This window comes from Arthrobacter ramosus (assembly GCF_039535095.1).
GTDB lineage: Bacteria > Actinomycetota > Actinomycetes > Actinomycetales > Micrococcaceae > Arthrobacter > Arthrobacter ramosus.
This window is the reverse complement of sequence record NZ_BAAAWN010000001.1, coordinates 3323104-3380774: the sequence shown is the minus strand read 5'-3', so window position 1 is coordinate 3380774 and position 57671 is coordinate 3323104. Positions and strand designations below refer to the sequence as shown.

Here is a 57671-nt window from a genome sequence, read left to right as displayed (position 1 = left end):
ATGGACAGCTTCAGCTACGACCCCCTTCATTACCGAAGGGTCCGCGAGCTGGTCAATCAAGGAATCGCGCGGCGCGCGGGTCAAACACGCCGGCGCATCAACTTCTCTAGTTAGGAAAGTATTTATGGACCTCAAAGTAGGCATCGTCGGATTCGGCTTGCGGTCGTCACTGTGGCGCCACGCGCACAAGCCCGGCCACGGTTCGGAAGTCACCGTCGTGTGCGATCTGGGCGAGCGCGGCAGGGCGGATGCGGCCGAAAAGATCCCGACGGCGGTAATCACCGACGACTTGGACGTCTTGTTGACCTCCGGCCTGGACGCGGTCCTGGTCCTGACTCCGGACAACCAGCACGCCGCCGTCGCCGTCCGGACGCTCAAGGCGGGCATTCCCACGTTCTGCGAGAAACCGCTCGACGTCACGCTGGAGGCAGCCGACCTTATCCTCCAGACGGCCTTCGACACCGGAACGCGACTCTATGTGGGCCACAACATGCGGCACATGCCTGTGGTGGTGCAGATGCGCGAAATCATCCAGGCCGGGACCATCGGTGACGTCAAGGCAGTCTGGTGCCGGCACTTCGTGGGGAACGGCGGGGACTACTATTTCAAGGACTGGCATGCTCAGCGTGCCAATACCACAGGGCTGCTGCTGCAAAAGGGCGCGCACGATATCGACGTCATCCACTGGCTCGCCGGGGGATACAGCACCAAGGTGCAGGCGATCGGCGAGCTGGCCGTGTACGGGGACGTCGCTTCCCGCCGCGACAACACGGCACGCCGGATGGGAGATTGGTTCTCCGTGGACAATTGGCCCCCCACCGAACAGACGGACCTCGCCGAGACGATCGACGTCGAGGACATCTCGATGATGAACATGGTCCTGGATAACGGGGTGCTCGCCTCGTACCAGCAGTGCCATTTCACCCCGGACTATTGGCGGAACTACACGGTGATCGGCACCAAGGGCAGGATCGAGAACTTCGGCGACGGGGCCGGCGACCAGATCTACGTGTGGACCACCAGGACCACCTCGGGCTTCGCCGAGCCAGACCAGACGGTCTTGGTCCGTGACGGTGAAGGCGGCCATGGCGGTGCGGACCCCTTGCTCATAACGGAGTTCCTGCGCTTCGCCAAGGACGGGGGAACCACGGCGACTTCGCCGATCGCGGCCCGCGAGGCCGTGGCCGCGGGAGTGCTCGCCACCGAGTCCCTCCGCGGCGACGGTTGCGCGAAGCTGGTTCCGGCCTTGCCGGAAGAGCTCGTGGAGTATTTCAACGCAGGCCAGCCGGCCCGGGTCCGGGACCTTTAGCGTCCCAGCTCCCAAGTAACTCGCATTTGTTGTCGTATTGGGCGCCCATAACGTCAACAAATGCGAGTCAGTTGGGCTGGATACCGCCGGCGAGTTCGGTCATGACGGTCTGCAGCGCTTCGCAGACCGTCATGACCGATTTCCGTTTCAGGGTTTCCGGCCTCGCCAGGATGTCGATCTTGCGCACGGAATTCACCCCCGCGAGCGGACGCAGCACGACGCCGGCGTCCAGTACCCGCTGGGCGGTGAACCGCGGGAGCAAACCAATCGCGCCACCGGCCGCCACGAGCGAGGCCACGGTTGAGTAGTCGTTGATGCGGTGCAGGACATCCGCCGGACGCCCGCTGACGGCGACGACGGCGGCCAGCACGTCCGCGGGGGAGTAGCCGGCGCGGCTGGTCACCCACTGCTGCCCGACGACGTCGGCCGGCCTGAGTTCGCGTCGCGCCGCGAGCGGGTGCCCCGCAGGTAACGCGACGTCGAGCGGTTCGTCGGCGAGCGGAATCACGGCTACTTTGTCGGTGGGCCACCCGGGGCTGTGCTCCATCCGGTGTGCCAGCACGAGGTCATAGCGCGCGGCGAGGCCAGGAAAATCCTCCTGCGCTACGTCTTCGTCAGCGAGTTTCACGCGGGGAACGCTGCCTTCCGGACCCGCGTTGCGCGCGCTGGTCAGCAAAGCCGCGAGCGGAGCGAACAAAGCCTGGCCCGCACTGTGGAAAGCGCTCACGGTCACGGTGGAACCCGGTGAATCGTGGTACGCGCCAATGGCGGCGCGGGCGTCGGCCATGGCGTTCACGACGGCGGCTCCGGCGTCGGCGAGCACCCGGCCCGCATCGGTGAGCACCAGGGCGCGGCCTTCCTTGCGGGTCAGTGGCACGTCCACCGACTTCTGCAGGAGTGCGAGCTGCTGGGAGACGGCCGAGGGAGTGACCATGAGCGTCTCGGCCACGGCCTTGACACTACCCAGATCTCCTAGTTCCCTGAGCATTTGGAGCTGATGTACTTCCATTAAGCAAATGCTAAATCGTTGATTGAGAAAAACCTAGTTGTGCTAAACCGTCCGTGGGGTTTCAATGAAGTGAAACGGCACACAAACGGCCCAATCCCTTGAGTTAGGAAGACCCATGAAGGCTCTCTACAAGTCCGGTCCCCACTCTGGTTTTGAACTCGTCGAACGGCCCGAGCCGGAGGCAGGTCCCAGCGACGTCAAGATCCGCGTCATGACCACCGGTATCTGCGGAACGGACCTGCACATCCAATCCTGGGACGCTTGGGCGCAGGGCATCATCGGGGCTCCGTTGATCGCGGGACACGAGTTCTACGGCGAAGTGGTATCCGTGGGCGAGGACGTCCGCGACGTCAAGGTCGGTGACCGTGCCTCCGGGGAAGGCCACGTGGTCTGCGGCATCTGCCGCAATTGCCGTGCAGGCCGCCGCCAGATGTGCATCCACACGGTGTCCGTGGGCGTGCAGCGCGATGGCGCCTTCGCCGAATACGTTGTCATCCCCGAGACCAACGTCTGGGTCCACCAGGATCCCTCCATCACTCCTGAGCTCGGCGCCATCTTCGACCCCTTCGGCAACGCCGTCCACACCGCCCTGAGCTTCCCCCTGGTCGGCGAGGATGTGCTCATCACAGGTGCCGGACCCATCGGACTCATGGCAATCGCCGTCGCGCGCCACGCCGGTGCCCGCAAGATCGCCATCACGGACGTCTCCGCTCCCCGCCTCGAACTCGCCCGGAAGATGGGCGTGGACCTCGCCGTCGATGTGTCGAAGATGCGCGTCAAGGATGCCCAGCTCGAGCTCGGCATGCGCGAAGGATTCGACATCGGCCTGGAAATGTCCGGACATCCCACGGCCCTGCCTGAGATGATCAACAACATGAACCACGGCGGACGCATCGCCATGCTTGGCTTGCCCAGCCAGTCCATTGACATCGACTGGGGCAAAGTGGTCACCCACATGCTGACCCTCAAGGGCATCTACGGCCGCGAGATGTACGAAACCTGGTACGCCATGAGCGCCATGCTGTCCTCCAACCCCGTACTGCACAGCCACATTTCCGCCGTCGTCACGGACAAGCTGTCCGCCACCGACTGGGAAAAGGGTTTCGAAATCGCCCGCGCCGGCACAGGCGGCAAGGTCGTCCTCGACTGGACCGAAATCTAAGACACCGTAAAGTCCTCCCCAAGACCCCAGTACCAGGAGCCACCATGTACTCAAGCATCAAAGACCAGCTGCAGGGCGAACTTGAAGAGATCCGCACCGCGGGCCTCTTCAAGACCGAACGCCACATTGACTCGCCGCAGGCCAGCCACATCTCCGCAGGCCAGCTCGGCCAGCCGGCGAATACCGTCCTGAACTTCTGCGCGAACAACTACCTGGGCCTCGCAGACCACCCGGACATCATCGCGGCCGCCAAGTCCGCCATGGACGAGCGCGGCTTCGGCATGGCATCCGTCCGTTTCATCTGCGGCACCCAGGACCTGCACCTTGAGCTCGAGGCCCGCGTCTCACAGTTCCTCGGAACCGAGGACACCATCCTGTTCTCCAGCTGCTTCGACGCCAACGGAGGCGTTTTCGAGTCACTGTTCGGGGCCGAGGACGCCATCATCTCCGATTCCTTGAACCATGCCTCCATCATTGACGGCATCCGGCTCAGCAAGGCCAAGCGCTTCCGCTACGCCAACCAGGACATGGCTGACCTCGAAGCCAAGCTCATCGAGGCCTCAACCGCCGAGGCCCCGGCCCGGCGCAAGATCGTCGTGACGGACGGCGTCTTCTCCATGGACGGCTACCTTGCTCCGCTCGAGGCCATTTGCGATCTCGCGGAAAAGCACGACGCGCTGGTCATGGTGGACGATTCCCACGCCGTCGGCTTCATGGGAGCCACCGGTGCCGGAACCCCGGAACACGCGGGTGTTTCCGACAGGATCGACATCTACACCGGCACGTTCGGGAAGGCCCTTGGCGGCGCCTCCGGCGGCTACGTCTCCGGCCGCAGCGAAATCATCGCCATGCTGCGCCAGAAGGCCCGCCCGTACCTGTTCTCCAACTCCCTGGCCCCGGCGATCGTTGCAGCCACCATCAAGGCCATTGAGCTGGTCCGGGGCTCGGGCGAGCTCCGCTCCAGGCTCTTCGAGAACGCTGCCTTGTTCCGCCGCCGCATGAGCGAGGAAGGCTTCGAACTGCTCGACGGCGAGCACGCCATCATTCCGGTGATGTTCGGCGACGCCGTGGTGGCCGCGAAGGTTGCCGACGAGATGCTCCACCACGGAGTGTTCGTCACGGCGTTCAGCTACCCGGTGGTACCCAAGGGAGCAGCCCGGATCCGCGTGCAGCTCTCGGCGGCACACAGCTCCGAGGACGTCGAGGCGTGTGTTGAGGCCTTTGTGAAGAGCCGCGCCGCCGCGGGGCTCTGAGTTCCCATGATCCTCACCATCCTGGGCGGCGGGGGATTCCGGGTACCCCTGGTCTATTCAGCATTGCTGTCCGACCATAGGCCCGGCCGGGTCACCGAACTGAGGCTGTTCGATTCCGACCCCGCGCGCCTGGGCGTGGTAGCCAGGGTCCTTGCCGACCTGGCCGAGGGGGTGCCCGGCGCACCCTCAGTGAGGATGTTCACGGAGCTGTCCGAAGCCCTGCCCGGTACCGACTTCATCTTCTCCGCCATCCGGGTGGGTGGCCTGGTGGGGCGTGCCGCCGATGAACGGATCGCCCTGAAGAACGGCGTCATCGGGCAGGAGACCGTCGGCGCCGGCGGGATTTCCTATGCCCTGCGGACCATTCCCGTAGTCCTGGACATCGCCGAGGCCGTGAAGAAACATGCTGCGGACGCCTGGTTCATCAACTTCACCAATCCGGCCGGGGTCATCACCGAAGTCATGACGCGGGTCCTTGGCAGCAAGGTGGTGGGGATCTGCGATTCGCCGGTGGGGCTGGCCAGGAGATGCCTGCTCGCAACCGGAGTCCACCGCGGAGCGGCAGCCTTTCGGGACGGTTCCGTGGAAATCGACTACATCGGCCTCAACCACCTGGGCTGGCTGCGCGGGCTGGTAGTCGACGGTGAGGATGTCCTGCCGCGGCTCCTGGCCGACGACGGCGCCATCGAGTCCTTCGAAGAAGGCCGGCTGTTCGGCGCTTCCTGGATCAAAGCCCTGGGCGCGGTTCCCAACGAGTATCTGCATTACTACTACTTCAGGCGGGAAGCGCTCGACGCTGACCGGCGCGCCGAAACCACCCGCGGCGCTTACCTGGCGCGGCAACAGTCATCCTTCTACAGCGGGCTAGTGGAAGCGAACGACGGCGGTGCGGAGCCCGCCTTGGGGGGCCCGTCGTCGAAATCAGCCCTCAGGCTCTGGGAAAAGACCAAGCTCGATCGCGAAGAGACGTACATGCAAAGCAACAGGGAGGCGGCCGGCACGTTCGAACGCGACGCCGAGGACCTGGTGTCCGGCGGCTACGAGACCGTCGCCTTGGCGATCATGCGTGCCATCAGCCAGGGGGAAACGGCCCGCCTGATCCTGAATGTCCCCAATGGGGGCACCCTGTCTGAGCTCGACGCCGACGCCGTCATCGAGGCGCCCTGCCTCGTGGATGCCGGCGGAGTCCGCTTGCTCCCGGCAAAGGCTCTTCCGGACTACGCGCGCGGACTCGTCATCAACGCCAAAGCGGTGGAACGTGCCACGATCGACGCTGCTCTCACGGGTTCCCGGCGCTCAGCCTACAAGTCGATGGCCATGAACCCGCTCGTGGACTCGGTCAGGGTGGCAGAAGCGCTCCTGGATGACTACATCCGCCATTTCAAGGAGCTCCAGTACTTGCGCTGAGTCCCCTTCATGGGAGCCCTGTCCCAAGGGGGATCGGAGGCCTAGTATCTGCAGCATGGACAAAGATGCAGCACAACGTGTAACCGAGGTGTTGGATTCGCAGCAATGCTGGAATCTCCTGAGGGGCGTGTCCGTCGGCAGGCTGGCCGTGTGGCTCGGAGACCACCCTGACATTTTTCCGATCAATTACACCGTGGACCAGGGGACGGTTGTCTTCAGGACCGGAGCGGGCACAAAGCTGGTCGCGGCGTTGGGCGAATTCCCGGTGGCCATGGAAGTGGACGGCGTCGATGCGAACACGGGAGTCGCATGGAGTGTTGTGCTCCACGGCAAAGCGACGCCCGTCAAACAGCTCGACGACGTGGTCAACTCGTTCTCGTTGCCCCTGTTTCCGTGGGAAGCCGGCAAGAAGGACCACTTCGTGCGGGTTCCTGCGGATTCGATCTCCGGGCGGCGCTTCACCGTCACGGAGCCGCTCACGTGGTGGACCCCCTACAGCGGCATCAAGCGGTCCGCGGTGGAATAGCCCCCTCGCATCTGCGGCTGTGCGCTGACAGGATGGGGGGATGGCTGCAAATTATGATGTGGTAATTGTCGGCGGAGGCATCGCCGGGTTGTCGTTGGCGTCAGCGCTGGCCGGCCAGTGTTCGGTGGCCCTCGTGGAAGCCGAACAGACGCTGGCCTACCACACGTCCTCCCGCTCGGCCCGGCAGTTGATCCCAAGTTTCGGCCCAGCCGTCGTGCAGGAACTCACCGTCCGCACGCTGGAACTGATGGTAGCCCGCGACGCCGCGTTGCCGGTACCGGTACTGGAACAGCGCTCGTTTATGTTGGTGGGCGACGAAGCCACCGTCAAGGCAGAAGCCAGCGGGCACATGCACCCCATCACGCACGCCGGAGCCCTTGAGTTGTGCCCGGCACTGAATCCCGGATCCTTCACGGCCGCTGGCCTGGATACAGGGTCGTTCGCCTGCAATGCGCCCGTGCTCTTGGAAGACCACCGGCAACGGGCCGAGGCCGGGGGAGTGGACATCATCACCGGCGCCCGGGTCCATTCTGCCCAACGCCTCGGTTCCGGCTGGCAATTGGGCGCCGGGCTGGAAGGTTTCCAGTCCGCCGTCGTCGTCAACGCAGCAGGTGCCTGGGCGGACGAACTCGCGGTCCTCAGCGGGGTGGAAAAGCTGGGCTTGCAGCCGTTCCGGCGTACTGCGGCAATCGTCGACGTCGAACGCCCGCTTGCGCCGGGCACCCCCATGGTGGCGGCAGCGGATGACTCCTACTACTTCCGGCGCGAGGGGGAGCAAGTGCTCATTTCGCCGTCGGAGACGGTGCCGAGCGGCCCCGAAGACGCACAGCCGCGTCCCGGCGACGTGGAAGAGCTCGTGGCCCGGCTGAATTCGATCACCTCGCTGGGCATCCGCTCCGTGGCCAAAGCATGGACCGGGTTGCGCACCGAAGCTGCCGACGGCGTTCCTGTGGTGGGGTTCGACGCCGAGGCTCCCGGCTTCTACTGGCTTGCGGGCCAAGGCGGTTACGGTTTCCAGACCTCCTCCGCCATTGCTGAACTCGCTGCCGCCGAGATCCTGGGTTCGGGGATCGTTGGCCCTGCATCGGGCATCAGTCCGGTATCCCGGACACCGGGGTCGCTCGCGGCCACCCGTTGGTCCATCCGCCGTTGAACAATAGGTTCATGAGCGGGCAGACGAGCACACTGATCAGCAACATCGGCGAACTGATGACCCAGGACGCGGAGCATCGTGTCCTTAAGGACGCCGCCGTGGTGATCGAAGGTGAGCGGATTTCCTGGATCGGTCCGGCATCGGAGGCTCCCTCGGCTGATGAACACGTGGACGCGGAGGGCCGCGCCGTGCTCCCGGGATGGGTGGACTCGCACTCGCACCTGATTTTCGCCGGAGACCGCACCGCCGAATTCGAGGCCAGGATGGCCGGCCAGCGCTACAGCGCCGGCGGCATTGCCGTCACCACAGGCGCCACCCGCGCCGCGAGCGACGAGGAACTGACCCGACTCGCCGCCGGGCGCGTGGCCGAAGCCGTCTCCCAAGGCACCACCTACCTCGAGAGCAAGACCGGCTACGGACTGGACCTTGAGAACGAGGCCCGCAGTGCACGCATCGCGGCCGCGACCGTGGACGAAGTCACCTACCTCGGCGCGCACTTGGTCCCGGCCGGAGCCGACGCCGAGGAATACACGGACCTCGTCTGCGGCCCAATGCTCGACGCCGTCCGCCCGTACGTCAGCTGGGCCGACGTTTTCTGCGAGCGCGGCGCTTTCACCGAAGATCAGTCGCGCCGCGTCCTGACCGCTTGCCGCGATGCGGGCCTGGGCCTGCGTGTCCACGGCAACCAACTGGGTGAAGGACCTGGCGTGCAGTTGGCTGTGGAGTTCGGTGCGGCCAGTGTTGACCACGTCAATTACCTTTCAGCGGCCGACATCGAGGCGCTCGCAGGTACCTGGGGCGGCTGGGATGCCTCCACCGGAACGGGCACGCGCGGCACGGTGGCCACGTGCCTGCCGGCGTGCGATCTCTCCACCCGCCAGCCGCTCGCCCCGGGCCGCGCACTGATCGACGCGGGGGTGCAGCTTGCCTTGGCCGCGAACTGCAACCCCGGCACCTCCTACACGAGCTCCATCGCGTTCTGCGTCACCACGGCGGTGCTGCAGATGCACCTGAGCGTCCACGAAGCCGTCCGGGCGGCCACGTATGGCGGTGCGCTCGCGCTCGGCAGGGAGTCGGGCAACGACGTCGACGGCGAACGGGCGGTGGGATCGATCGCCGTCGGGCACCGCGCAGACCTGCACATGCTCAAGGCGCCGTCGGCGACGCACCTGGCGTACCGGCCCGGTATCCCGCTGACTTTCGCGGTGTGGAGGGCAGGCGTGCGCGAGGTCTAGCGGCGCTCTCGAGTCAACAAGGCAGGGTCTCTCCGTATGGAGGGGCCCTGCTTTTGCTTGTGCACTCTAGCGACGCCAAGGCGGGGTTCCTCCCTAGGGGCGGTCATTCACATTTGCCCGGCGCGCCGAGGCCCGCCGCGATCCTTGTGCGATTGAATATGATCGTTTAGTGTTTATATGGATCATAAAACGTCAAATCGTTGAGTTTTGAAGAGCGCGTCAAAGAAGCGCGGACAGGAATGGTAAGTGCGATGAGTAACAACACCCTCGGGGCCTTCATGGAACAAGAGCTTGTTTCGCAGCCCGAGGTCTGGAAGCGGGCCATCGAGCAATGCGAACTTGAGCAAGCCAAGGCGGAGCACCTGCTTCCCGCTGACGGCGAGCGGATCGCCGTCGTCGGTTGCGGTACCTCATGGTTCATGGCGCAGAGCTATGCCGCTGCCCGCGAAGCCTCGGGCAAGGGCGTCACCGACGCGTTCGCAGCATCCGAAGCCTTCCTCAATCACAACAGCGCCGGCCGCCAGTACGACGCCGTCATCGCCATCACCCGCTCCGGCACCACCACGGAGGTACTTGAGCTGTTGGAAGCCGTGCGCGGAAAGGCCGTCAGCGGAAAACCCAGGACGATTGCGGTGATCGGCGACGTGAATTCTCCCGGCACCACCCTGGCCGACGCCGTGATCGGCCTTCCCTACGCGGACGAGAAATCGGTGGTCCAGACCCGCTTCGCGACGACTGCCCTTGTGTACCTCCTGACGAGCCTGGGCATCGAGCTCGGCACGGCAATCGAGGACGCCCGCACTGCCGTCACCGAGCCTGTTTCCCAGGAGCTGCTCGACGCCGAACAGTTCACCTTCCTCGGTACCGGCTGGACCGTTGGCCTGGCCCACGAAGCCGGCCTCAAGATGCGCGAAGCCGTGCAGGGCTGGACCGAATCCTATCCGGCGATGGAATACCGGCACGGTCCCATCTCCATTGCCGCGCCTGGCCGGGTGACGTGGATCTTCGGCCCGCAACCCGAGGGGCTGGACGCCGACATGAGCCGCACAGGCGCCCTCTACGTCAACACCGGCAAGCACCCGCTCGCCGAGCTGGCCCGGGTCCATAAGGTCACCCTGGAGCGGGCGCGCGTGCGTGGCCTCAACCCCGATCTTCCGCGCAACCTCACGCGCTCTGTTGTCCTGAACGCCACGGCCTAGGCAATCCCATGGTTCTCGGAGCCGCTGAATCCGCAGTCCTGGCCTTCGATGTCGGCGGCACGGATCTGAAGGCAGGCCTTGTCGACGCGGCTGGGAATGTCCAGGGCCTCCGCCGCACCGCTACGCCCCACGATCCCTTGCGCCCGGGCGAGGCGATCCTGGACGCCATCGCCGCGCTGGCTGCTGAGTTTGCCGCTGAATTCCCCGGCCACCCGGCGAAGGCCGCATGCATTGTCGTTCCGGGAATCGTGGACTCCGACACCGGAGTGGGGATCTATTCGGCGAACCTGGGGTGGCGGAACTTTCCCTTTGGGGAAAAGGCCGCGCAGCGCCTCGGGCTGCCGGTCTCCTTCGGCCACGATGTCAGCACGGCCGCCGAAGCCGAATTCCGTTTCGGAGCGGCCCGCGATTTTGGAAACGTCGTGGTGATGGTGGTTGGCACCGGGATCGCCGCCGCCGTCATCTCCGACGGGTACCCGGTGCGCGCGGGCGGCTTCGCCGGGGAACTGGGCCACGCCCTCGTTCCGGACCCCGACGGCCCGGGCCACACGATCCTCGAGGCAGTCGGCTCCGCCGGAGCGATCGCCCGGCGTTACAGCGACAAAGCCGGAACTCCGCGCACCGGTGCCCGTGAAGTCCTCGAACGGGCCAAAGCGGGCGATGCACTTGCGGCACGGATCTGGGCCGACGCCGTGGATGCGCTCGCCTTCAGCCTCAGCCAATGCGTCAGCATCATCGGCACCGAAGCAGTGGTGGTGGGCGGCGGGCTTGCCGAAGCGGGAGAAGGACTCCTGCAGCCACTCCGTTCGCGCCTCGATGAGCTGCTCGATTTCCAGCGCCGGCCCATCATCATGCGCGCCCAACTCGGCCAGGATGCAGGCCTGCTCGGGGCCGCCATGAGGGCCAGGGCCCTGCTCCCGGCCGCTAACGCCGCCTCCGGCACGGGGACGAGGCGATGAAACAGGCCATGAAACGGGTCATCACCGTCACGCCCAATCCGGCCGTCGACCTCAGCTACCACGTCGCCGGGATCACCCCCGGAGCAAGCCATCGCGTCGCCGCACCCCTCAGCCGTGCAGGTGGAAAAGGCCTCAACGTTGCGCGCGTGGCCCACCAGCTGGGCCACCCCGTGCTGGCACTCGCGCCCTCGGGCGGCACGGCCGGTGCGGAATTCGCTGCCGAACTGCTCAGCAGCGGCGTGCCGCATCGCCTGATTCCGGTCGCCGCGGAAACACGGCGCAGCATCGCCCTCGTGGACACGGTGGGCGGCGAAACGTCCATCTTCAATGAAGAGGGGAGCCCGCTCCAGCCGTCCGAATGGCAGGCGCTGGCCGCCGCCGTCGTCGACGCCCTGGACGGGCAAAGCGCGGGAGTGCTTGTCGGTTCCGGCAGCCTGCCTCCCGGCGCACCCGCCGACTTCTACCCGGCGCTCGTGCGCCTGGCGCACGACGCCGGGATTCCCGCCGTCGTCGATACCTCCGGTCCCGGGATCATCGCCGCCGCACGCGCCGGAGCGGACCTCCTCAAGCCCAACAACCACGAACTCCTCGAAGCAACGGGGGAAAGCAGCCTGGACGTCGCGGCACGGCGATTGATCGCCCTCGGCGCCAAAACGGTCCTGGTCAGTGCCGGCGCTGAAGGCATGCTTGCGTTCCACCATGCCGCCCCCGGAGGCTACTGGAGCGCCCGGCTCCCGGAACCACTCAAAGGCAACCCCACGGGGGCCGGCGACGCCGGTGTGGCGGCGGCCGCCGTCGCGCTCGCCGCCGGCATCACCGACATCCCCACGATCCTCCGCCGGGCAACAGCCTGGTCCGCCGCAGCGGTGCTCATGCCGTCCGCCGGCGAGATCTCGCCGCTCTACGCGGACCTCGAAGACCAACTCATTCTCAGCTGGAAGGAGACCCTGTGACGCTCGTCAGTACACGGGAACTCATGGATACCGCCGCGGCCAACGGAATCGGACAGGGCGCCTTCAACGTCATCCACCTCGAAACAGCGGAAGGCCTGGTGGCCGGGGCGGAGTCGGCGGGTGTCCCGTTGATCCTGCAGATATCGGAGAACTGCGTCCGTTTCCACGGCGGACTCGTCCCGATTGCCCGGGGTGCCATGTCCATCGCCAGGGACTCTTCGGTGCCCGTGGCACTGCACCTGGACCACGCCGAATCCGAAGAGCTGGCCCTGCAGGCCGTCGACCTCGGGTTCGGGTCCGTCATGTACGACGGCGCGCACTTGCCCTATGACTCGAACGTTGAAGTCACGCGTCGGATCGCCAAATACGCCCAGGACCACGGGGTCTACGTCGAGGCCGAGCTCGGGAAAGTGGGAGGCAAGGACGGTGCCCATGCTCCGGGAGTCCGGACGGATCCGGCCGAGGCCCGCTCCTTTGTGGACGCCACCGGCGTCGACGCCCTCGCCGTCGCCGTCGGTTCCTCGCACGCGATGACCGAACGCAGTGCAGCCTTGGACTTGGCCCTCATCACCCGGCTCAAGGAGGCCGTCCGGCTGCCGCTCGTCCTTCACGGGTCCTCCGGCGTGGCGGATGAAACGCTGGTGGCGGCAATCCGGGCCGGTATGACTAAGATCAACGTATCCACACACTTGAACGGGTTCTTCACCCGCGCCGTCCGTGAGTACCTGGATGCCAACCCCTCGGTGGTGGACTCCCGCAAGTACATCAAGGCCGGACGGGACGCCCTGGTGTTGGAAACCGCACGTCTGCTGACGCTGTTCGCGAAAGTGAACTAGTCCCAATTTCCGGAAGGTTCGTGATGACCCGCAACGATCGACTGACAGCCATCCTTGATCTCCTCGCCGAGTCAGGGCATGTTGAGGTCGAGGATATCGTGACCCGACTGGCCGTCTCGCCGGCCACTGCGCGCCGTGATCTGGACAGCCTCGCGAAGCAGCGGCTGCTCAGCCGTACGCGCGGGGGTGCAACGACGGGATCGGTGGCCTACGAACTTCCGGGGCGCTACAACAGGGATGACCACGCCGAGGCCAAGCAGCAAATTGCCTTGGCAGCTTCGGAGCTCATCATGCCCGGGGCGGTGATCGGACTCAGCGGCGGCACCACCAACACGGCCCTGGCCCAAGTGCTGTCCACCCGCGAAGACTTGAACGCGCCCTCCAACCGGCCCATGCTGACGGTGGTCACCAACGCCATCAACATCGCGGCCCAGCTTGCCGTGCGCCCCAACATCAAGATCATGGTCACCGGCGGCATCCTGAACCCGCGTTCCTATGAACTGGTCGGGCCTTACACGGATGTCATCATGCAGAAGGTTGCCTTGGACATCGCCTTCATCGGCGTCAACGGAGTCGATCCCAAGATCGGCCCCACGATCACCGACGAGGGAGAAGCGATGGTGAATACCGTCATGGCCCGGCGCGCCACCGACTCCTATGTCCTGGCCGACTCCACGAAGATCGGCAAGCGCGCCTTCGCGGCAATGGCCGGGTACGATTTCCGGCGGCTCATCACGGATTCGGGCATCACGGCAGAGGACAAAGCAGCATTTGAAGCCAGCGGCACCGAAGTGATCGTGGCCAAGGACGCCTAGCGGCGTTGTGCCCGTCAGATGACCATCGGGGGAGCGTTCAGCACGGTCTCGTCGGTGCTGCGCTGCACCCACTGGCTGAACGGCGTATCGAGATCGTACTTGTCCTGGTCGTTTCGGATAAGCGTCCGTAGCTCCGCATTGCCCGGGTTGTTGAGGGACTCGAAGTACTCCACAGACCAGTGGAACCATCGCATGCAGAAGAGCCGCATGGTGAGGCCGTGGGTTACCAACAGGGTGTTGGGCGCGTAGTCGGGTTTTTCCCAGTGCCGGTACAGGGTTTCCATGAAGGACGAAATCCGGTCGTAGACATCGGAGCCTGATTCGCCCTCTCGGAACCGGTAGAAGAAGTGCCCGTAGAGGTTGCGAAGCTCCTTCTGATCCCCGATGTCACCGGCAATCTGGAAGTTGGCCCAGTCCTGTTCACGCAGCCGGGGCTCCTCGACGACCCTTTCCGTGAGGCTGCCCAGATTCAGTGCCTCAAGGGTCTGGTATGCCCGAAGGTACGGCGAGACATAAACGCACACAGGTTCGCCGTCGAGCTTCCTGCGCAGTGCCTCACCCGCGGCCCGTGCCTGCTCGATGCCAAGCTCCGTCAGCGGGATGCGGTAATCGGGCACACGGTTGTAGATGGAAGTGTCGGCATTGGCGGCGGACTGGCCGTGCCGGATCATGAAGATTCGTGCTGGCGCGCTCATCCCACCAAGCATAGGGTCAGGAGCCGCCCGGCCCATGCAAGCGGACACCCGGGGACCCGGCTCCGAGGAAAACATCAGGCAAATAAAGGCAAGATAGGAGCATGCTCCTAGCCTCAACGCGCCGGTTGCGCGCCGAAGTACTGATTGTCCTTGGACTGTCCCTGGGCCAATCGGCCGTGTACTCCGTGGTGCAGTTGTTGGACAAGATGACCCAGGGGCCTTTGGCCCATGCGACATCCACCCTCAACCGCTCGCAGAGCACGCGGGAGTACTTCGATCTCACCTACCAGCTGTTGGATATCGCGTTCGCGCTGGTCCCTGTGGTGTTGGTGTTCTACTTCCTGTCTTTGCACCGCCAAACGGCCGAGAGCCCCTCAGGTTTCACGCGGCTGGGCTTCAACTTCGCCCGCCCGGGCCGTGACGCCTTGCAAGGACTGGGCCTCGCCGCGCTGATCGGAATCCCGTCGCTGGGGCTCTATGCGGCCGGCCGCGCCCTGGGAATCACGACGGCGATCATCCCGAGCGGCCTGGACTCTTACTGGTGGACCGTGCCGGTGCTGGTCCTCTCCGCGGTGCGGCACGCCGTCGTCGAAGAAGTCATCGTGGTGGGCTACCTCTTGGACCGGTTCGGGAAGTTCGGGTGGAGCACTCCACTGGCGATCGTGCTCAGCGCGCTCCTCCGCGGCAGTTACCACCTGTACCAAGGCTTTGGGCCCTTCATCGGCAACGCCGTGATGGGCCTCGTGTTCGGCTGGATCTACACGAAGACCAAACGGGTCATGCCGCTCGTGGTGGCCCACGCCCTCCTGGACATCGTGGCGTTCGTCGGCTTCAGCGTCTTCGGCAAGGCCATCGGGCTGGGTTAGAAACAACGCCGTTTCCTTAGGCGAGACCCTTATTCGCTGGGGACACGCAAGTTCGCCATGGACACCGTCGGATTCTGCTGGATCATTCTCTTCGCCAAAGTTGCCGGTCCCGTGATTCCGCGGGCCCGGAATTTGTCCATTCGAATGATTGAGCAGAATCCGACATCCCAGCGAAGACGATCCCGGGACGGACATGACGCGCCCGGGATTTACACCCGTTTTGTCCAATAACCCGGGCTAGGAACAGAGCCCTTAAAAGGTTTCGGCCGCCATTGCGGGGTGACGTCATTGGCACCCGCATATGGCGGCCGAAGTTTTTCCCGGGCCCTCCTGGCCCGATGGTCCGTCAAATGGTGACGGGATGGTCCGTCAGATGGTGACGGCTCCGTTGGCGGTTTCGAACGTTACCGACATGATTCCCGGCGTTCCGTGCGGAGCCATCCATTGGACTGCAACGTCCTCAAGCGGCTTCTCCACGGGCTCCCCGAGCCATTCGGTGACGCGCTCCGCGGAGCCGGCAATGGTGAGGCTGGACATCTTTACGTCGCTGGGGTAAACGAGGGACGGGTGAAGTGCAGGGTCGCCCTCCCAACGGAGCAGGTAGGGAACCTGGGGATCGGCGATGAGTCCCAGGATGCCGATCTGCGACCAGACGAGTTCGCGACCGTCCGGAAACTTGCGATTGCCGGGGACAGCGGCGCGTCCGAGCCGCTGTTCGAACGGGCTCAGGTCGTCAACAGCGACGCACCAGCCCATCCATCCACCTCCTGCGGCGGAGCGTGCACGGACGGCTTGTCCAAAAGGTGCCTTGTCGGATGCCGGGTGGTCAAGGACCTCGACAACTTCCAGGTATTTGTGGTCAGCAAGGGGGATGATCATGTTCCGGGTACCGAAGCGCGGGTGCACTCCGCCCCGGACTGCGTCCACTCCCAATGCTGCGGAAATCCGCTCGGTGGTGGCCAAGAGGCCATCTCGTTCACAAGCGTAAGAGACGTGATCCATGCGCATGGCTTCATCTTGGCACTTTGTGATGAAGCTCTCAGCTAAGCCAAGCCTAACCAAGGTGGGATGTATCGAAAACGCAGCTCAGAGTCACTTCAGGACGCGCCAAGACCGAAAACTACTGTGTTCGTCACAAAGCTTCCGGAGCCCGCAATACCGTCCCTAGACTGGCGGCAACCGAACGCCGGCAGGCTGAATACCGCAGCTCGGCAGGCTGAAGCACGGCAGAGAGCCCAGACAACCAGGAGTCCGCATGTCCCAAGGATGGTCATTCGAAACGCGCCAGATCCACGCCGGCCAGGAGCCGGACGCCGCCACCGGCGCCCGGGCACTCCCCATCTACCAGACCACCTCGTTCGTCTTTCCCAGCGCGGAAAGCGCGGCCAACCGCTTTGCGCTGGCCGAGCTGGCGCCCATCTACACCCGCATCGGCAACCCTACGCAGGATGCGGTGGAACAGCGCATAGCGAGCCTGGAGGGTGGCCTGGCGGCGCTTCTGCTGAGCTCCGGCCAAGCCGCGGAAACGTTCGCCATCCTCAACGTCGCCGAGGCCGGCGACCACCTGGTCGCCAGCCCGAGCCTTTACGGCGGCACCTACAACCTGCTCGCTCACACGCTGAAGAAATTCGGGATCTCGGTCACCTTCGTCGAGGACCCGGACAACCTCGACCACTGGCGCGACGCCGTGCAGCCAGATACCAAGCTGTTCTTCGCCGAAGTCGTCTCGAACCCCCGCCAGGACGTTTTGGACATCGAGGGCGTCTCCCGCATCGCGCACGAGGCCGGAGTCCCGCTCGTCGTCGACAACACCCTCGCCACGCCCTACCTGATCCGGCCCATCGAGTGGGGCGCGGACATCGTGGTGCATTCGGCCACCAAGTACCTGGGCGGGCACGGATCTGCCATAGCCGGTGTCATCGTGGACTCCGGCAACTTCGATTTCGGCAAGGACCCCGAGCGGTTCCCCAACTTCAACACTCCGGACCCCAGCTACAACGGCCTGGTCTATGCCCGCGACCTCGGCAAGGACGGTGCCCTCGGCGCGAACCTCTCCTACATCCTCAAGGCCCGGGTCCAGCTTCTGCGCGACCTCGGCTCGGCAGTATCCCCGTTCAACGCTTTCCTGATCTCCCAAGGAATCGAAACCCTCAGCCTGCGGGTGGAACGCCACGTGGACAACGCCACTAAAGTGGCGCAATGGCTCGAAGGGCGCGACGACGTCGAATCGGTCGCGTACGCGGGGCTGCCTTCGAGTCCGTGGTTCGAACGCGGGCGGAAGTACGGGCCCCGGGGCACTGGCGCGGTGGTCTCCTTCACCATCCGCGGCGGGATCGACGCCGGCAAACGCTTCGTGGACGCCCTGGAGCTGCATTCGCACGTGGCAAACATCGGCGACGTCCGTTCCTTGGTCATCCACCCCGCGTCCACGACGCACAGCCAGCTGACCCCGGAACAGCAGGCCGTGGCCGGAGTGACCCCGGGCCTGGTGCGGCTGTCCGTCGGGATCGAGCACATCGACGACATCCTCGCGGACCTCGAGTCAGGATTCCGGGCGGCCAAGGGCGCCTAGGGAGCCAGATCGCTCAATGACGGGGCGCCCACTCCTGGGGGGCGCCCCGTCTCTCGCTTAACCAGCGAGGAAGTACCCGGAAGTGTCGGCGATCAGCTCCACTGTGCCGTTGGAGTTGTTGGTGAAGGAAATGGTGCCATCGGGAGCAACGGGCGTAATGGCGAAGTTCGGGATGATCTGTCCCGTCGCGAAGTTCACGTTCGAGGTACCGGGTTGTGTGCTTCCTCCGGCGTAGGCGGTGATGAAGCCGAACGACGACGGATTGGCCACGGTGATGTTCATCGCGACCGCGGAGACGCCGGATGCTTGGACGCCGCCACGGCCGGTGACCTTGACGCTGATGGTCTGCCCGGGGGCGACCGGTCCGTGGAATCCGCCGGTTCCGTCGCGGGTGTCCAATTGCCGGAACGGGATCTGGGCGGAAAACGCGCCGGCGGTTGACGGTATGCCTGCAAGGTAATAGCCCGATGTATCGGCAATGATCTGGACGGTTCCGCCGGAGGTATTCGTGAATGAAATCGTCCCGTCGGGAGCGACGGGCGTGATGGCGAAGTTCGGGACGATCTGTCCCGTCGCGTAATTCACGTTCGAGGCGTTCGGTCGCGGAGTCCCGCCCGCGTACGCAGTGATGAAGCCGAACGACGACGGATTGGCCACGGTGATGTTCATCGCGACCGCGGAAACCCCGGAAGAGGGAATGCCACCCTGCCCGGTGACGCGGACCCTGATGGTTTGCCCCGGCGCGACCGGTCCGGTGACGCCGCCGGCACCGTTCCGGGTATCCAGTTGCCGGAATGGAGCCTGGGCGGAGAACGTCCCGGGAGCGGGTGATGCGCCAGCGGTGAGGTAGTAGCCGGTGATGTCGGCGATGAGTTGGACCGTGCCGTTGGAGCTGTTCGTGAAGGAAATCGTTCCGTCGGACCCGACCGGCGTGATCGCGAAATTCGGGACGATCTGCCCGGGAGCAAAATTCAGGTTCGAGGTCGCCGGCCGATTGGTTCCGCCTGCGTAGGCGGTGATGAAGCCATTCGACGTCGGGTTGGCCACCGTGATGTTCATTGCGACAGCGGAAACTCCGGTAGCTGGGAGGCCGCCGCGTCCGGCAACCTTGACACTTATGGTCTGTCCGGGGGCGACCGGCCCGTTGACACCACCGGTCCCGTCTCGTGTGTCAAGCTGCCTGCAAGGGGTCGTAGCCGCAAAACCGCCCAAAGGGTCCTGTGATGGAGAAAAGAGCGAAGCGCTGACGTAAAGCAGGCGGTTTGGCATGCAGTTCCCAGTCAACTGAACTATTCCGGCCGTTGAGCCGACCGTCAGCGTTGCCGAGACCTGCGCAGGGCTCCACGATGGATGCATGGAGAGGAGCATCGCGGCAGCTCCTGCCACATGGGGAGAGGCCATTGAGGTTCCATTCAGGACAGCCGTTGCGGTATTTGACGTCTGCCAATCTGAGGTGATCTGGACCCCTGGTGCGTACAGGTCGACGCAGGAACCGTAGTTGGAGAAGGAAGCCTGCCGGTCGAAGCTATCGCTCGCGGCCACCGTGAGGGCGGCAGGAACCCGGCTTGGGGACAGTGTGCACGCATCCGTGCTGGAGTTGCCAGCCGCCAGGGTCACGGTAATGCCGCTATTGATCGCGCCCTGAACAGCGTCGTCCAGGCTCTGGTTCGCAGATCCGGAGAGGCTGAGGTTGGCGACGGCGGGTTCGCCGGGCTGGTGCTGCTGAACTATCCAGTCGAGGCCGGCTATGACGTCGGAGGAGTATCCCGTACCGTCACAACCAAGGACCCGCACCGGCACAATGGTTGCCGACTTGGCCATGCCATAGGTGCTGCCGGCCGCGATCCCTGCTACGTGCGTCCCGTGGCCGGCGTCGGGCATTGCCGGGTCGGTGCAGGGAGCATTGGCAGGCTGCCCCGAGAAGGCACTCCACCCCGCGGTTACCCGGCCGCCGAAGTCCGTATGGGTGCCAAGCACCCCGTTGTCCACCACGTAGATCGGAACCCCGGCGCCGCTCGAAGGGGGTGTGTAGCTCCCGGACAGGGGGAGGGCCCTTTGATCGGTCCGGTCAAGGTTCCAAGGTGCTGGTGCCTGGGTGTCGGAAATCCGCACCGGCATATCCCGGTCCACGGACACAACGTGGCTCGACTTCGCCAACGCAGCGGCCTTGGCGGGCGTCGCCGTGACGACTGCGGCCTTCACGGCATGCGTGAACGTCTTGTCCACCGCGACTCCTTGCGAGCGCAACTCCGCGGTCTTGCCGGCAACGTCCGTGCCGTCGGCGTAGTGGACCACGTACCGGTCTTCGCCAGCTGCCGGAGTGGTGTCGGCATGCGCCGGCAGCGGCACTCCCACAGTGAAACCTGATACCAGCATGAACAGGGCTATCGGAACGACGCCGAATGGCTTTTTCACGAGCTTCAATCTTCCTGTGACGCAGGGCCGCGGCCGCAAGAACGGGCGCACAAGGCGGATGCAATGAAAACGCAAACTGCTGCGCCCAATTGTATCTCCAGTCACACAGGCATCACCCGTCTCTTCAATTTTCGACGCCCGCAGGCCCTGCTTCGTGAACAAAACGCGGCCGAGTGTCACAAAGATGTCATAATCTTCGTCAGAAGGGGTCCGGTTTTCCTAGACTCTTCCTATAGGTCATGAGTGCCAGTGACAGCCCCGGCTTGCTGGCCGGCAACCCTCCATTCGCGGCGGGGTGCCCCGGGTGAAGACCTGGCCCTTCGCTGTATTGGCGGCGGGCAAGCGCGATGTGAGGTGCCAACGAATGACAATTGCTGCAACAGCCATACCCCTTTCCGGTACCCCGGACGGAACCCTCAAGTATGTTTCCGTGGGCGGACTCGAGCTGGAGGCCGGGGGTTTCCTGCCGGAGGTCGTCCTCGCGTACGAGACGTGGGGGCGGCTCAACGCAGACGCCTCCAACGCTGTCCTGGTGGAACACGCCCTGACCGGCAGCACCCATGTGGCCCGTGGCGAGAGCGATGAAGAAGGCTGGTGGGAGCAACTCGTTGGTCCCGGCGCCACCATCGACACGGACCGCTACTTCGTGGTCTCCGTCAACATCGTGGGAGGCTGCTACGGCAGCACCGGGCCGTCGTCGTGCGCTCCTGACGGCAGACCGTGGGGTTCCCGCTTCCCGCTCGTGACCCTGCGGGACAGCACCGTCGCCGAAGCCCGGCTGGCCGACGCTTTGGGGATCCGCAGCTGGCACACCGTCGTGGGCGGGTCCATGGGTGGTGCCCGTGCACTCGAATGGGCCGTCAGCTATCCGGACCGCGTCAAACGATGCGCCGTGATTTCGATCGGGGCGTACAGCACTGCCGAGCAGATCGCGTTTGCGCAGGCCCAGACGCTCGCCATCCGGCAGGACGCCGACTTCAACAGCGGGGACTACTATGGCCAGGCCGCGCCCGAGGCGGGGTTGGCCCTGGCCCGGCGGATCGCCCACATCACCTATCGTTCGGCGGATGAACTGGACTTCCGCTTCGGCCGGAACGCCCAGGGCGGCGAGACACCCCTTCAGGCTGCCGCGTTGGGGGACCGGGGCCGCTACCAGGTGGAGAGCTACCTCGACCACCAGGGAAGCAAACTGGTCCAGCGCTTCGACGCCAACAGCTACATCGCCATCACCGAGGCCCTCATGAGCCACGACATCACCCGCGGCCGGGGCTCCCTGGAGGATGCGCTGTCCGTGGCAACAGCGAAGTTCTTCGTTGCCTCAGTGGACTCGGACCGCCTCTACTTCCCGGAACAATCCCACGAGCTGGCCAGGGCCTTGCCGGGAGAGGTCCCGGTTCACGTAATCGAGGCGCCGATCGGGCACGACGGGTTCCTCACCGAGATCGGACAGCTCGGTCCCCAGCTGCGAGAGGCCTTCTTCGGCTGAATCAGCCGTTCATGATCTCCTGGCGGAGCTTCATGTAGTCCTCCATGGCGATTTTCCCGTCGCTGTACTCCTGGTCCAGTTCGGCCAGTTTCCGTGCCCGGTAGCCTTGGGGAGCACTGTTCGGCTGGGGCGCGCTGTTCGGCTGGGGCGCGCTGTTCGGCTGGGGAGCGGCCGACGACGGCGGAGCGGCCTGCGGTGCGCGCCTCGCCACCGGAGGTTGCGGCTCAGCCGGGATGATTACCGGGGGTTGCTCCGGGTATCCGACGGGATAATTCTGTGGCGGATAGGGCTGCCCGGGGTAATTCTGCGGAAGGAAGTCTCGGAGCCTGCGCTGGCGCGATCGGTTGTACATGCGGATCCCCATGGGAATCAGCCAGGAGCAGACGATGATCCAGAAGATCAAGTTGTTCACGGTGGAGGCCTCCTAGGTCTTTCACCAGCTTAGCCCCGCTCCCTGTGACCCACCCCGTGGTTTCCGGTCAGCTCCGGGGAAGGATGGTCTCGGCAGGACCGAAGACGGGCCCCGGCGTCGGGCGTTTCGGCAGGATTCCGTCGCCGGAGGACTGGTGCCGGATCCGGCGGATGACCCACGGGACAAAATACTCCCGTGCCCATACGAGGTCGCCCGAGCGGGCTTCGCGCCAACTGCGCTGGGGGAGCGGTTTGGGGAACAGCGGTTCGAGGTTGTGCGGCACATTGAGGGAATCGAGGACCATTGCTGCGATGGTGTGATGGCCGAGCGGCGAGAAATGCAGGCGGTCTTCGTCCCACATCTGGGAGTTGGAGAGTTGCCGCAGGGACCACATATCAGCGATCACCGCATCGTGGCGGGTGGCCACTGTGCGGAGGTTTTCGTTGTAGATGGCCACCTTGCCGCGGATCCGGCCGAGTACTGATGACACGGTGTCCGGACCGTTGAAGAGAACCACGGTGGCGCCGTCGGAACTCAGGGTCTGCACGGCGGCATCGAGTTTCTCGGCCAAGGAGTCGGGATCGCCGCCGGGACGGATGAGGTCGTTGCCGCCTGCGGAGATGCTCACAAGGTCCGGCTTGAGGTCCATGCACGGGCCAAGTTGTTCGTCGAGGATCTGCTGTAGCAGCCGCCCGCGGATGGCAAGGTTGGCGTAAGCGAAATCCCGGTGCCCCCGGCTCAGTTCCTCGGCTACGCGGTCGGCCCAGCCGCGATGTCCCCCGGGGTTGTCGGGCTCGGGGTCGCCGATGCCTTCGGTAAAGGAATCACCCAATGCCACGTAGCGGGTCCACGGATGATTCCGCTCGTCCGGCTTCGGCCCCACCGTGGAATCAGTGTCACTCACGTTCATATCCTGCCTCTTGCTGCAACGCTACGCGCCCGTAGCTTGTTACTCATGGGTAACTGCAACAATAGTCCCATGAGTCAAGCTTCCGCCTTTCCTGCCCCGGTCGTTTTGTGGTCCCACGAAGAGGAAGAACGGGCTGGAAAGCCGTTGCTGGTCCTGTTGCACGGTTACGGATCCAACGAGCAAGACCTCTTCAGCCTTGCCGGACTGTTGCCCCAGGACTTCGTCGTCGCCTCGCTCCGCGCGCCGATCGCCACGGGCCCGGGCTTCACGTGGTTCCCGCTCACGGCGTCCATCGACTACTCGCTCGACGCCGTCAAGGATGCCGCGGAGTACGTGTTTTCCTGGTTGGACTCATTCAAGTCCAACCACAGTTCGGTGACGCTCCTCGGATTTTCCATGGGCATGGCCATGGCCACCTCGCTGCTCCGGCAGCGCCCGGCGGACTTCGCCGCCGTCGTCGGGCTTTCAGGCTTCGCCGTCGACGCCGATGCCGACCCCGCGTTCCGTGACGCCGAACTGGACGGTTCCGTGCCGCTCTTCTGGGGACGGGACCAGCAGGACCCCGTCATCACCCCGGACAAGATCGAATACACCATGGGTTGGGTGCGAAAGCACACGGACCTCACCAAGGTGCTCTACACAGGCATGTGGCACGGCATCAACCAGCAGGAAATCGGCCACGTGGGCGAATTCCTGGAGCACAAGGTCCTCACGTCCGTCTGAAAGCAACGCGGGGTCACTTACGGCCCATTCTGAGGCACGTGATGGGCCATAAGTGACCCCGCGTTGCGTAAGAGAGCTAGGACTCCTTGGTGATCCGCACCGTCTGTCCGTTGACGGTCACGGTGTCGCCTACATGGAGCTGGCGGCCGCGTCGATCGTCGATCTCGCCGTTGACTTTGACCAGGCCGTTCTTGATGAGTTCCGTGGCTTCCACGCCGTCCTCCACCAGGTTGGCGAGCTTCAGGAGCTGACCGAGTCGGATCATGTCGTCGCGGATGGGGATTTCTTCGATTTCCGGGTTGCTCATACAAGCAATGATGCCTGAAGTAAGGTGGTGAAAATGCCGCGATCGTCCCGTCCCTTGCTCACCGGTCTGCTCCTTGCCGTGGCAACCGGACTCGTGATTCCCCTTCAGGGCCGGATCAACGGCGCCCTGGGAGCAACGCTCGACGACGGCATCGCGGCCGCCGTCGTGAGTTTCACCACCGGGCTGGTTCTGATCGCCGCGATCGGGCTGACGCTGCCGAAGGGACGCGCCGCCCTGCGAAGGATCCTGCCGGCCCTCAAGGAGCGGAGCTTTCCACGGTTCTACGTTCTTGCCGGCGGCATCGGCGCCCTGTTCGTGTTTGCCCAATCGTTCACGGTTGGCTTGCTTGGCGTGGCCTTGTTCACGGTTGCTGCCGTGACTGGCCAGACCCTGAGCGGACTACTCGTGGACCGGCTCGGCATCGGGCCGGGCGGCAAACGCTCGATCACCGGGGTCCGCATCCTCGGCAGCGTCCTGACGATCGCCGCCGTCGTCTGGGCCGTTTCGCCGCGCCTCGGGGCAGCGGCCGACGTCGGGTCCTTGCTGCTCCCGATCCTGTTGCCCGTCGTGGCGGGCTGCCTGATGAGTTTCCAGCAGGCGATGAACGGCACGGCGACCGTGCACTACGGCAGCCCTATCGCCGCGACGCTGGTGAATTTCGTGGCCGGAACGGTCATTCTCTGGATCGCCTGGCTCATCAAAGTGTTGCTGCTTGGTCCCGGCCACGCCCTGCCTGCTGAATGGTGGTATTACTTGGGCGGGCCAATGGGCTGCGTCTTTATCGGCCTGGCTGCCTTGTTGGTCCGCAGCCTCGGTGTCCTGGTGACCGGGCTGGGCATGATCGCCGGACAGTTGCTCGGATCGCTCGGGCTTGACCTGGTCCTGCCGGCTCCGGGAACCGTGGTTGCCTTGCCCACGATCCTTGGCACCTTGCTAACGCTGTTCGCCATCATCGTGGCCACGCTGCCTTGGCCGAAGGGCGCGCTCTCTTCCCGCCGTCCCGCCAAGGGCCAATCAGGCCAGTCCGGAGGCAGGACCGCGGCCAAAGGCCGGTAGGCTAGGACACGCAGCTTCCTGCACAGCATTACCTTCGCGCACAACCACGGACCGCACCCAGCGGCCCTGTAGAACATTGGAGTACCCATGGCAGCAAAATCCGTCCTCGACCAGGTCATTTCCCTCTCCAAGCGGAGGGGCTTCGTGTTCCAGGCCGGTGAAATCTATGGTGGCTCCCGGTCCGCGTGGGACTACGGCCCCCTCGGTGCCGAGCTCAAGGAAAACATCAAGCGCCAGTGGTGGCAGAGCGTAGTCCGGGGCCGCGAAGATGTGGTGGGCCTGGATTCCTCCGTGATCCTGCCCCGCCAGGTATGGGAAGCGTCCGGCCACGTCGAGGTGTTCTCCGACCCGCTGGTCGAGTGCCTTTCCTGCCACAAGCGTTACCGCGCCGACCACCTCGAGGAAGAGTACGAGGAAAAGAAGGGCCGTCCCGCCGAAAACGGGCTCAAGGACATCGCCTGCGCCAACTGCGGCACCCGCGGCCAATGGACCGAACCGCAGGAGTTCTCCGGCCTGCTCAAGACCTTCCTTGGCCCCGTGGCCAGTGAAGAAGGCCTGCACTACCTGCGCCCGGAAACCGCGCAGGGCATCTTCGTCAACTTCAGCAACGTGCTCACCACGTCCCGCAAGAAGCCGCCGTTCGGTATCGGCCAGATCGGCAAGTCCTTCCGTAACGAGATCACGCCGGGCAACTTCATCTTCCGCACCCGCGAGTTCGAGCAGATGGAAATGGAATTCTTCGTCGAGCCGGGCACGGACGAGGAATGGCACCAGTACTGGATGAAGGAACGCATGTCCTGGTACACCGGTCTGGGCATCCGGCCCGAGAACCTGCGTTTCTTCGAGCACCCGTTGGACAAGCTCAGCCACTACTCCAAGGGCACCACGGACATCGAATACCGCTTCGGTTTCCAGGGTTCCGAGTGGGGCGAGCTCGAGGGCATCGCCAACCGCACCGACTTCGACCTCTCCACCCACTCGAAGGCATCCGGCCAGGACCTCAGCTACTTCAACCAGGCCACCAATGAGCGCTACACGCCGTACGTCATTGAACCGGCCGCCGGCCTGACGCGGTCCTTCATGGCCTTCCTCGTGGACGCCTATACAGAGGACGAGGCACCCAACGCCAAGGGCGGCGTCGACGTCCGCACCGTCCTGAAGCTTGACCCGCGCCTGGCGCCGGTCAAGGCAGCCGTGCTGCCCCTGAGCCGCAACGAGGACCTGTCCCCGAAGGCGAAAGACCTGGGTGCCCAGCTGCGCAAGAACTGGAATATCGACTTCGACGACGCCGGCGCCATCGGCCGCCGCTACCGTCGCCAGGACGAGATCGGTACCCCGTTCTGCATCACCGTCGACTTCGACACGCTCGATGACCAGGCCGTCACCATCCGTGAGCGCGACACCATGAGCCAGGAACGTGTGTCCCTGGACAAGGTGGAGGGCTACCTGGCCGCACGACTGATCGGCGCCTAAGCGTGTCCATCGAATACCGCGAATGGCGTGAGGGCGACGACCTTGCGCTCCTGGAAATGTGGGGTGGGCCCGAGACCCTGCCGGCCCAGCAATTCCGCGCCGCCCTGGCGCCGTCGAGCAACAGCGGTCAAGGCCAGCCCTGGCGCAGGTGCATCGTGGCGGAAGACGTCGTTGACGGCATCGGGATCCCGGTGGCGGCAGGTGTGGTCCACGAGGCCTCACTGCACCCGGAACGGCTCTGGGCCTACATCGAGGTTGCCAAGGACCACCGCCGGAGCGGGATAGGGGCGACGCTCCTGACCATGCTGCGGCGCGAAGCCGAGCAGTCGCCGTCGGGGGTCACCAGGCTGCGCAGCAAAGTGGAGCCCGGCACGGCCGGTGCGGCATTCGCCGAGTGGGCGGGGCTTGCACCCATCCAGCGTTCGCAGCTTGTGGTGGTCGATCCCGAGCCGCTCAGGCTGCCGGTGTTTGGAGACGGCTCCGAAGCAGCGGCTTCCGAACAGGTGGAAGACCTCGCCACGGGATCCGTGGAACTGAGCGACGTCGTAGGCCGGTACTACACCGCCGTGCACCACTGGGACAACCCCGGCGAGCTCGGCATCCCCACTGTGCAGCGGCTGTTCCTCGACGAACTGACGGGGGCACACGGGGCGGTCGTGTTGCGAGCGCCTAAGGCGAGTGCCTTTGGCTCGGGCGTTCCGGCCACCCGCAAGGGCAAGCTGCAGGCCTTCGCCATCAGCTATGCCCAGGGCAGCTCGGACGAGCCTTCCGAGGTATTCCTTGGGCACGATCCGCTTTTGCGGGATGACGAGGCGCGGACCGCAATCCGTGACCTGCTGGCGCTCATTGCCTACCAGCACCCCGTGGTCCTCGAAGTGGACGATTCCATGACGGCCGTGCGCGCCGTCGTCGATCCTTTGCTGGAACTGGGCAAAGCGAAGCTCCGCGGTGCGGACACCTTGGTGGTCAGCGAATAGCCGTTCCTCTCCGCCCAACTGACTCGCATTAGTTGTCGTTTTGAGCCCTCATAACGGCAACTAATGCGAGCCACTTGGGTGAACTCTTGACGAGGTCGTGGCATGGGTGTAGGCATGACGACGTAAGCCCCGGCCGCTGGTCTGGTGGGGTAGCGGCGGGTGGAACTAATCCGGTCTCATGAAGAGAATCGGCGGTAACACCCATGAATGGAACAGCCCTCGACGGACTGCGCGAACAGCTCCGTGGGCAACTCGTCACTCCAAGTGATCCTGACTATGATTCCGCCCGTGCTGTATATAACGGGATGATCGACAAACGCCCGGCCGGGGTCGTGCGTGTGGCCCAGGTAGCGGACGTCATTGCCAGCGTGAACTTTGCCCGGGACAATTCCATGCCCTTGGCCATCCGCGGCGGCGGCCACAGCGCTCCCGGCTTCGGGACCTGGGACGATGCCCTTGTCATCGATTTCGTCAACCGCACCGGAGTCCGTGTTGACCCCGAGGCCGGTACAGCCCGTGCCGAGGCGGGAACAACCTGGGCAGATTTCAACCACGCGACCCATGCCTTCGGGTTGGCCACAACCGGCGGGATCGTAGGGTCCACCGGCATCGCAGGCCTGACCCTCGGTGGCGGCATCGGCTATCTCGCCCGCAAACACGGCCTGTCCTGTGACAACTTGATCTCCGCTGACGTGGTGACTGCGGACGGCAAGTTCCTGACTGCCAGCGAAACCCGGAACGAGGATCTCTTCTGGGCCTTGCGGGGAGGCGGAGGCAATTTCGGTGTGGTGACGTCGCTGGAATACAAGCTGCACCCGGTGGACATGGTCCACGCTGCGATCATCATCTACGGCATGGAGCATGCCGAGACCGTTACGAAGCTCTACCGCGACTACATGGTCACCGCCCCTGAGGAATTCGGGGCGTTCGTGGGCTTCCACCAAGGGCCGCCCGTACCGTTCCTGCCGGAGGAGTGGCACGGCAAACCAGTCTGCGTGGTCATTGGCATGTGGACCGGTGATCCTGCCGAAGGAGCCGCCCGCTGGCAGCCGTTCCTGGATGTTGCCCCCGTGGCGGGTTCGCTTGTTGGGCCCATGCCGTACCCGGCACTCAACTCGGCATTTGATCCGCTGCTTCCGAAAGGGATGCAGGCCTACTGGAAAGCGAATTTCCTCTCCGAGCTCAACGACGGCGCCATTGCTGCCCATCTTGAGTACGGAAGCAAAGTGCCCAGCGTGCAGACGTCTGTCCATGTCTACCCGATCGACGGTGCGGTGCAGCGCGTGGGTCAGACGGACACCGCCTTCGTCAACCGCGGCGTCAAGTTCTCTCCGGTGATCGCCTGCATGTGGAACGACCCCGCAGACAATGAGGCGAACATCGACTGGGTCCGCAGTTACGCCGCGGCATTGCGCCCCCACTCCTCGCCGGGCGGCTATATCGGCTTCATGGACGGTGATGATCAGGGCAGGATCAGTGAGAACTACGGGGTCAACTACGAGCGGCTGCAGGCCATCAAGGGCAAGTACGATCCAGGAAACCTCTTCCACGTGAACCAAAACATCAAACCCGCCTGAACCCGAGTGCGAACCACGCCCAACTGGCTCGCAGTAGTTGTCGTTTTGAGCCCTCATAACGACAACAACTGCCAGTCAGTTGGGCGGGACGCAGCGCTGCCCCACGTAGGCTTGTGGGCATGAGGTTTTGCAGCTAATGGGTCACGGCCATTCACACGGACACACAGAGCATTTCGAGCCAAGCCCGCAGGCGCTCGCGGCACGCAAGCGGGCCAACTGGCTCCTCGTGGCCGTGTTGGCTCCGATTGCAGTGCTGACGATCGTTGCCATGCTTGTCATGTGGCCGTCAGGGAGCAAGGAAGGCATAACCTTCGCAAGCCCCTACACAGCCGCTCCCGGGGTGACGTTCGATACCGGCAAGATCCAAGCCGTCACCCAGGAAAGCTGCACGCAAGGGACCCAGGCTCCGGGTACGAACGGTACGAATCAAAGCAGCGGCACACAGCCGCAGGGGTCCCAATGCACCTTCGCGTCCACGCAGCCGGATAACGGCGGCAGCCCCGTGAAAGTGGTCATCAACCCGGATGTCGCGAAGTCCCACGGCGTCAAAGTGGGGGACAGCATCCGCTACCTGAACCTCTCCGGGGTGCAGGGCGCAGCGGCAGGCAACGGCTCGCCGTCGTACGTTTTCCTGGATTTCGTGCGGACCGTCCCCATGGCGCTTCTGGCGATCCTGTATGCCGTGGTGGTCATTGCGGTCGCGCGTTGGCGCGGCTTCAGGGCGCTCCTTGGACTGGCCGGAGCCTACGTGGTGATGGTCAGCTTCATGCTTCCGGGATTGGTGGAAGGCAAGCCGCCGCTGCTGGTGGCTTTGGTCGGCTCCACGGCGATCATGATGGGCGTGCTCTATTTCGCCCACGGATTCTCGGCCAAGACCTCCACGGCATTGCTGGGCACGATCTTCGGCCTCGGCATTACGGCGCTCCTGGCGGCCTGGGCCACGGATGCGGCTAATCTGACCGGGATCGGAAGCAGCGAGGGCGCCACGCTGGTGAACATGTCGGACAAGATCTCCCTCTCCGGGATCATCCTCTGCGGGCTGATCATCTCCGGGCTCGGAGTCCTGAACGATGTGACGATCACCCAGTCCGCGGCCGTGTGGGAGCTCTACGAGCTGGCGCCGGAGACCGGCGCGCGCAAGCTGTTCACCTCGGCCATGAGGATCGGCCGGGACCACATCGCTTCCACGGTCTACACCATCGCCTTCGCCTACGCCGGTGCCGCGCTGCCCATCCTGATCATTGTCATGCTGTACGACCGCCCGCTGGTCGATGCCCTCACCAGTGCCGAATTGTCCGAGGAAGTCATCCGCACCCTGGTGGGGTCCATCGGCCTGGTGCTGGCCATCCCGGTGACCACCCTGATCGCCGTGCTGGTGGTCAAAGCGACCGGTCCGAGGCGGCTGGCGGCTGCCGCCGCGGATTCTGCGCCAGCCGACGACGACGGCGACGTCCGGGAGCTTGAAACCGCCGGGTCCGCCGACGCCTTCGAATCGTTCGACACCGGCGAGCTTGCCGCCGTCGTCATGACCAGGCGGGCACGCAGGGAAGCCGAGCGCCGCTAGCCCCTCGATGACATTTGTCATCCCTCATTGGTGACACACGCACCATGAGAGCGCTGGGCGGTGCCGTGAATTGTATTGCTCGCATTAAATTCAATTGCTTGCTATATTCGGCGGACCGAATCACACACTTAGGCGCTACGGATTCCCGTTAGGCGCACATGCATCCTTTTGGGGGGAGACATGAGATGGAAGTTCGAATTTGTCCGCGGTGCGAATATGGGCCGCGCAGCAGTTGCAACAACGGTAACAATCCTGTCAGGAACGTTGACAGCGGCGGTTCCGGCTGAAGCAAAGTCGCCAGACGTGGGAGTGTTCCTTGATCTGGACCAAACGACTCGATTTGTCGATACGAAGGGAAAACCCATTCGGATCGTCGCGGATGACGCTGACGAAGGAGAACGTACCGTGCTCGGGAAGGTAGGCTCAGGGGCTCCGGCAAAGATAGTCATTCAAAAAGCACCGCCAATGACTTCAGGATCCACAGCCGCATTCGCTGTACTCGAGCCTGAGCGGCAATTATCCTCACCGCCGGCAGTGGAGGTGTCGTCACTCGACGAGAAGGATCTGAAATTTGATACCTCGAGCATGAGGTCCGTATCTGCATGGGCGGTAACACCGTGGACGGCGTCCCTCGCATGGGCTGTGCCTGATTCCAGCGTTGCGTCAAAGGTCTACTTGAACGGGTCATTCATTCAGACCGTGAAGGGCGGCCGGTTTTCCATTCCGGGGCTTCTTCCGGCGACTAAATACGTTCTCAAAGTCACAACTCCATTGACGACAGACCAAGGTGAAGCTGAATCTGAGAAAACTTTCACATTGCAGACGCTGGCAGAAATTGGACTTCCCGTTACCGCGAAGACCTTTCAAACGTACTCAACAGCTTTTCAATACAAGACGTTCATACCCCCGGCCAGGGTCGATGCGAGCATGTGTAACTGGGGAGATAACAGTTTCACCTTCGGCGGGGACAACCGCGGCTTCCGATCTCCCCCGGTAAATGCCCCATTTGATACTCCGAATTATCGAACCATGATGTGGGCGAACGTGAACTGGCAGAACCCTGACGGTCAGAAACTAGTTCTAGCCAAGAACGTTGGACAGAGTATCACCTACAAAAATGACCAGGTGTATGCGACCTCGTATGCAAGCACGGCAAATATGCTATTTCAGGACGGTCAATCCGCTGGCTCTTACGCTCAGGTCCGTTTCAAGCACGATGCATCGAACCCACATTGCAAGCTCTTCGATATCAACTACGGTGGAGTAATTTCCTACAGCGTGATTGTGAGGTTCTACAGGTCTGGGTTGGTTGAGGTGGTGGGGAATCGACAGCAGGCGCCGGCGCACGAAGGTTGGGCGCGGTTCAGTACGACAGCGGGAACGGAACAATGGCTAAACGTTTTCCAGCTCGACCATCTCAACTTCAAGTGCTTGGTCGGACTGTGTGGGACGCAGACGATCAACCATGCCCGCGCCTACTAAATGAGTCCGGTGACGACGATGAACGACCCTTTGACGCTTGACCAAAAGACCAAGCCGACGCCCAGCATATACGTCTTCCTCTCGGGCACAGTCCTTGCCGTGTTCTTTGGCGCGTTTGTCGTCGTCGCCGGTTCCTACTACGCGGGCGCTGGGTATCTGACTGCGGTCGAAATTGGGCTCGCCGCCATAGATGCCGGATTCCGAGGATCAGTAATCGGTCTCACCGCGGCCGCGCTCCTGTGGTATCCGATTCTCGGAAGGATCTACCCACGCGTCCGGAAGGCATTTCAGTTCCCGATTCTGTTGGCCGCAGGGGCAGCGATTGCCATTCCAGCCACAATTCTGGATTCGGTTCTCAAACTTCACCCGGGATTCACAGGTATTTTTGGGATTTTTGTGCTGTTTGCGGGCGCCTGGAGTTCGTCGTTTGCCTGGATAATGACGATGCTCTTCGGAAGGTCGAGACTGGCCCGGGGGCTTATGGTGATGATTGCGGCTACGTTGTTTGCGGCCGGCGCGATTAGATACCTGATCCGCTCAGTTGATGAGCAGAGTTGGGGTCTGTTCTGACGTTCGAAGCCTCGAAACCGCGGGCGCGGACTCGTTCGCTCGGTTTCGGAACGGAGCCCATGGACCGCACCCACGATCTCTCGGAAGCCCCTCGATGACATTTGTCATCCCTCATTGGTGACACACGCCCGGGCACCGGACGCGGATCTCGGCTTTGATGGGTAGTGGAGCAAACCAAAGCCAAGGAGAGTCATGACAACAGCGAGTGTGCCGGCCGTCCACGCCGCCGGACTGCACAAGAGCTTCGGGAAGGTCCACGCCGTTCGCGGCCTCGACCTCACCGTGCAGCCGGGGGAGGTGGTGGCGTTCCTCGGTCCCAACGGGGCGGGCAAGACCACCACCATCGACATGATCCTCGGATTGAGCGCACCGGACCAGGGAAGCGTTTCCATCTTCGGCCACACTCCGCGGGGAGCCATCGCCCGCGGCCAGGTGGCAGCGGTCATGCAGACCGGCGGCTTGCTGCGGGACATCACCGTGCGCGAGACCGTGCAGCTCAACGCTGCCATGTTCGACTCCTCCCGGCCTGTGGACGAAGTCCTGGCGCGGGCGGGCATCCTGGAGATCGCCGATCGCAAGGTGGAAAAGTGCTCAGGCGGCCAGCAGCAACGGCTGCGCTTCGCCATGGCACTGGTCTCCGATCCCGGGTTGCTCATCCTGGACGAGCCCACCACAGGCATGGATGTCGCGGGACGGCGCGACTTCTGGACCGCCATCAGGACCGACGCCCAGCGCGGACGGACCGTCATCTTCGCCACCCATTACCTCGAAGAAGCCGACGCCTACGCGGACAGGATTGTCCTGGTCCGGCAAGGCAGCATCGTTGCGGACGGCACTGCCGCCCAGATCAAGAACCTGGCCTCCGGCCGAACCGTCAAGGCTTCGCTTCCGGCAACAGAGCGCGGACTGCTCGCCGGGATGCCGCCCGTCGAAAGCATGGAGTACGACGGCGGCCGCCTCACCGTCCGCACGGGCGACTCGGACGCCGTCGTGCGGTACCTGCTCAACAACACGGGCGCCCACGACGTCGAGGTGGCGGCCAACAACCTCGAGGAGGCCTTCGTCGCCCTCACCGGAGACGATGCCGTGCCTGAATCCAGGAGCATCACTCTTGAAGGAGACCTCGTATGAGCGCGGCAACAGTCGTCCAGGAACGGAAACCGTCCACCGGCGGGGTCAACCGCACGTTCCTCTGGATCGAGATCAAGCGGATGCTCCGGAACCGCCGGACCATCATCTTCACGGTATTTATGCCGGCTGTCTTCTTCTTTATTTTCGGCTTGTCCAACAAGGACAAGCTCCTGCCCAACGGGCACAGCTACGGCCAGTACATCCTCATCAGCCTCACGGTCTACGCCGCGATGACCGCCGCAACGGGCGCCGGCAGCCAAGTGGCAGTGGAACGTGCCCAGGGCTGGAGCCGCCAGCTTCGCCTTACGCCCCTCCTGCCCGGTGCGTATATCGCGGTGAAAGCCATGGCCGCGCTGATGCTGTCCCTCGTTGCCGTCGTGGCCCAGTTCGTCATCGGCGCCCTGGCGGGCGTCACCATGGATGCCCAGACCTGGCTCACAGCGGGGTTGGTGGCCTGGCTGGGCTCCCTGGTCTTCGCTGCCCTCGGCTTGTTCGTCGGATACCTCATGCCGAGCCAGAACGTCATGCAGATCCTCGGCCCGGCCCTGGCCATCCTTGCCATGCTCGGTGGGCTGTTCATGCCCATCGAGATCATGGGGGAGACCTTCGGGAACATCGCCAAGTTCACGCCCGCATACGGGATCGGGCAATTGGCCCGGAGCCCCATCACCGGCGAGTTCGACTGGGCGTGGATCCTCAACGTGCTCATCTGGCTCGTGATCTTCGTGGCCGGGGCTGCCATGGCATTCCGCCGCGACACGAAACGTGTCTGAACAGGCCGCTAGGGTAGGCACCATGACCAGCAATGCTCGCGGAACCTCCTTCAAGGACGTGTGCACTGGCGGCGTGCTGAGTGGCAACGTCTTCACCGGCAGCATGTTCCGCGGTCCTGGGCCACGAGGCTGGTTCATCGGTGCGGGACTGTCCATCCTGCTCTGGGCCTGGCCGACGTGGAACATCGTGTGGTCCGTGGACGAGCCCTCGGCCTGGAAAGTGGCGGCGTCGGCGTCACTGATCGTGTTCTTCGCCGCCTACGTCTTCCTGCCCCAGATCAGTTGGCGCCTGGGCGTCCGGGCAGGCATCGTGTTCGTCTGCATCCTGCTGGCGCTGAACGGGCTGATGATCCTCATCATCGGAAGGGAAGCCTTGTGGACCTGGACGTTCCTCGCCTGCGCCATCGCCATGACGTCCCTTCCGCCGCGCACCGACTTCTTCCTGATCGTCACTTTGTCCCTCGCCTCCTTCTCCACCCAGCTGGTGACGGGCAACGGGGAGCAGGCCTTGCTCCAGGCCGGGATCATCTTGTCCCTCGGCCTCATGATGTCCGCCTTCGCGCGGCTGATCCGGCAGACCGCACGGCTCCGCGAAGCACAGACTGAACTGGCCGACGCAGCAGTCGCAGCAGAGCGCAGCCGCGTGGCCCGGGACATGCACGACATCCTGGGGCACTCCCTGACGGTGATCGCCGTGAAAGCCGAGTTGGCCGGCCGGATGCTGGACACCGTCCCCGGCGACTACCCTGCCCGGGACCGGGCAGCCGCCGAGATCTCTGCGGTGCAGGACTTGGCCCGCGGTGCGCTCGCCGACGTCCGGGCCACGGTGGCCGGTTATCGCGGCGTCAACGTCCTGGCGGAGCTCGCCGTTGCCCGGACGGCCTTGGAATCGGCCGGGATCGACGCCGAATTGCCGGGAACCGTGGAGCAGGTTCCGGCGCGGCTCCGGGAGCTCTTCGGCTGGGTGCTGCGCGAAGGCATCACCAACGTGGTGCGCCACTCCGGTGCCGCGCGCTGCCGCGTCCGGTTGACGGCGTCGAGCGTTCTGGTGGAGGACGACGGCGTCGGCCCGGCCACCGGGGGCCGCTCCGGGAACGGGCTGGCCGGGATCCGCGAACGCGTGGGTGCCGCCGGGGGAACGGTCAGCATTGGCCCGAGTGACCTGGGAGGGTTCAGATTGGCGGTGGAGGTATGAGCATCCGATTGGTGATCGCAGACGACCAGGCGCTCGTGCGCGGAGCACTGGCGGCTCTGCTGGGACTGGAGCCGGACATCGAGGTGGTCGCTGAACTGGGCGACGGGACAGGGGTGGCGGCCGCCGTCGTCGAGCACTCCGCCGATGTGGCAATGCTCGACGTCGAGATGCCCGGCCTGGACGGGATCAGCGCGGCAGCGGCCGTGCGGCGGGCCGCGCCGTCGTGCCGGGTCCTCATGGTGACCACCTTCGGACGGCCGGGCTACCTCAAGCGCGCCATGCAGGCCGGTGCCTCCGGATTCGTCGTCAAGGACACACCGGCGCGGCAACTGGCCGAAGCGGTGCGCCGCGTCCACCAGGGGCTCAGGGTGGTGGATCCCGTGCTAGCCGCTGAATCTTTGACCGCTGGAGACAGTCCGTTGACCGAACGCGAGGGGGAGGTGCTCAAGGCAGCGTCCGACGGCGGAACGGTGGCCGATATCGCGAAGTCCGCGATGCTTTCCGAAGGGACCGTGCGGAACTACCTGTCCGCCGCGATGGCCAAGACCGGCGGCCGGACCCGTGCCGAGGCTGTGCGGATCGCCGAAGACAACGGCTGGCTGCTCTGAGCCCCGCCTCGTCTTTGAGGGGTCCCGTCGATTTGCCCCGCTTTGAGACAATGGACGGGTGACTGTAGTAGCAACGCCCCCTTCGCCCAAGCTCGAACTGCCCCCGCTGCAGCTCGGACGGATCACCGTGGACACCCCCGTGATCCTTGCCCCGATGGCCGGCATCACCAACTCGGCCTTCCGTCGGCTGTGCCGCGAATACGGCGGCGGTCTGTACGTCGCGGAAATGGTGACCTCCCGTGCCCTGGTTGAGCGCACCCCGGAATCGTTGCGCATCATCTCCCACGACGACGACGAAAAGGTCCGTTCCGTGCAGTTGTACGGCGTGGACCCCGTCACCGTGGGCCAGGCCGTACGCATGCTCGTCGAGGAAGACCGGGCAGACCACATCGACCTCAACTTCGGCTGTCCCGTGCCCAAGGTCACCCGGCGCGGCGGCGGATCCGCCCTCCCCTGGAAGATCGACCTCTTCACCTCCATCGTCCAGACCGCCGTCAAGGAAGCCTCCAAGGGCGATATCCCGCTGACCATCAAGATGCGCAAGGGCATTGACGAGGACCACCTCACGTACCTCGACGCCGGCCGCATCGCCCGGGATTCCGGCGTTGCCGCCGTCGCGCTCCACGGCCGCACGGCTGCGCAGTTCTACTCCGGCCAGGCCGACTGGTCCGCCATCGCACGGCTGCGCGAGGCCCTCCCGGACATCCCCGTCCTCGGCAACGGCGATATCTGGTCCGCCGAAGACGCAGTCCGCATGGTGCGCGAAACCGGGATCGACGGCGTCGTGGTGGGCCGTGGCTGCCAAGGCCGCCCGTGGCTTTTCGGTGACCTCCAGGCAGCGTTTGAAGGAAGCGACGAGCGCCACCGTCCGGGCTTGCGCGAGGTGGCCGACGGCGTCTACCGGCACGCCGAGCTCATGATCGAAACCTTCGGGAACGACGAGTACAAGGCGCTGCGCGAGATCCGCAAGCATATGGCCTGGTACTTCAAGGGCTACGTCGTGGGCGGGGAACTGCGCGCCAAACTGGCCACCGTGCCAACGCTTGAGGTCCTGCGCGAACTGCTGGACCAACTCGACATGGACCTGCCGTACCCGGGCGTCGACTCGGAGGGCCCGCGAGGACGCGCAGGTTCCCCCAAGAGGCCGGCCTTGCCCAAGGACTGGCTGCTCAGCAGGCAGATGGACGCCGATCAGACGCGCGATATCGCCGCAGCGGAACTCGACGTCTCAGGCGGCTAAAGCCCGGCCCGGGTCGCCGCGTGCACGCGCACGGCCAGAGTCGTGGAAAACTGGCTGCATAGGCACTGGCTGAAGAGACGCCGGGGCACGGCAAGCGGAGGAGGCAGATACCCATGGGAACTGAAGCGATGTCTGCAGCACGCCCGGCCGAAAACGCAACGGGCATTCCAGGCTATGTGGAGGCCGACTCGGCACGCTGGGTCCAGGAACCCCGGAAGAACACCTACCGCTCGGACTTCGAGAGGGACCGGGCAAGGGTGCTGCATTCGTCGGCCCTCCGACGGCTCGGCGCCAAGACCCAAGTAGTCGCGCCGGACACCGATGACTTCGTCCGCACCCGCCTGACGCACAGCCTTGAAGTGGCCCAGGTGGGCCGCGAGTTGGGCCGCGCGCTCGGTTGCGATCCGGATGTTGTGGACACGGCGTGCCTGAGCCACGATCTTGGCCACCCGCCTTTCGGCCACAACGGGGAATCCGCGCTCAACGAGGTAGCCCACGGAATCGGCGGCTTCGAGGGCAATGCCCAGACCTTGCGCCTGCTGACCCGCCTTGAACCCAAGGTCCTTGCCGCCGACGGCCGGCCCGCGGGCCTGAACCTGACCCGTGCGAGCCTCGACGCCGCGTCCAAATACCCGTGGTCCGCCGTCGACGCCCCGGTCATCCACGGACAGCGGAGCAGCAAATTCGGTGCCTATGAAGACGATCTGCCCGTGTTTGCCTGGCTTCGTGACGGCGCGCCGGGCAACCGCTCCTGCATAGAGGCCCAGGTGATGGACCTGGCCGACGATATCTCGTACTCGGTCCACGACGTTGAGGACGCCATCGTTGCAGGCCACTTCCAGCTGAAATGGCTGGACAATCCTGATCACCGGGCCCGCGTGGTGGGGTACACCAAGCAGTGGTACCTGCCCCACAACGATCCCGCCGAAATCGATGCCGCCCTGGCCCGCCTCGAAGCCACGAGCGTCTGGGTCCGCGAGGCCGACGGCAGCCGCAAATCGATGGCTGCGCTGAAGGACATGACCAGCCAGCTGATCGGCCGGTTCTGCCAGAGTGCCTTGGAGACCACGCGCGCCCGCTTCGGTCCGGACCACCTCACTCGGTACGGCGCTGAACTCATGGTCCCGGAGGACACCACCACGGAGATCGCCGCCATGAAGGGCCTAGCCACGACGTTCGTGATCTCCACCGACCATCGGCAGCCCGTCTATGAGCGCCAGCGCGAAGTCCTGCACGCTTTGGTGGGCGTACTCAACGCGAGCGGAGACCGGCACCTGGAACCGATGTTCGCTGCAGACTGGCGGGACGCCCCCGACGACGGAGCCCGGCTTCGCGTCGTCATCGATCAGGTGGCGTCCCTGACGGACGCTTCGGCGCTGGCGATGTACGAACGCCTGGTGGGTAGCCTGCCGTCGCTCTGGTAGGCCCCGTCGAGTTGTCGGCCCGCTCAGGGGCTGCCCGCCTGAGCGACTAGGATGGTGACGTGGCTGGCCTGATCAAACGTGAAGATATCGACGAAGTACGCCAGCGCACCGATATCAAGGAAGTGGTGGACGGCTACGTCACCCTCAAGGGCGCCGGCCTGGGCACCTTCAAAGGCCTCTGCCCCTTCCACGACGAGCGCTCGCCGTCGTTCACCGTCCGTCCCCAAGTAGGCCGGTACCATTGCTTCGGCTGCGGTGAAGACGGCGATGCCATCTCCTTCGTCCAGAAGATGGACCACACCTCCTTCCACGAAGCCGTGGAAAAGCTTGCAGCCCGGATCGGCTACGAGCTGCGCTATGAAGACGGCGGCACCGGTCCCAACCGCGAAGAGGTCGGCAAGCGCCAACGGCTGCTCGATGCCCACAAGATAGCCGACGAGTTCTTCCGTGCCCAGCTGCTCACGGCAGGTGCCGCCGAGGGCCGCAACTTCCTCCATGGCCGCGGTTTCGACCGGACCGCAGCCGAACAGTTCGGCGTCGGCTACGCGCCGCAGGGTTGGGACTCACTCCTGAAACACCTGCGCGGACGCGGGTTCACGGACGCCGAGTTGAAGCTGACGGGGATGTTTTCGGAAGGCAACAGGGGCATTTACGACCGCTTCCGCGGCAGGCTCATCTGGCCTATCCGGGACATCGCCGGCGACACCATCGGCTTCGGAGCCCGCAAGCTCTACGAGGACGACCAAGGCCCGAAATACCTGAACACTCCGGAGACCGTGCTCTACAAGAAGTCCCAGGTCCTCTACGGCATCGACCTCGCCAAACGGAACATCGCCAAGGACCGGCAACTGGTGGTGGTGGAGGGATACACGGACGTCATGGCCTGCCACCTTGCCGGAGTCGGTACTGCTGTGGCCACGTGCGGTACGGCTTTCGGTACGGACCACATCAAGATCGCCCGCCGCTTGCTGTCCGACGACGGCACCGGGGGAGAGGTCATCTTCACCTTCGATGGCGACGCCGCCGGGCAGAAGGCGGCATTGCGCGCCTTTGAGGAGGACCAGCGTTTCGTCGCGCAGACTTACGTGGCCGTGGAACCGAGCGGAGCAGACCCCTGCGATTTGCGCCAGCTCAAGGGGGATGCGGCCGTCCGGGACTTGATCGGCACCCGCCGGCCCCTCTTCGAATTCGCCATCCGGGCCTCCCTCAAACGCCACAACCTGGACACCGTGGAAGGCCGGGTCGCCGCCCTGCGGGAGTCGGCCCCTGTGGTGGCACAGATCCGCGATTCCGGCATCCGTCCGGCATATGTCCGCGAGCTGGCAGGCTGGCTCGGCATGCCCATTGAGGAGGTCAGCCGGGCAGTGGGGTTGGCTGCCAAGCGCGCTGCTTCCGGCGCGCCGGGCACTGCGGGAACTGCAGGTGCGGCGAGCACCGCAGGAGCCCCGGGGGCCGGGCAGGGCACAACCCCGGGCCAGGCCGGCCAGCCGGCGGCAGCACCGCCGTCGGACGCTCCCATCGCCTTCATGCGCCCGGATCCCCGGGATCCCATTGCCGCCATGGAGCGGCAGGCCCTTGAGGTGGTCATCCAGAACCCCGCTGTCCTAGGAGGCGAAGCCGCGCTTAGCGGTGGAGCATGGGAACGGTTTGAGGCCTGCCACTTCGTCACTCCGGCCTACTCTGCGGTACACACGGCTGTTCGGGCAGCCGGGCTGGCCCACGCGGGAGACCCTGTGGCCTGGGTGGAAGGGATCCGCCAGGAAGTTCCGGAACCACTTCAAGGTTTGGTCTCCGAGCTTGCTGTGGTTCCGCTGCCCGCCAGCACTCCCGAAGCGCTTCAGCGGTATTGCCGCGACATTTTGGCCCGCCTGTTCGAACTACAGATCACCAGGGTCAAGGCGGACAAGATGGGCCAATTGCAGCGCCTGGACGCCTCGGCCCAGCCGGAGGAGTTCCAGCGGCTCAACCGGGAACTCATGCAGCTGGAAATGCAGCGCCGCGCTCTCCGCATGGATAGCTGAGGGCCTTCAACGGCGCCGATTTCGTTTCCCGGCAGCCCTTTGTTAGGCTTGTACACGCTTCATTCCTCCGTAGCTCAATTGGCAGAGCATTCGACTGTTAATCGAAGGGTTACTGGTTCAAGTCCAGTCGGAGGAGCTTTACTCAAAAATCCCCGCCCTCAGTATGAGGGCGGGGATTTTTGGTTCATCGCTTTGTTCGTTCAGCGTGCGCGGTTGCCGGGAGGAACGACGGCAGGCGGGTGAGGCTCCCGGAGACGGAGTCGCAAGTGAACATCACGGTGCGATCCGGGCGGACAACCGCAGCAGCGACTCGATGACGGACCAGCCACTGGTGGAGCTCAGATCCGGGGTCGGGGACGACAGGTGCCGCGCCCTTGTGAAGGATGCGTTCGCACTCCTCGGGCGTGATCGCGAGAGCTAACAGCGCGAATCCGTCTCCAGCGACGTCGTCGAATCGGTTGGCGTCCGGGCTAACCGACATCGGGGCGTTGGGGCAGAGACGTCCGACGGCGGAGGTGTGGGCGACTGCCGAGAGTCGAGTGCGAGAGCCAGGGGGTAGCGCCGTCCAGGACCGGGCTGCGAGTCCTGTCACGAGATGCAGGCCCGGTCCGAAGAACCTCCGCAGCGCGGTACCGACGCGACCACCCGCGGTCATGGTGAGGCCGACCAGTTTTGCGAGGGTGATGGCTCTTCGTGCGTGCCGCTTGCGCTCGGTCTGGTAACTGGCCAGCGCTGTCGCGGGCAGGTCACCGGCAAGAACGCCGGCGAGCTTCCAAGCCAGGTTCATCGAATCTCGGAGTCCTGCCCCCATGCCTTGACCTATGAAGGGAGGACTTAGGTGAGCGGCGTCTCCGAGGAGGAAGACGCGACGGTCGCGCCACTTGTTGGCGATCTGGGCGTGGAAGGTGTAGTCGGCCACGCGGAGCACGTGCAGATCGTCCGCCGGGACGTCGCCGGTCCACGGCCGGATCAGCGGATGGAGAGTATCCATCGTCGCGAAGTCGGCGGCAGTCTCGCCGGGCAGCAGTCGGAACTCCCAGCGGTAGCGGACCTCTCCGACGCGCATGTAGGTACCGGCGCGGGAGGAGTCGCACAGCTGGTGGACACCTTCCCACTGATTCAGTGGCGCCGCGGTGTCGATGTCGATAACCAGCCATCGCTGTTCGAAGCCCAGATCCTCCATCTCCGCGCCGATAGCTTCCCTCACGACGCTGTTGGCGCCGTCGCAGCCGAGGACGTGGCTGGCACGAATCGACTCGCGCGTTCCCGTGACACGATCCGTGAAGTCCACCCGGACTGCCGCGTTGCCTTGGGTCACACTTAGCACCTCGACATTGCCGCGCAGGGTCACCGAAGGCATAATCCGGAGGTTGTCGCGCATGAGCTGCTCAAGGTCCGGCTGGTCGAACATGTTCGCTTGGGGGTAGCCGTGGGCGCCGCTATCGGTCGATCGCTGGAATTCCGCGATCACCTGGTGGCCGGGTGTGAGCAAACGCAGCCCGCGTGCAGGGCGGCTGAGCCCGGCGAATTGAGTCGCCACGCCTAGGCGGTTGAGGATGCGGTAGACCTCGTCGTCAAGATGTACCGCTCGTGGTAGCGGATAGACGCCTTCCCAACGGTCTAGGACGAGGCACTCGACGCCGTACATGCCGAGTAGGGTGGCTGCAGCTAGCCCGGAAGGACCAGCGCCGATCACGACCACAGGCACCGCGCCATAGTTGTGGGCGCTCATCCTCTTGCCGCCGCACCGAGAACAAGATAGCTGACGAGTAGCGCCGTCATGACCACCGCGAGGACGGTGATCATCGATCCGCCTTTGGTGCCGGCCAGTGCGTGACCCGCCAGCGGACGCCGTACTCGTCCAGAGCGCGCGTGACCTTCGTATGCGATGCCTCGTCAGCACTCACTGTGACGACTATCGCGCCGTCCTCGATATCGGCTTCCACGGCGTGCACAGCGGCCATCTCCCGCAAGGCGTCGCTCAGCGCTACCCTTGTGGCGTCCGCCCGGAGCGCGAGTTTGTACGGTTTTCCGACCGCAGTGACCGGAAGCTGGTCGACGATGGTGACGGACTTCGGCGTGGACGCCCGTTCCCCGACCCGGTCCTCCGCCCATCGAATCAGGTCCTCGGTCCTGGTTGTCGCGCCCGCGGCCAAGGTGACGTAGGCGACCGGTACCTCCCCTGCATGCCGGTCAGGTCTGCCGACCGCCGCCGCGCCGGTCACCTCCGGGTGGGTGAGGAGAACGTCCTCGATAATTGCGGGGTCGATGTTGTGGCCGCCTCGGATGATCAGGTCCTTGGCGCGACCGGTGAGCTGAACGAAGCCGTCCGCATCGGCCTGTCCGAGATCGCCGGTGTCGAGCCAGCCGTCCCGCAGTTTGCCGAGGCCGTCGAGCAAGGGGCCGTCGGGGCCATTGCCGGTGACGTAGCCGGGGAAGACCGTGGGGCCCTTGATCACCAGCAGGCCTCTTGTGCCTGGTCCGAGATCATGCCAGTGTCCGGCGTCGTCGACGTGCACTGCCTTGATCTCTTGGTAGGGAAGTCGAAAGCCGAGCGAGCCCTTGGCGGCGTCTGGGAAGCTCCGTACGCTTACGCACGTCGCTTCCGTCAGACCGTACCCTTGGATGAGGGCGACGCCGGTGGCTGCCTCGAAGCCGGCACGCACGGCCGCGGGCAGGGGACTGGCTCCCACCATGGCGTGGCGAAGGCTGCTGATGTCGGCATTCACGGGAGCCGCGGCAAGCGTGGCATAGACGGTAGGAACGGCGCTCATCGCGGTAAGCCGGTGGTGCTCGACGATCTTCCAGAAGACCTCGTAGAGAGCAGGCTCGCGATAGCCCAGCGGTCCGGACCACACGACCGATTGGCCCTTGAAAAGGGGAGCGAGCACGGTCACCACGAGAGCGTTGACGTGGAATAGCGGCAGGGCGGCGAAGTACACGGCGTCCTCGTTGTCGAGCTCGTTGGCGGCGAGCATCCAAGCGTCGGCGATCTCGTTGGCCTGGGTGTGTGCCGCAAGCTTCGGGGTGCCGGTGGTGCCGCCGGTGTGGAAGATTGCCGCCAGATCGCCTGGTCCGGGCTGATCGCCGTGGAACTGCTCGGGCGATGCGTCCGCCGCCAGCCGCATCAGGTAGTCCACGGTTGCGTATCCCACGGTCCCGCCCAGGCCGGTCCCGCCCAGGCCGGTTGGTGCCTGTGCGGTTGGTGCCTGCCCGGTTGGTGACAAAAGGAGCACACGGTCCACCAGGCCCCTCTTCGCGAGACTGAACGCGGCCTCGGTGACCACCGGATCAAGATCGGGCCCAGCGGCCACCAGCACGCGCGCACCCGAGCGCTGGAGCAACTCCGCAACATGATCCTCGGACAAGCCGGGATTGATCGGGACAGCGATCCCAGCAGCCTGGGAGGCCAGGGTCGCGGCGATGAGCTCTTGGCAGTTGGGCGAGAGTAAGGCAACGGTGTCCTGGCGGCCAACCCCGATTTCTGCCAGCAGGTTCGCTATCCGGTTTACGTCGCGCAGAAGCTCGGAGAACGTCAGCTTGACCGGTTCCTGCCAGCGCCCGGCGTCCCGAAGTATCGCCGCCGCCGTGCGATCCGGCCACAGCTGCGCGGCCCTAGACAGCAGCTCGTACGTCGACGCCGGAAGACCGCGTTCGGAGAGGGGCGTCTTCTCGATCTCGACGACGTCGTCCGGGCTTGAGTACCGCGGCCAAAGGGGCGTGCCGTTCACCGGGCCTCCCTCACCATCGTGCCTTGGCGCCCCAGGTCGACCTTCCCGTCGTCGGTGCTGATGGCGATCTCTATGACGTCACCGCTCTTGAGGTACTTGGGATTGCGGCCCTGGGCCTTGAAGAACAGGCGCCACTTGGCGGCCGGAGGTAGCAGATTGGCGATCAGCCCTACTGGTTTGGGTGGTGCGGTCAGTGCGGTGCCGACAGGCGTGCCCGTCAGGACCAGGTCACCCGGGGAGAGGTGTTGGAAGCGGGTGAGTGCCCGCAACGCCTCGACTGGGAGGTAGATCATGTCGGCCACCGTCATGTCCTGGCGGATCTCGCCGTTTACCCAAAGCCGCAACCGCAGCTCACCAAAGCGCTTCCAGTCCTCATCGTCGAAGAGCACGAGCGTTGGTCCGGTGGGGGTGAAGCTCGGGTAGGACTTGGACTCGTAGAACTGGGTCTTCGGGAGTTGCAGGTCGCGGGCCGAGACGTCGTTGGTGATCACGAGCCCTACGACGTAGTGGGCGATCGTCTCATCGTTGATCTCAGTGCCGACCGGGGTCTCACGGCCCATCACGAGGCCAATCTCGGCCTCGTAGTCGAGGAAACGCACGTGCCCGGGCCTGACGACGTCGTCATAAGGCCCGCTGATCGAGCCCGAGGACTTGCGGAAGAATGTCAATGGAATCTTTCTAGGATCCATGCCGGCGTCCCTCGCGTGCGAGGCAAAGTTCGTCATCTGGGCCACCACACGGCACGGCACTGTGATCGGCGAGACGAGGTCGAGGTTTTCCACCGGCACGGTCTCGCTGCTGCCGATCGCGGCTTGGATGGCCGCACGATCGGCGAGCAGCTCGCCCGTGGTGGTTGCCGGGGTGGCGATACGGGCGGCACCGGAGGGCGTGTGGACCCACCAGTCGTCTGCGGTTCGCAGGATGGAGATGGTCATGAGGTGGCTACCTTCATCAGGCCGCGCAGGCGCATGAAATCGAACTCGTTGTCGTCGCGGAGCGCCGTGACCATCGAGGCCAGCTCACGCAGCGACTCCCGGCCAGGGGTCATACCGAGGAAGTCTTTGGTGGCCGGAGGGCCCCACTGGGCGAGACCGGAGGCGGTCATTTGTGCCCAACCGGGCTCGAGGGTGCAGTCAAACATGTCCCCGTCGGTGAAGTGCTCGACCAGGAAGCCGTTGGGGTCACGCCAGTAGTCGAAGATTTGACTGCCTTGGATGTGACGGCCGATTCCCCACGAGCGGTGGTACCCAAGGTCGCGCAAAAGCTCACCGCCCGCGGCCAGGGCATCGATGTCGGCCACCTGGTATGCCGAGTGCACGTAGCGATTCGTCGGGCCCAGCGTCATCGCGATCGTGTGATGGTCGGTCGGTGTCGAACCCCGGTCGCAGCGGATGAAGCTCATTGTCGGACCCCGCTCGCGCTGCCCCGGGTAGTAGAGGAAGTCACTGACAATCAGGCCAAGGTGGTGCAGGTACCAGTCGAGCGTTTCACGGTACTTTGTGCTCTGCAGCACGACGTGACCGAGGCGCTGGACGGTCGCTGGCTGACGCAGCGGCCGTTGGGTCTGGTTGGCCCGCACCATCTCGTGGCCGGCGTTGAAGGTGAGGGGCGTCTGGGCCGGCAGGGAAGGGAGTTTGTGCGTGTCTGCGACGACGCGAATGGAAGCGCCGCTCGGATCCACGAGATCGACGCCCATGCCGCCGATCGTCTCCGGTAGCTTCTTCGAGGTCGCGCCTGTCGCCTCAGCCAGGCGAAGGACGTCCGAGGCCTCGGCCGCAGTGAACGCGGCACCCAGGTATTGCGATCTCGGTCCGCGCCGTACGATCACGCACGGCGCTCCGGCGTCGGTGCCCCGGAGGTGCAGCTCGTCACGGGTGCGCAGGCTCGTGGCGAATCCGAAGGCTTGCGCGAAGGTCTCTGCAGCGGCCAGGTCTGGCTTCTGGAACTCGAGCCAGGCGATGTCGTGCACCTTGATGATCGGGTTCGCCGCCCGTCCGGGGTGCTCGCCTCGCAGCGCCCCCTGCTCACTGTGGAGGTCGCTGTGGGTGCCGTGGTGGTCGTGGTGGTCGTTCATGGATTGCCTCTCTTTCTGACTAAATCATCGATTATGACGATATCGTCAGTCAAGGGCAGTTGAAGATTTCTTCATATCTGACGGCGCGCTGCTAGGCTTTCCGTGACCGAATGACTTCAAGGAGGCAACGATGACCCCAGCCCCAGCCCCGGCCTCGTCCCCTGAACCCAGCCGGTCGCATCGACGGAAGGCGCAGACTCGTGCCGCGTTGATCCGCGCAGCACAGTCCTTCCTTGCTCAAGGACAGACCAACATGCCGGTGCTGGAGATCACCCAGGCTGCGGACGTCGGGCTCGGCTCCTTTTACAACCACTTTGAGTCGAAAGACCAGCTGTTCGAGGAAGCGGTCGAGCACGTCTTGGACCTCCTCGGCGCGGTCCTCGACGAACTCACCTCCGACGTCGACGACCCCGCCGTCGCATTTGCGACCAGTTTCCGGTTGACCGGTCGTTTCCACCGCCGTGAACCTCAGCTCAGCAAGGTGATCCTGCACAGCGCGCTCGACCTCCTCGGCGCGCAGACAGGGCTGGCACCGCGTGTGCGGCGCGACATCCAGGCCGGCATCGAGTCCGGTCGGTTCACCATGACAGACGTCGACGTCGCCGTGGTGTGCGCCGTCGGCGCGGCAACCTTCCTCGGACAGCTCTTGCATGCCGAACCGGACCGCGACGACGCCGAGACGACGGATCGGGCGGCCGAGGCACTCCTACGAATGCTGGGTGTGTCTGCCGACGAAGCTCGTGCAATATGTCGCAGCCCACTCCCCGAGCTCCATACGGCAGAGCTGCGCGGTGCCGTCGACGAGGCGACAATCGACGGAGACGCGGCCCGCTGAATTGCGTGACCTGGGCCCGCTTGTTGGCTACTCGCTCAGTTCGAAGGATCAGGCAAGGAGCACCGGTGTTGGGGGGTGTGCGGTACGCGTCGTGTGGAGTCACGAATACACACCACATCGTTGGTGGCGTTCGTTCATGGCGGGGGCTACAGAACGGATTCCTTATTGCTCTCACGCAAGAATCCAGTGCCTATCGGCAGGCCGGATGCGGGAAGCCGCGGGTTGTTCAACCCGCCCTCGGATCCACGCCAATCAATTCGATCATTGGCCGGTCACGGTTTTGCGGTCTCAAATAATACTTTGTGCCAACCTGTGGCACGAGTTCTTCGCGTGCCCACCAACATCTGGAGAAATCCCATGCGCAAAATCCTCAAGGCCGCAGGCATCCTTGTCGCCGCCGGAATCCTGCTCAGCGCCGCACTCCCGGCAGCGACGGCAGACACCGCGGACTCGACCGTTTCCGGCGGGGCCCTGACCTCGACCACCGCGGGCGCTACCCTGACGGGCGTCACCCTGACCGGGGCCACCCAAACAGCCACGGGTACCTCGTCTTCACCGTGGAGCATTTCCGACACACGCGGCACCGGTGCGGCCTGGTCGCTTTCGGTCACCGCCACCGTCCCCACCAGCGCTGCCGGGACCGTTGAAACAACAGCCCGCACCATTCCGGTCGGCGACCTGACCATCACCCCGGGGACGGTCACTGCCGGCATCGGTGCTGATGCTGCTTCCGGCATAACCGCACCTGCCCTGGCGATGTCCGGGTCGGCCCAGTCCCTCGTTTCGTCGTTGGGTACCAACAAAGGAATCTACGCGCTGACGCCCACGTACAGCCTTGTCGTCCCCGCCAATGCCTTCCGGTCGAATTATTTCGGCGCGGTCGGATCCACTGCTTTGCTGCCCTACGTCTCGACCCTTACTTACACCATCTCCTGACAGCATGAGCACAGTGCGGCCCGCCGACTGTTCAGCCCTGAAGGCTGGCGGTCGACGGGCTGCACGCCATCCCGGACGGACCATGAAACTCCCCGCCGCGCCGCGTTCCCATGACGAAACCCAGCAATCCGATCGCCCTAGCAAGGACTTCCCCGTGAATGACCCACTACAAGGTCCCCGGCCGCGCCGGCCTCTGCGCACAGCCATGATGACAGCGGCGCTGGCCGTTGCCCTGCTCGCCAACTCTGGACCGGCAGTGGCGGTCGACAACGGGGCTCTGGGAATCCGCCCCGCGAACGAAGCAGATTTCTTCCACTTCTCCCTGTTTCCGGGGGCAGCCTTGGACGCTACAGCGATAGTAACCAACCATTCGCAGTCCCCGATGACATTGCTGGACTATCCGGTAGATGGAACCAGCACACCGCAGGGGACCTTCGCGCTGGCCGCCCAGTCCGACGCCCGCTCCGGCGTCGGAGCCTGGGCGCAATTGAACGCTGATCACATCACAGTGCCGGCGAACTCGGACCTTACAGTCCCCTTCCGGATCAGCGTGCCCGTCGGCACCCCGCCGGGCGACTACGCCGGTGGGCTGATCATCCAAAGCCCCCCGGTCCAGGGCCAAACGACCAAAGTCAACGGAGATACGGCCGTCCGCTTGGACGTCATCCAGCGCCAGGGCGTGCGCATCTATCTCAACGTCGCCGGCACCGCCGTCAAGTCCCTTCAGCACGGCGATATGAGTTGGCAGCAGAGCGGGGACGCGCTCACATTCACCTTGCCCCTGAAGAACACGGGCAACACCATCCTGCACCCCTCCGCCAAGCTCGATATCAGCGGCTGGGTCGGAGCGAACACCCAACTCGCATTCGACACCCCCGAAAGCATGCTCCCCGGAGCAAATCTCGATCTGCACGCCAAGCTGATTCAGGCACCCCTCATCCAGGCCGGCAACGCGGAAGCAACCATCACCTCCGAGGCCGGCACCGGGCATGCGGAGACCACCATCAACTACGCCCCATGGCTACTCATCATCACCGGACTGCTCGTCGTCCTAGCGGCCCTCTATGGTTCCTGGCGGATGGTCCGCTTTGTCCGTAGAGCCCGCCGCGCCATCGCCCAGGTCTCGGCAAATGAACGAGAAGCCCCGCAGTCGGCTGTACGTTGACGCTCACAACCTTCTGGCACTTCCAGGGGACTCCGGATGTTGGCAGGGCCGGGGGCAATGCCTGTAATGAAGCAAGATGATCTGGTGATGCAGTCGCTGCTGCTGGAGGAAATCGAGCAGTCGGTTATCGGACTCGATGACATCTGGCGGGTGATCTATTGGAACCAAGCCTCCGAGCGGCTTTACGGGTTCCGGTCCACGGAGGTCCTCGGTCGGAAAATCACCGATCTTGGGATCATCGCCAGCCTGGACGTACCGGGACAGGCAGCGACCATGCAGGAGATCACGGACGGGATCGCCGCGGGCCAAGGCTGGGCAGGTGAGTTCTGGATGCAGCACCGAACGGGACGCGGGTTCACGGTGTATGCCACGGTCAGTCCTGTCCGAGGCACAGGTGCCATGACGGTCGCGGCGGTGGCCGTGTCCACGGAAATAACTCGGGACATCGCTGAGCTGAAACGTCTGCAGGTGGCCGCAGCCGAACTTGAACGCCTTATCGCCGCCCAAGAAATGGTTCACATGGGCAGCGTTGAACACGACATCGTTTCGGACCGGTGGTCGCACTCAGATGAATATGCCCGGATCTACGGACTGGCCCCGGGCGAACTGGTCTCACGGAAACAGTCCCTGGCGCTGGTCCATCCTGAGGACCTGGAGGTGATCGAGGCCGCGCGGCGGGCGCTTGACTCAGGCACGAAGCGTGTTGAGTACGAGTTTCGCATCATGAGGGCCGACGGTGAGCTTCGGTGGATGCAGTCCCAAGCCAGAATGACCCATGACGCCACCAGCGGGGCGCCGTTGCGTTTCCTAGCCACGGTCATGGACATCACTGACCGTAAAGACGCCGAACAGGTTCTTGAATGGCAGGCCCGCCACGACGCGTTGACGGGCCTGCCGAACAGATATCTGCTCATCGATGTGCTCCGGGGCTTCCTGGGGCGGGCATCCCGGCGGGTAGTGGTGATGTTCGTGGATGTCGACCGATTCAAGCTCGTCAATGATGGCATCGGGCACACGGCCGGGGACGCTCTCTTGATCCTCCTCGGCGAACGGCTCCGAACTGCCGTCCGACCGGGCGATACCGTGGGCCGATTCGGCGGCGACGAATTCGTCATCGTTTGCGAGAACCTGGGTACCCGCGACGCCGCAGCGGCTGCGGAACGCATCAGGATGGCGACCCGGCAGCCGTTTAATATTGAAGGACGAAGGATCTTCCTGAACGTCAGTGTCGGGATCGCCGTCTCGGGCCCGGGAGACACTGCGGAATCGTTGCTGCACGGCGCGGACACGGCCATGTATGAAGCTAAGGCCGCCGGTGGAGACGGCTCCGTGGTCTATGACTCTCGCACAACCGGGCAGGCAGCCGGGCGCCTGGACCTGCAATCCGACCTGCGCGTGGCCTTGGAACGGGATGAACTTTTCCTGGAATACCAACCCATCATTGAACTGGATGCGGAACAAGCGGTCGGGTTTGAGGCCCTCTTGCGCTGGCGTCATCGTGAACACGGACTGATCATGCCGGACACGTTCATCCCCATCGCCGAGGAGACAGGCCTCATTGTTCCAATCGGAACCTGGGTGCTCAACGAGGCATTGGCCCAGGTCCAGCGGTGGCGCTCCAATGTTCCGGGAGCCGGGAACCTCTGGGCCGCAGTGAACATTTCCGCCCGCCAGCTCGTGACCCCCGACTTCCCGGACATCGTGCACACAGCGGCTCTGGCGGCGGGCATCGATCCAGCGGCGGTGAACCTGGAGATCACCGAAACCGTGTTGATGGAGCAACCTGAGCTTCCATCGGAGACCCTCCACAGGCTGCACGACCTCGGTGTCGGGCTTTCCATCGACGACTTCGGCACCGGCTATTCCTCATTGAGCTACATTCAATGGATGTCCGCCCGCACCCTGAAGATCGACCGGTCCTTTATTGAGGTACTCGACACGGACCCGCAGAGGGCCTCCATCATCGAACTCATCTTAGGCATGGCACGCACCCTCGACCTGATTGTGATCGCGGAAGGAGTCGAAACTCCCAATCAACTCGCCGAACTTCGACGCCTCGGCGTCCACCATGCCCAGGGCTACCTCTGGAGTAAGGCAATGCCGGCTGACCAAGTCACGGCCTGGCTGACGTGAAGGGTCCGACACTCAGTGGGGCGGCCCGGGCTTGAACGTGTAATCCAGCCCGGACCAGCAGGGCGCCGAGCGGTTACCCGAAATCCCCGACCTCAGTAGAGGGCAGGGATCTTGGCGTCTGGTGCATTTACCCGTTGGTGAGGGTGACGTCGTCGAGGTACATCCAGGTGTCGTCGGCGGGGGTGGAGCCGTCGAGGTGGACGTTGAACCAGAGGGTGATGGTCTGGCCTTTGTAGGCGATGAGGTCGGCGGTGAGCTGGGTCCAGGTGCCGTTGTTGTTGCAGAGTTTGAAGAGGCTTCCCAGGGTGGTGCCGGTGGTGGTGCGGACTTGTGCTTCCATCCAGTCGTACGGGCAGGCATTTCCGGTGCAGGGGTCTTCCTGGCTGTGGGGCTGGTACCAGAAGGACAGGGTGGTGGTTCCGGTGGCGGGGACGGTGATGGTCTGGGACAGGCTGCTGTCTCCGAGGGGTTCTGCCCCGGATGCCAGGCCCAGGAGCGCGGAGCCGGTGCCGGTGTGGGCGATGGTGGAGGCCACGGGTGCCTTGACGCCGCCGGTGATCCAGGAGCTGAGCCCGGATTCGAAGCCGCCGTTGGTGATGGTCGAGGTGGTGGTTCCCGTGGGGGTGACCGGCGCCGAGGCCGCGGAGGCCGGTGAGGTGCCGATGGCGTTGGTGGCGGTGACGGTGAAGGTGTAGGCGGTGCCGTTGCTGAGCCCTGTCACGTTGGTGCTGGTGGCGGGCGGGTTCCCGGTGACGGTGACCGGGGCCAGGGTCGTGGTTCCGGCGTGCGGGGTGATGGCGTAGGAGGTGATCGGGGAGCCGCCGTTGGCCGGGGCGGTCCAGGACACGGTCGCGGAGGCGTTGCCCGCCGTCGCGGTGACCCCGGTGGGGGCGGCGGGTGCCGTCGCGGCTGCGGTGGGGGTGACCGGTGCCGATGCCGTGGAGGCCGGTGAGGTGCCGATGGCGTTGGTGGCGGTGACGGTGAAGGTGTAGGCGGTGCCGTTGCTGAGCCCGGTGATGTTCGCGGTCGTGGCGGGCGGGTTCCCGGTGACGGTGACCGGGGCCAGGGTCGTGGCACCGGCGTGCGGGGTGATGGCGTAGGAGGTGATCGGGGAGCCGCCGTTGGCCGGGGCGGTCCAGGACACGGTGGCGGAGGCGTTCCCCGCGGTCGCGGTGACCCCGGTCGGGGCCGCCGGTGCCGTGGGGGTTGTCTGGCTGTTGGTCAGGGTGACGTCGTCGAGGTACATCCAGGTGTCATCCGCCGGGCTGGAACCGTCGAGGTGGACGTTGAACCAGAGCAAGATGGCCTGCCCGTTGTAGGCGGAGAGGTTGGCGCTGAGCTGGGTCCAGGTGCCGTTGTTGTTGCAGAGCTTGAACAGGCTGGCCAGGACCGTGCCGCTGGTGGTGCGGACTTGTGCTTCCATCCAGTCGTAGCGGCAGGCGGTGCTGGTGCAGGTCTCGTCGGCGGTGTGCGGTTGGTACCAGAAGGACAGGGTGGAGGTCCCGGCGGCGGGCATGGTGATGGTCTGGGCCAGGCTGCTGTCCCCGAGGGGTTCGGCCCCGGATGCCAGGCCCAGGAGCGCGGAGCCGGTGCCGGTGTGCGCGGTGGTGGAGGCCACGGGGGCCTTGACGCCGCCGGTGGTCCAGGACGTGAGCCCGGATTCGAACCCGCCGTTGGTGACGCCGGGAACCGGCGCCGTGGGCGTGACCGGGGCCGACGCGGCGGACGGCGCAGACGTCCCCACAGCGTTGGTGGCCGTGACGGTGAAGGTGTAGGCCGTGCCGTTGCTCAGTCCGGTGACGGTCGCCGTCGTCGAGGGCGGATTTCCGGAGACCGTCACCGGAGCCAAAGCCGTGCCACCGGACGAAGGCGTCACGGCGTAGGAGGTGATCGGGGAACCGCCGTTGGCCGGAGCCGTCCAGGACACCACCGCGGAAGCGTTGCCCGCCGTCGCGCTCACGCCTGTCGGAGTCCCCGGAACTGTTGGGGCCGTCGGGGTGACGGGCGGGGACGCGGCCGAAGCAACGGACGTCCCGACGGCGTTCGAGGCCGTGACGGTGAACGTGTAGGCCGTGCCGTTGCTCAGCCCGGTGACCGTCGCCGTCGTCGCAGGCGGATTACCGGACACCGTCACCGGGGCCAGGGCCGTGCCGCCGGTGGAAGGCGTCACGGCATACGAGGTGATCGGGGACCCGCCGTTGGCCGGAGCCGTCCACGACACCACCGCCGACGCGTTCCCCGCCGTCGCGCCCACCCCTGTGGGAGCCGCAGGCGCGGTCGCGGCGGCAGCTACAGGTACCGCGTGCGTGACGGTCCCTGTGAGGCCGGAGTTATCGGTCACCGTCAGCTTCACTTGGTACGTTCCCGCCGCGGCGTAGGTGTGCGAAGGCTTCACGCCGGTGCCCGCCGGGGAGCCGTCGCCGAAGTCCCAGCTGTAAGAGGCCACAGTCCCGTTCGGATCGGTCGACGTCGAACCGTCAAACGTGGCTGTGAGACCCGCCGTCGAGGATGTGAAGGCGGCTACAGGGGGCTGGTTGGGCACATTGCCCAGGGCCTGGGCGACCGTTTGAACGGACGTGGTTCCGTTGGCCGTTCTCGCAGCCAGCCACGTGACAAAAGTCTTGAAGAGATTGGGATCGATGGTCAAAGTGGGATCTGTCCCGACGGCGATGTGGTGGAAGGTCAGCTGGACCCAGCCCCCTCCCGGTTCCGCGTTGGTAACCAGGTCCTCCAGGTTCTGCAGCGTCCACGTGCTGTCGACTTCATCCGGTGCCGCGGTGTTGTATGGATTGGCCGGCGGAAGGGTTTCCGCGAAGGGGCAGCCAGAGCAGCTCGCGGGCGAACGGATGTCACCCAAATTGCGCGCACTGGCAAAACCGCAATTCTTCACGATTTGCTCGACGGAAGAGTTTTCGGCGGCGAAGGGATAGGCGAAATCGGTGGCGTTGAACCCCCAACTGGCAAGCGTTGTACGCCCGCCGCAAACCTCGTTAGTTGCGGCCGACGTGGACAACGTGGTGAGGTCCGGGTGGGTGATGGTGTGGCCACCGATCTCGTTGCCGTCCGCAGCGATGCTGTTCAGGTTGGCTCGGGTGAGCCATGACGGATTATCGATCCAGCTGGTCGTAATGAAGAAGGTGCCGTGCAATCCGAGTGACTTCAGTAACTGTTCGGCCGGGAGCTGATCGGCATTGCCGTCGTCGAAGGTCAGGCTGATGATTGTTTTCGGCACTGCCGCCCGCGCAGGGGGCCCTAAGTAGACAGCGGAGTAGCCAAGCAAAAACAGCACGGACGCGGCCGTGGCCCAGCGGAACCACGTGCGCCGCCGGAACAGTATGGTCAGGAGCCGCATCGGCTTCCCCTTTTTCTGAACAGACCGGGTCAGAATCCCCAGGTCCGGAGCCTATTGGCTATGCACCGCACGGGTTAAGAGTGGGTGGTACCCGTTTTGGAACCGGTCTCCCGCTCTCTCCACTCAGGCTCCGATACACGTACCCGGCCGGAAGACTGTCGATTCAAGCGAAAGGGGAGTACCTTCCGTCAGAGACGAGCTCAATTGTCCCGTCGAGCCCGCTCACCACAGGCCCATGACCCGGCAGGATCATCTCAGCGCCCAATTGCCTAAGCACCTCAACGCTGGCCAAGGTCTCCGACGGGCGGTGATGGAAGACAGCGGGCAACAGCTGCGGACCGCAAACCGGACTGACGGCGTGGCCAGTGACGAGTGCATCCCCGGTCACGACTGCCTTGGCTGAAGGGACGAAGAAGGACACATGGCCGCTGGTGTGCCCGCCAGTGGCAATGATCCGGGGAGATCCCGGGAGCGCGTCCAGAATGTCCTGGGTCATCGCAACGACACCCGGGACCGCGACGTCGGACAAGCCCCCGGATCGGATGGCGTGTACGGCCCACGCGCCGACCCTCGGGCGGAGGATCCGCAAACCAAGATCCTTCACGGTGACTTGCTCGAGGACCTCCCGGCGGATGTTTGGCAGCTCCGCATGGGACGCAAATACCGGAATGCCCATTGCGGATATTCTCGCGGCATTGCCGATGTGATCGGAGTGACCATGCGTCAGGAGAACTCCGGCAGCATTTTCCGTGGCCAGTCCAAGGAAATTCATGCTTGATTGGAGCAATGGCCAGTTCCCGGGATAGCCCGTGTCAATGAGGGTGAATTCCTTGCCCCGCTTGAGGATGGTCCAGTTGACGGCCGGGCCTTGGACGAAAAAGACGTCCTCGGCAACTTCCTTCACGTTTTCCTCGGCTGACCAGTTCTTCGACATGCTTCCTTCTGTTCCTTCGCGCCAGGGATGCGCTTCGTACGAGCCACGTGCGCGCCTCAGGCGCGCCGGACCATCCTATCCTCGGTGAGGGCGTGGGCTCCGCAGCATTGGTGATACCCGGGAGGGGTATTCTGCTGCCCTTCCCACAGTGCCCGGGGCTCGATTTCACTTGAGGCAAAACCTTTGCTAAAGTCATAACCGCTTCATTCCTCCGTAGCTCAATTGGCAGAGCATTCGACTGTTAATCGAAGGGTTACTGGTTCAAGTCCAGTCGGAGGAGCGCAAAGGTCCCGCACCGATTTTATTGGTGCGGGACCTGTTTTTTTGCCTCGGTTTGCCTGATTTGCCGGTTATTAGGACAAAACGTGCGTAAATCCCGGGCGCGTCATGTTCGTCCCGGGATCGTCTTCGCTCGGATGTCGGATTCTGCTCAATCATTCGAATGGATAAATTCCGGGCCCGCGGAATCACGGGACCGGCAACTTCGGCGAAGAGAATGATCCAGCAGAATCCGACGGTGTCCATAGATCGTCGAACCAGCTTCGCTTACGGGAAGCCATTGCAAGGCGACAACGGCGATCAGGCAGCACCACGAACCGACGTAGATCCCGTCGACCTGGATCTGGTCATGGACCTCCCCGGCACCGGGATCCGCGGGGCAACGTTCCAGCACTAGGCCATGCGGCGGCGGAATGACCGGGCGGCGCCGAACGAGGTGAGCGAAGACTGATTGGAGGTGCCCATCAGCCAGCCAAGGAACGCCTCGAGCTCTGAGCGTCGGCCGACGTCCCGGCGTTCACCGGCGTGGCTGGCCCCGCAGACCAGACATTCCAGAGATATGCAAGCACCCCGGCCACCCTGGGCTTCCAAAGCTTAGCTATCCCGGAATTCACCCGTCAACACTGGGAAGCAAGCCCCTCCCATACGCACGTTTGTCCTATAACCCCTGATTTGCGCAATCATTTCGAATGCGCAGAATCCCATAGCCAAGTCGTCAAACGAAGTCCATTTCGACTTGCAGGAATCTCGCCGCTTCGGCCACGGCGGACTGGAAGGCGTCGTCCTCGGTGGGCGGCGTCCTCGGCTCCCGCGGGTGCCATTCGTGGGCGGCGGAGTGGACGCGGGTGAATCCGCCGCCGGGGGGTGCGTAGAAGATTCCGAAGCGTTGGACAGGCCATTCGGGAGAAGTCTCCGGAGCCACGAGCAGGGCCGCGCCAT

General features: G+C 64.6%; 50 protein-coding genes, 2 tRNA genes and 1 riboswitch (2 of these 53 only partly in view). Of the genes, 38 read left to right on the top strand and 14 right to left on the bottom strand.

The genetic code is table 11. The annotated features are described in order from the left end of the window. Both ABD742_RS15675 and ABD742_RS15670 read left to right on the top strand, forming a co-directional pair. On the top strand, window positions 1-114 hold the 3' portion of the coding sequence (locus ABD742_RS15675) for a DUF4091 domain-containing protein (protein WP_234750781.1). It extends 1608 nt beyond the left edge of the window; the window shows 114 of its 1722 coding nt (coding positions 1609-1722); its start codon lies off the left edge, out of view; its stop codon occupies window positions 112-114. A gap of 10 nt (window positions 115-124) precedes the next feature. Further along, a complete protein-coding gene (locus ABD742_RS15670) occupies window positions 125-1309 on the top strand; it encodes a Gfo/Idh/MocA family protein (RefSeq protein ID WP_234750780.1) in 1185 nt (394 codons plus the stop codon). Between the two features lie 67 nt (window positions 1310-1376). Here the strand turns inward: ABD742_RS15670 and ABD742_RS15665 are convergent, their stop codons facing one another. Beyond that, entirely contained in the window at window positions 1377-2318 is a 942-nt protein-coding gene (locus ABD742_RS15665) for a LysR family transcriptional regulator (protein WP_234750779.1), read from the bottom strand. Between the two features lie 115 nt (window positions 2319-2433). Here ABD742_RS15665 and tdh point away from each other — a divergent pair, with 115 nt between their 5' ends. The 11 genes from tdh to ABD742_RS15610 all read left to right on the top strand — a co-directional run bounded on the left by tdh (window position 2434) and on the right by ABD742_RS15610 (window position 13816). Further along, window positions 2434-3480, top strand: a complete 1047-nt coding sequence (gene tdh / locus ABD742_RS15660) for an L-threonine 3-dehydrogenase (RefSeq protein ID WP_234750778.1) — start codon at window positions 2434-2436, stop codon at window positions 3478-3480. Window positions 3481-3524: 44 nt separating this feature from the next. Further along, on the top strand, window positions 3525-4733 hold the full coding sequence (locus ABD742_RS15655; RefSeq protein ID WP_234750777.1) for a glycine C-acetyltransferase: 1209 nt from the start codon (window positions 3525-3527) through the stop codon (window positions 4731-4733). Window positions 4734-4739: 6 nt separating this feature from the next. After that, window positions 4740-6140, top strand: a complete 1401-nt coding sequence (locus tag ABD742_RS15650; RefSeq protein WP_234750776.1) for a 6-phospho-beta-glucosidase — start codon at window positions 4740-4742, stop codon at window positions 6138-6140. Between the two features lie 55 nt (window positions 6141-6195). Then, window positions 6196-6666 (top strand): pyridoxamine 5'-phosphate oxidase family protein, encoded by a 471-nt coding sequence (locus ABD742_RS15645; RefSeq protein WP_234750775.1) that lies wholly within the window; start codon window positions 6196-6198, stop codon window positions 6664-6666. 40 nt (window positions 6667-6706) lie between these two features. Next, window positions 6707-7819: an NAD(P)/FAD-dependent oxidoreductase gene (locus ABD742_RS15640; RefSeq protein ID WP_234750774.1), complete on the top strand. Its 1113-nt coding sequence runs from the start codon at window positions 6707-6709 to the stop codon at window positions 7817-7819. An 11-nt stretch (window positions 7820-7830) separates the two neighbouring features. Beyond that, a complete protein-coding gene (hutI, locus tag ABD742_RS15635; RefSeq protein ID WP_234750773.1) occupies window positions 7831-9054 on the top strand; it encodes an imidazolonepropionase in 1224 nt (407 codons plus the stop codon). A 251-nt stretch (window positions 9055-9305) separates the two neighbouring features. Continuing rightward, a complete protein-coding gene (locus tag ABD742_RS15630; RefSeq protein WP_234750772.1) occupies window positions 9306-10253 on the top strand; it encodes an SIS domain-containing protein in 948 nt (315 codons plus the stop codon). Window positions 10254-10261: 8 nt separating this feature from the next. Continuing rightward, window positions 10262-11212: an ROK family protein gene (locus ABD742_RS15625; protein ID WP_234750771.1), complete on the top strand. Its 951-nt coding sequence runs from the start codon at window positions 10262-10264 to the stop codon at window positions 11210-11212. Beyond that, window positions 11209-12165, top strand: coding sequence for a 1-phosphofructokinase family hexose kinase (locus tag ABD742_RS15620; protein ID WP_234750770.1), 957 nt, complete (start codon window positions 11209-11211; stop codon window positions 12163-12165). Before ABD742_RS15625 ends, ABD742_RS15620 begins: the two co-directional genes overlap by 4 nt. Then, on the top strand, window positions 12162-13001 hold the full coding sequence (locus ABD742_RS15615; RefSeq protein ID WP_234750769.1) for a class II fructose-bisphosphate aldolase: 840 nt from the start codon (window positions 12162-12164) through the stop codon (window positions 12999-13001). Before ABD742_RS15620 ends, ABD742_RS15615 begins: the two co-directional genes overlap by 4 nt. Window positions 13002-13024: 23 nt before the next feature. Then, entirely contained in the window at window positions 13025-13816 is a 792-nt protein-coding gene (locus ABD742_RS15610; RefSeq protein ID WP_234750768.1) for a DeoR/GlpR family DNA-binding transcription regulator, read from the top strand. 14 nt (window positions 13817-13830) lie between these two features. Here the strand turns inward: ABD742_RS15610 and ABD742_RS15605 are convergent, their stop codons facing one another. Beyond that, window positions 13831-14511: a histidine phosphatase family protein gene (locus ABD742_RS15605; protein ID WP_234750767.1), complete on the bottom strand. Its 681-nt coding sequence runs from the start codon at window positions 14509-14511 to the stop codon at window positions 13831-13833. Between the two features lie 101 nt (window positions 14512-14612). Here ABD742_RS15605 and ABD742_RS15600 point away from each other — a divergent pair, with 101 nt between their 5' ends. Next, window positions 14613-15377: a CPBP family intramembrane glutamic endopeptidase gene (locus tag ABD742_RS15600; protein WP_234750766.1), complete on the top strand. Its 765-nt coding sequence runs from the start codon at window positions 14613-14615 to the stop codon at window positions 15375-15377. Window positions 15378-15746: 369 nt separating this feature from the next. Here ABD742_RS15600 and ABD742_RS15595 read toward each other — a convergent pair whose 3' ends face one another. Next, complete coding sequence (locus ABD742_RS15595; protein ID WP_028266517.1) at window positions 15747-16385, bottom strand: VOC family protein; 639 nt, start codon at window positions 16383-16385, stop codon at window positions 15747-15749. A gap of 247 nt (window positions 16386-16632) precedes the next feature. On the opposite strand from ABD742_RS15595, the gene ABD742_RS15590 reads away from it, so the two are divergent. Then, entirely contained in the window at window positions 16633-17949 is a 1317-nt protein-coding gene (locus ABD742_RS15590) for a bifunctional o-acetylhomoserine/o-acetylserine sulfhydrylase (RefSeq protein ID WP_234750765.1), read from the top strand. Between the two features lie 57 nt (window positions 17950-18006). Here the strand turns inward: ABD742_RS15590 and ABD742_RS15585 are convergent, their stop codons facing one another. Continuing rightward, a complete protein-coding gene (locus tag ABD742_RS15585; RefSeq protein ID WP_234750764.1) occupies window positions 18007-20364 on the bottom strand; it encodes a S8 family peptidase in 2358 nt (785 codons plus the stop codon). 235 nt (window positions 20365-20599) lie between these two features. Further along, window positions 20600-20715, top strand: a riboswitch (SAM riboswitch). Window positions 20716-20728: 13 nt separating this feature from the next. Here ABD742_RS15585 and metX point away from each other — a divergent pair. Then, the gene (metX, locus tag ABD742_RS15580) at window positions 20729-21850 is read left to right on the top strand and encodes a homoserine O-acetyltransferase MetX (RefSeq protein WP_234750763.1); all 1122 of its coding nucleotides are present in this window, start codon (window positions 20729-20731) and stop codon (window positions 21848-21850) included. A gap of 1 nt (window position 21851) precedes the next feature. Here metX and ABD742_RS15575 read toward each other — a convergent pair whose 3' ends face one another. Next, window positions 21852-22262 carry a hypothetical protein gene (locus ABD742_RS15575; RefSeq protein ID WP_234750762.1) on the bottom strand — a complete coding sequence of 137 codons (411 nt, stop codon included), beginning with the start codon at window positions 22260-22262 and terminating at the stop codon, window positions 21852-21854. A gap of 67 nt (window positions 22263-22329) precedes the next feature. Continuing rightward, window positions 22330-23172, bottom strand: coding sequence for an SGNH/GDSL hydrolase family protein (locus ABD742_RS15570; protein WP_234750761.1), 843 nt, complete (start codon window positions 23170-23172; stop codon window positions 22330-22332). Between the two features lie 69 nt (window positions 23173-23241). Between ABD742_RS15570 and ABD742_RS15565 the strand changes: the two genes are divergently transcribed. Then, a complete protein-coding gene (locus tag ABD742_RS15565; RefSeq protein ID WP_234750760.1) occupies window positions 23242-23895 on the top strand; it encodes an alpha/beta hydrolase in 654 nt (217 codons plus the stop codon). Between the two features lie 76 nt (window positions 23896-23971). Here ABD742_RS15565 and ABD742_RS15560 read toward each other — a convergent pair whose 3' ends face one another. Continuing rightward, window positions 23972-24202: an RNA-binding S4 domain-containing protein gene (locus ABD742_RS15560; RefSeq protein ID WP_234750759.1), complete on the bottom strand. Its 231-nt coding sequence runs from the start codon at window positions 24200-24202 to the stop codon at window positions 23972-23974. A gap of 33 nt (window positions 24203-24235) precedes the next feature. On the opposite strand from ABD742_RS15560, the gene ABD742_RS15555 reads away from it, so the two are divergent. From ABD742_RS15555 to ABD742_RS15485, 15 genes are all read left to right on the top strand, one after another. Next, window positions 24236-25258 carry a DMT family transporter gene (locus tag ABD742_RS15555; protein ID WP_234750758.1) on the top strand — a complete coding sequence of 341 codons (1023 nt, stop codon included), beginning with the start codon at window positions 24236-24238 and terminating at the stop codon, window positions 25256-25258. Window positions 25259-25345: 87 nt separating this feature from the next. Next, a complete protein-coding gene (locus ABD742_RS15550; RefSeq protein WP_234750757.1) occupies window positions 25346-26731 on the top strand; it encodes a glycine--tRNA ligase in 1386 nt (461 codons plus the stop codon). A gap of 2 nt (window positions 26732-26733) precedes the next feature. Beyond that, window positions 26734-27708 carry a GNAT family N-acetyltransferase gene (locus ABD742_RS15545; protein ID WP_234750756.1) on the top strand — a complete coding sequence of 325 codons (975 nt, stop codon included), beginning with the start codon at window positions 26734-26736 and terminating at the stop codon, window positions 27706-27708. A 203-nt stretch (window positions 27709-27911) separates the two neighbouring features. After that, window positions 27912-29285: an FAD-binding oxidoreductase gene (locus ABD742_RS15540; protein ID WP_234750755.1), complete on the top strand. Its 1374-nt coding sequence runs from the start codon at window positions 27912-27914 to the stop codon at window positions 29283-29285. 136 nt (window positions 29286-29421) lie between these two features. Continuing rightward, window positions 29422-30849, top strand: a complete 1428-nt coding sequence (locus ABD742_RS15535; RefSeq protein WP_234750754.1) for a YibE/F family protein — start codon at window positions 29422-29424, stop codon at window positions 30847-30849. 180 nt (window positions 30850-31029) lie between these two features. Then, a complete protein-coding gene (locus ABD742_RS15530; RefSeq protein WP_234750753.1) occupies window positions 31030-32331 on the top strand; it encodes a hypothetical protein in 1302 nt (433 codons plus the stop codon). A gap of 9 nt (window positions 32332-32340) precedes the next feature. After that, window positions 32341-32901, top strand: a complete 561-nt coding sequence (locus ABD742_RS15525) for a hypothetical protein (protein WP_234750752.1) — start codon at window positions 32341-32343, stop codon at window positions 32899-32901. Between the two features lie 192 nt (window positions 32902-33093). Further along, on the top strand, window positions 33094-34032 hold the full coding sequence (locus ABD742_RS15520; protein ID WP_234750751.1) for an ABC transporter ATP-binding protein: 939 nt from the start codon (window positions 33094-33096) through the stop codon (window positions 34030-34032). Further along, complete coding sequence (locus ABD742_RS15515) at window positions 34029-34805, top strand: ABC transporter permease (protein WP_234750750.1); 777 nt, start codon at window positions 34029-34031, stop codon at window positions 34803-34805. Before ABD742_RS15520 ends, ABD742_RS15515 begins: the two co-directional genes overlap by 4 nt. Window positions 34806-34827: 22 nt before the next feature. Continuing rightward, window positions 34828-36000 carry a sensor histidine kinase gene (locus ABD742_RS15510; protein ID WP_234750749.1) on the top strand — a complete coding sequence of 391 codons (1173 nt, stop codon included), beginning with the start codon at window positions 34828-34830 and terminating at the stop codon, window positions 35998-36000. After that, window positions 35997-36608 (top strand): response regulator transcription factor, encoded by a 612-nt coding sequence (locus ABD742_RS15505; RefSeq protein ID WP_234750748.1) that lies wholly within the window; start codon window positions 35997-35999, stop codon window positions 36606-36608. Before ABD742_RS15510 ends, ABD742_RS15505 begins: the two co-directional genes overlap by 4 nt. 58 nt (window positions 36609-36666) lie before the next feature. Continuing rightward, window positions 36667-37848 (top strand): tRNA dihydrouridine synthase DusB, encoded by a 1182-nt coding sequence (gene dusB / locus ABD742_RS15500; protein WP_234750747.1) that lies wholly within the window; start codon window positions 36667-36669, stop codon window positions 37846-37848. Window positions 37849-37961: 113 nt separating this feature from the next. After that, entirely contained in the window at window positions 37962-39272 is a 1311-nt protein-coding gene (locus ABD742_RS15495; protein WP_372460917.1) for a deoxyguanosinetriphosphate triphosphohydrolase, read from the top strand. Window positions 39273-39331: 59 nt separating this feature from the next. Then, window positions 39332-41293 carry a DNA primase gene (gene dnaG / locus ABD742_RS15490; protein WP_234750746.1) on the top strand — a complete coding sequence of 654 codons (1962 nt, stop codon included), beginning with the start codon at window positions 39332-39334 and terminating at the stop codon, window positions 41291-41293. A gap of 63 nt (window positions 41294-41356) precedes the next feature. Next, a tRNA-Asn gene (locus ABD742_RS15485) sits at window positions 41357-41429 on the top strand. Window positions 41430-41477: 48 nt separating this feature from the next. Here the strand turns inward: ABD742_RS15485 and mhpA are convergent. The 4 genes from mhpA to ABD742_RS15465 all read right to left on the bottom strand — a co-directional run bounded on the left by mhpA (window position 41478) and on the right by ABD742_RS15465 (window position 47098). After that, window positions 41478-43025: a bifunctional 3-(3-hydroxy-phenyl)propionate/3-hydroxycinnamic acid hydroxylase MhpA gene (gene mhpA / locus ABD742_RS15480; protein ID WP_234750745.1), complete on the bottom strand. Its 1548-nt coding sequence runs from the start codon at window positions 43023-43025 to the stop codon at window positions 41478-41480. A gap of 70 nt (window positions 43026-43095) precedes the next feature. Continuing rightward, on the bottom strand, window positions 43096-45024 hold the full coding sequence (locus tag ABD742_RS15475) for an acyl-CoA synthetase (protein WP_234750744.1): 1929 nt from the start codon (window positions 45022-45024) through the stop codon (window positions 43096-43098). Then, window positions 45021-45959: a fumarylacetoacetate hydrolase family protein gene (locus tag ABD742_RS15470; protein ID WP_234750743.1), complete on the bottom strand. Its 939-nt coding sequence runs from the start codon at window positions 45957-45959 to the stop codon at window positions 45021-45023. The genes ABD742_RS15475 and ABD742_RS15470 overlap by 4 nt, the downstream gene beginning before the upstream one ends. Next, on the bottom strand, window positions 45956-47098 hold the full coding sequence (locus tag ABD742_RS15465) for a VOC family protein (RefSeq protein ID WP_234750742.1): 1143 nt from the start codon (window positions 47096-47098) through the stop codon (window positions 45956-45958). The genes ABD742_RS15470 and ABD742_RS15465 overlap by 4 nt, the downstream gene beginning before the upstream one ends. A 130-nt stretch (window positions 47099-47228) precedes the next feature. On the opposite strand from ABD742_RS15465, the gene ABD742_RS15460 reads away from it, so the two are divergent. The 4 genes from ABD742_RS15460 to ABD742_RS15445 all read left to right on the top strand — a co-directional run bounded on the left by ABD742_RS15460 (window position 47229) and on the right by ABD742_RS15445 (window position 52167). Then, window positions 47229-47933 carry a TetR/AcrR family transcriptional regulator gene (locus ABD742_RS15460; RefSeq protein WP_234750741.1) on the top strand — a complete coding sequence of 235 codons (705 nt, stop codon included), beginning with the start codon at window positions 47229-47231 and terminating at the stop codon, window positions 47931-47933. 357 nt (window positions 47934-48290) lie between these two features. Next, the gene (locus ABD742_RS15455) at window positions 48291-48869 is read left to right on the top strand and encodes a hypothetical protein (RefSeq protein ID WP_234750740.1); all 579 of its coding nucleotides are present in this window, start codon (window positions 48291-48293) and stop codon (window positions 48867-48869) included. A gap of 154 nt (window positions 48870-49023) precedes the next feature. Next, window positions 49024-50034, top strand: a complete 1011-nt coding sequence (locus tag ABD742_RS15450) for a DUF916 domain-containing protein (protein WP_234750739.1) — start codon at window positions 49024-49026, stop codon at window positions 50032-50034. Between the two features lie 66 nt (window positions 50035-50100). Continuing rightward, complete coding sequence (locus tag ABD742_RS15445; RefSeq protein WP_234750738.1) at window positions 50101-52167, top strand: putative bifunctional diguanylate cyclase/phosphodiesterase; 2067 nt, start codon at window positions 50101-50103, stop codon at window positions 52165-52167. Window positions 52168-52294: 127 nt separating this feature from the next. Here the strand turns inward: ABD742_RS15445 and ABD742_RS15440 are convergent, their stop codons facing one another. Both ABD742_RS15440 and ABD742_RS15435 read right to left on the bottom strand, forming a co-directional pair. Beyond that, entirely contained in the window at window positions 52295-55519 is a 3225-nt protein-coding gene (locus ABD742_RS15440) for a fibronectin type III domain-containing protein (RefSeq protein ID WP_234750737.1), read from the bottom strand. A 163-nt stretch (window positions 55520-55682) separates the two neighbouring features. Next, entirely contained in the window at window positions 55683-56453 is a 771-nt protein-coding gene (locus tag ABD742_RS15435; RefSeq protein ID WP_234750736.1) for an MBL fold metallo-hydrolase, read from the bottom strand. Between the two features lie 207 nt (window positions 56454-56660). Between ABD742_RS15435 and ABD742_RS15430 the strand changes: the two genes are divergently transcribed. Next, a tRNA-Asn gene (locus ABD742_RS15430) sits at window positions 56661-56733 on the top strand. Between the two features lie 216 nt (window positions 56734-56949). After that, window positions 56950-57129, top strand: a complete 180-nt coding sequence (locus ABD742_RS15425) for a hypothetical protein (protein ID WP_344788448.1) — start codon at window positions 56950-56952, stop codon at window positions 57127-57129. A gap of 318 nt (window positions 57130-57447) precedes the next feature. On the opposite strand, the gene ABD742_RS15420 is transcribed toward ABD742_RS15425, so the two are convergent. After that, window positions 57448-57671 carry the 3' portion of a hypothetical protein gene (locus ABD742_RS15420; RefSeq protein WP_234750734.1) on the bottom strand. The gene runs 184 nt beyond the window's last position, so the window shows 224 of its 408 coding nt (coding positions 185-408); its start codon lies off the right edge, out of view; it ends in the stop codon at window positions 57448-57450.

Excerpts from the sequence above, each read along its gene's own strand:
- ABD742_RS15540 (WP_234750755.1), top strand. The coding sequence starts at position 27,912 with ATGAATGGAACAGCCCTCGACGGACTGCGCGAACAGCTCCGTGGGCAA.
- ABD742_RS15590 (WP_234750765.1), top strand. The coding sequence starts at position 16,633 with ATGTCCCAAGGATGGTCATTCGAAACGCGCCAGATCCACGCCGGCCAG.
- ABD742_RS15425 (WP_344788448.1), top strand. The coding sequence starts at position 56,950 with ATGATCCAGCAGAATCCGACGGTGTCCATAGATCGTCGAACCAGCTTC.
- mhpA (WP_234750745.1), bottom strand. The coding sequence starts at position 43,025 with ATGAGCGCCCACAACTATGGCGCGGTGCCTGTGGTCGTGATCGGCGCT.
- ABD742_RS15605 (WP_234750767.1), bottom strand. The coding sequence starts at position 14,511 with ATGAGCGCGCCAGCACGAATCTTCATGATCCGGCACGGCCAGTCCGCC.
- ABD742_RS15455 (WP_234750740.1), top strand. The coding sequence starts at position 48,291 with ATGCGCAAAATCCTCAAGGCCGCAGGCATCCTTGTCGCCGCCGGAATC.
- ABD742_RS15460 (WP_234750741.1), top strand. The coding sequence starts at position 47,229 with ATGACCCCAGCCCCAGCCCCGGCCTCGTCCCCTGAACCCAGCCGGTCG.
- ABD742_RS15565 (WP_234750760.1), top strand. The coding sequence starts at position 23,242 with ATGAGTCAAGCTTCCGCCTTTCCTGCCCCGGTCGTTTTGTGGTCCCAC.
- hutI (WP_234750773.1), top strand. The coding sequence starts at position 7,831 with ATGAGCGGGCAGACGAGCACACTGATCAGCAACATCGGCGAACTGATG.
- ABD742_RS15435 (WP_234750736.1), bottom strand. The coding sequence starts at position 56,453 with ATGTCGAAGAACTGGTCAGCCGAGGAAAACGTGAAGGAAGTTGCCGAG.
- ABD742_RS15550 (WP_234750757.1), top strand. The coding sequence starts at position 25,346 with ATGGCAGCAAAATCCGTCCTCGACCAGGTCATTTCCCTCTCCAAGCGG.
- ABD742_RS15510 (WP_234750749.1), top strand. The coding sequence starts at position 34,828 with ATGACCAGCAATGCTCGCGGAACCTCCTTCAAGGACGTGTGCACTGGC.
- ABD742_RS15445 (WP_234750738.1), top strand. The coding sequence starts at position 50,101 with ATGAAGCAAGATGATCTGGTGATGCAGTCGCTGCTGCTGGAGGAAATC.
- ABD742_RS15495 (WP_372460917.1), top strand. The coding sequence starts at position 37,962 with ATGGGAACTGAAGCGATGTCTGCAGCACGCCCGGCCGAAAACGCAACG.
- ABD742_RS15670 (WP_234750780.1), top strand. The coding sequence starts at position 125 with ATGGACCTCAAAGTAGGCATCGTCGGATTCGGCTTGCGGTCGTCACTG.
- ABD742_RS15625 (WP_234750771.1), top strand. The coding sequence starts at position 10,262 with ATGGTTCTCGGAGCCGCTGAATCCGCAGTCCTGGCCTTCGATGTCGGC.
- ABD742_RS15650 (WP_234750776.1), top strand. The coding sequence starts at position 4,740 with ATGATCCTCACCATCCTGGGCGGCGGGGGATTCCGGGTACCCCTGGTC.
- ABD742_RS15630 (WP_234750772.1), top strand. The coding sequence starts at position 9,306 with ATGAGTAACAACACCCTCGGGGCCTTCATGGAACAAGAGCTTGTTTCG.
- ABD742_RS15595 (WP_028266517.1), bottom strand. The coding sequence starts at position 16,385 with ATGCGCATGGATCACGTCTCTTACGCTTGTGAACGAGATGGCCTCTTG.
- tdh (WP_234750778.1), top strand. The coding sequence starts at position 2,434 with ATGAAGGCTCTCTACAAGTCCGGTCCCCACTCTGGTTTTGAACTCGTC.
- ABD742_RS15520 (WP_234750751.1), top strand. The coding sequence starts at position 33,094 with ATGACAACAGCGAGTGTGCCGGCCGTCCACGCCGCCGGACTGCACAAG.
- ABD742_RS15515 (WP_234750750.1), top strand. The coding sequence starts at position 34,029 with ATGAGCGCGGCAACAGTCGTCCAGGAACGGAAACCGTCCACCGGCGGG.
- ABD742_RS15620 (WP_234750770.1), top strand. The coding sequence starts at position 11,209 with ATGAAACAGGCCATGAAACGGGTCATCACCGTCACGCCCAATCCGGCC.
- ABD742_RS15560 (WP_234750759.1), bottom strand. The coding sequence starts at position 24,202 with ATGAGCAACCCGGAAATCGAAGAAATCCCCATCCGCGACGACATGATC.
- ABD742_RS15655 (WP_234750777.1), top strand. The coding sequence starts at position 3,525 with ATGTACTCAAGCATCAAAGACCAGCTGCAGGGCGAACTTGAAGAGATC.
- ABD742_RS15570 (WP_234750761.1), bottom strand. The coding sequence starts at position 23,172 with ATGAACGTGAGTGACACTGATTCCACGGTGGGGCCGAAGCCGGACGAG.
- metX (WP_234750763.1), top strand. The coding sequence starts at position 20,729 with ATGACAATTGCTGCAACAGCCATACCCCTTTCCGGTACCCCGGACGGA.
- ABD742_RS15600 (WP_234750766.1), top strand. The coding sequence starts at position 14,613 with ATGCTCCTAGCCTCAACGCGCCGGTTGCGCGCCGAAGTACTGATTGTC.
- ABD742_RS15505 (WP_234750748.1), top strand. The coding sequence starts at position 35,997 with ATGAGCATCCGATTGGTGATCGCAGACGACCAGGCGCTCGTGCGCGGA.
- ABD742_RS15470 (WP_234750743.1), bottom strand. The coding sequence starts at position 45,959 with ATGACCATCTCCATCCTGCGAACCGCAGACGACTGGTGGGTCCACACG.
- ABD742_RS15535 (WP_234750754.1), top strand. The coding sequence starts at position 29,422 with ATGGGTCACGGCCATTCACACGGACACACAGAGCATTTCGAGCCAAGC.
- ABD742_RS15555 (WP_234750758.1), top strand. The coding sequence starts at position 24,236 with ATGCCGCGATCGTCCCGTCCCTTGCTCACCGGTCTGCTCCTTGCCGTG.
- ABD742_RS15645 (WP_234750775.1), top strand. The coding sequence starts at position 6,196 with ATGGACAAAGATGCAGCACAACGTGTAACCGAGGTGTTGGATTCGCAG.
- ABD742_RS15610 (WP_234750768.1), top strand. The coding sequence starts at position 13,025 with ATGACCCGCAACGATCGACTGACAGCCATCCTTGATCTCCTCGCCGAG.
- ABD742_RS15465 (WP_234750742.1), bottom strand. The coding sequence starts at position 47,098 with ATGAACGACCACCACGACCACCACGGCACCCACAGCGACCTCCACAGT.
- ABD742_RS15640 (WP_234750774.1), top strand. The coding sequence starts at position 6,707 with ATGGCTGCAAATTATGATGTGGTAATTGTCGGCGGAGGCATCGCCGGG.
- ABD742_RS15440 (WP_234750737.1), bottom strand. The coding sequence starts at position 55,519 with ATGCGGCTCCTGACCATACTGTTCCGGCGGCGCACGTGGTTCCGCTGG.
- ABD742_RS15530 (WP_234750753.1), top strand. The coding sequence starts at position 31,030 with ATGAGATGGAAGTTCGAATTTGTCCGCGGTGCGAATATGGGCCGCGCA.
- ABD742_RS15665 (WP_234750779.1), bottom strand. The coding sequence starts at position 2,318 with ATGGAAGTACATCAGCTCCAAATGCTCAGGGAACTAGGAGATCTGGGT.